The organism is Neorhizobium sp. T7_12 (assembly GCF_002968535.1).
GTDB classification, from domain to species: Bacteria; Pseudomonadota; Alphaproteobacteria; order Rhizobiales; family Rhizobiaceae; genus Neorhizobium; species Neorhizobium tomejilense.
On record NZ_PVBK01000030.1, the window covers coordinates 1 to 52,362 of the forward strand.

General features: G+C 57.8%; 45 protein-coding genes and 1 pseudogene. 27 read left to right on the forward strand and 19 right to left on the reverse strand.

Annotated features, from left to right (window positions below):
* Positions 1-419: 419 nt before the first annotated feature.
* The 3 genes from C5J26_RS30850 to sigJ all read left to right on the forward strand — a co-directional run bounded on the left by C5J26_RS30850 (position 420) and on the right by sigJ (position 3,188).
* Positions 420-1,856: an MFS transporter gene (locus C5J26_RS30850; RefSeq protein WP_105405243.1), complete on the forward strand. Its 1,437-nt coding sequence runs from the start codon at positions 420-422 to the stop codon at positions 1,854-1,856.
* Between the two features lie 92 nt (positions 1,857-1,948).
* Positions 1,949-2,266 (forward strand): putative quinol monooxygenase, encoded by a 318-nt coding sequence (locus tag C5J26_RS30855; protein WP_105405244.1) that lies wholly within the window; start codon positions 1,949-1,951, stop codon positions 2,264-2,266.
* Positions 2,267-2,324: 58 nt separating this feature from the next.
* Positions 2,325-3,188: an RNA polymerase sigma factor SigJ gene (gene sigJ, locus C5J26_RS30860; RefSeq protein WP_105405245.1), complete on the forward strand. Its 864-nt coding sequence runs from the start codon at positions 2,325-2,327 to the stop codon at positions 3,186-3,188.
* A 288-nt stretch (positions 3,189-3,476) separates the two neighbouring features.
* Here sigJ and C5J26_RS30870 read toward each other — a convergent pair whose 3' ends face one another.
* Positions 3,477-4,370 (reverse strand): LysR family transcriptional regulator, encoded by an 894-nt coding sequence (locus C5J26_RS30870; RefSeq protein WP_105405247.1) that lies wholly within the window; start codon positions 4,368-4,370, stop codon positions 3,477-3,479.
* 122 nt (positions 4,371-4,492) lie between these two features.
* On the opposite strand from C5J26_RS30870, the gene C5J26_RS30875 reads away from it, so the two are divergent.
* The 5 genes and pseudogenes from C5J26_RS30875 to C5J26_RS30895 form a co-directional block, all read left to right on the forward strand.
* Entirely contained in the window at positions 4,493-5,464 is a 972-nt protein-coding gene (locus C5J26_RS30875) for a tripartite tricarboxylate transporter substrate binding protein (protein ID WP_105405248.1), read from the forward strand.
* Between the two features lie 16 nt (positions 5,465-5,480).
* Positions 5,481-6,986, forward strand: a complete 1,506-nt coding sequence (locus tag C5J26_RS30880; protein ID WP_105405249.1) for a sulfatase-like hydrolase/transferase — start codon at positions 5,481-5,483, stop codon at positions 6,984-6,986.
* A gap of 44 nt (positions 6,987-7,030) precedes the next feature.
* Positions 7,031-7,483, forward strand: coding sequence for a tripartite tricarboxylate transporter TctB family protein (locus C5J26_RS30885; RefSeq protein ID WP_105405250.1), 453 nt, complete (start codon positions 7,031-7,033; stop codon positions 7,481-7,483).
* Between the two features lies 1 nt (position 7,484).
* Positions 7,485-8,990, forward strand: coding sequence for a tripartite tricarboxylate transporter permease (locus C5J26_RS30890; RefSeq protein WP_105405251.1), 1,506 nt, complete (start codon positions 7,485-7,487; stop codon positions 8,988-8,990).
* Between the two features lie 613 nt (positions 8,991-9,603).
* Positions 9,604-9,887 (forward strand): annotated as a pseudogene (locus tag C5J26_RS30895) (sulfatase-like hydrolase/transferase); the annotation flags it as partial.
* A 386-nt stretch (positions 9,888-10,273) separates the two neighbouring features.
* Here the strand turns inward: C5J26_RS30895 and C5J26_RS30905 are convergent.
* The 9 genes from C5J26_RS30905 to C5J26_RS30945 form a co-directional block, all read right to left on the reverse strand.
* On the reverse strand, positions 10,274-10,762 hold the full coding sequence (locus C5J26_RS30905; RefSeq protein ID WP_172746210.1) for an ester cyclase: 489 nt from the start codon (positions 10,760-10,762) through the stop codon (positions 10,274-10,276).
* A 188-nt stretch (positions 10,763-10,950) separates the two neighbouring features.
* A complete protein-coding gene (locus C5J26_RS30910; protein WP_105405254.1) occupies positions 10,951-11,502 on the reverse strand; it encodes a heme-binding protein in 552 nt (183 codons plus the stop codon).
* A 27-nt stretch (positions 11,503-11,529) separates the two neighbouring features.
* Positions 11,530-12,033 carry a ribonuclease E activity regulator RraA gene (gene rraA, locus C5J26_RS30915; RefSeq protein WP_105405255.1) on the reverse strand — a complete coding sequence of 168 codons (504 nt, stop codon included), beginning with the start codon at positions 12,031-12,033 and terminating at the stop codon, positions 11,530-11,532.
* Positions 12,034-12,042: 9 nt separating this feature from the next.
* Entirely contained in the window at positions 12,043-12,690 is a 648-nt protein-coding gene (gene wrbA / locus C5J26_RS30920) for an NAD(P)H:quinone oxidoreductase (RefSeq protein WP_172746211.1), read from the reverse strand.
* Positions 12,691-13,100: 410 nt separating this feature from the next.
* The gene (locus tag C5J26_RS30925; protein ID WP_105405257.1) at positions 13,101-14,102 is read right to left on the reverse strand and encodes an ABC transporter substrate-binding protein; all 1,002 of its coding nucleotides are present in this window, start codon (positions 14,100-14,102) and stop codon (positions 13,101-13,103) included.
* Positions 14,103-14,220: 118 nt separating this feature from the next.
* Positions 14,221-15,063 carry an ABC transporter permease gene (locus C5J26_RS30930; RefSeq protein ID WP_105405258.1) on the reverse strand — a complete coding sequence of 281 codons (843 nt, stop codon included), beginning with the start codon at positions 15,061-15,063 and terminating at the stop codon, positions 14,221-14,223.
* The gene (locus tag C5J26_RS30935) at positions 15,051-15,794 is read right to left on the reverse strand and encodes an ABC transporter permease (protein WP_105405259.1); all 744 of its coding nucleotides are present in this window, start codon (positions 15,792-15,794) and stop codon (positions 15,051-15,053) included. The genes C5J26_RS30930 and C5J26_RS30935 overlap by 13 nt, the downstream gene beginning before the upstream one ends.
* On the reverse strand, positions 15,791-16,645 hold the full coding sequence (locus C5J26_RS30940) for an ABC transporter ATP-binding protein (protein ID WP_105405260.1): 855 nt from the start codon (positions 16,643-16,645) through the stop codon (positions 15,791-15,793). The genes C5J26_RS30935 and C5J26_RS30940 overlap by 4 nt, the downstream gene beginning before the upstream one ends.
* A 376-nt stretch (positions 16,646-17,021) precedes the next feature.
* Positions 17,022-18,215 carry an acyl-CoA dehydrogenase family protein gene (locus C5J26_RS30945; RefSeq protein ID WP_105405261.1) on the reverse strand — a complete coding sequence of 398 codons (1,194 nt, stop codon included), beginning with the start codon at positions 18,213-18,215 and terminating at the stop codon, positions 17,022-17,024.
* Between the two features lie 406 nt (positions 18,216-18,621).
* Here C5J26_RS30945 and C5J26_RS30950 point away from each other — a divergent pair, with 406 nt between their 5' ends.
* From C5J26_RS30950 to C5J26_RS31005, 11 genes are all read left to right on the forward strand, one after another.
* Complete coding sequence (locus C5J26_RS30950) at positions 18,622-19,980, forward strand: MFS transporter (RefSeq protein ID WP_105405262.1); 1,359 nt, start codon at positions 18,622-18,624, stop codon at positions 19,978-19,980.
* Positions 19,964-20,965 (forward strand): TAXI family TRAP transporter solute-binding subunit, encoded by a 1,002-nt coding sequence (locus tag C5J26_RS30955; RefSeq protein WP_105405263.1) that lies wholly within the window; start codon positions 19,964-19,966, stop codon positions 20,963-20,965. The genes C5J26_RS30950 and C5J26_RS30955 overlap by 17 nt, the downstream gene beginning before the upstream one ends.
* 100 nt (positions 20,966-21,065) lie before the next feature.
* Complete coding sequence (locus tag C5J26_RS30960) at positions 21,066-21,659, forward strand: VOC family protein (RefSeq protein ID WP_105405264.1); 594 nt, start codon at positions 21,066-21,068, stop codon at positions 21,657-21,659.
* Positions 21,660-21,768: 109 nt separating this feature from the next.
* Positions 21,769-22,092 carry a YciI family protein gene (locus tag C5J26_RS30965; protein ID WP_105405265.1) on the forward strand — a complete coding sequence of 108 codons (324 nt, stop codon included), beginning with the start codon at positions 21,769-21,771 and terminating at the stop codon, positions 22,090-22,092.
* A 1,242-nt stretch (positions 22,093-23,334) separates the two neighbouring features.
* The gene (locus C5J26_RS30975; RefSeq protein ID WP_105405267.1) at positions 23,335-25,086 is read left to right on the forward strand and encodes a GMC family oxidoreductase; all 1,752 of its coding nucleotides are present in this window, start codon (positions 23,335-23,337) and stop codon (positions 25,084-25,086) included.
* Positions 25,087-25,163: 77 nt separating this feature from the next.
* Positions 25,164-25,661 (forward strand): (2Fe-2S)-binding protein, encoded by a 498-nt coding sequence (locus tag C5J26_RS30980; protein WP_105405268.1) that lies wholly within the window; start codon positions 25,164-25,166, stop codon positions 25,659-25,661.
* Complete coding sequence (locus C5J26_RS30985; RefSeq protein WP_105405269.1) at positions 25,658-26,686, forward strand: xanthine dehydrogenase family protein subunit M; 1,029 nt, start codon at positions 25,658-25,660, stop codon at positions 26,684-26,686. Before C5J26_RS30980 ends, C5J26_RS30985 begins: the two co-directional genes overlap by 4 nt.
* Positions 26,676-28,976 (forward strand): xanthine dehydrogenase family protein molybdopterin-binding subunit, encoded by a 2,301-nt coding sequence (locus tag C5J26_RS30990; RefSeq protein ID WP_105405270.1) that lies wholly within the window; start codon positions 26,676-26,678, stop codon positions 28,974-28,976. Before C5J26_RS30985 ends, C5J26_RS30990 begins: the two co-directional genes overlap by 11 nt.
* 102 nt (positions 28,977-29,078) lie before the next feature.
* A complete protein-coding gene (locus C5J26_RS30995) occupies positions 29,079-29,636 on the forward strand; it encodes an NADPH-dependent FMN reductase (protein ID WP_206051240.1) in 558 nt (185 codons plus the stop codon).
* A gap of 265 nt (positions 29,637-29,901) precedes the next feature.
* Positions 29,902-31,221, forward strand: coding sequence for a M24 family metallopeptidase (locus C5J26_RS31000; RefSeq protein ID WP_105405271.1), 1,320 nt, complete (start codon positions 29,902-29,904; stop codon positions 31,219-31,221).
* A gap of 182 nt (positions 31,222-31,403) precedes the next feature.
* Positions 31,404-31,808: a carboxymuconolactone decarboxylase family protein gene (locus C5J26_RS31005; protein WP_256386103.1), complete on the forward strand. Its 405-nt coding sequence runs from the start codon at positions 31,404-31,406 to the stop codon at positions 31,806-31,808.
* Positions 31,809-32,217: 409 nt separating this feature from the next.
* On the opposite strand, the gene C5J26_RS31010 is transcribed toward C5J26_RS31005, so the two are convergent.
* The 3 genes from C5J26_RS31010 to C5J26_RS31020 form a co-directional block, all read right to left on the reverse strand.
* On the reverse strand, positions 32,218-33,762 hold the full coding sequence (locus C5J26_RS31010; protein ID WP_105405273.1) for a BCCT family transporter: 1,545 nt from the start codon (positions 33,760-33,762) through the stop codon (positions 32,218-32,220).
* A gap of 425 nt (positions 33,763-34,187) precedes the next feature.
* Positions 34,188-35,249, reverse strand: coding sequence for a flavin reductase (locus C5J26_RS31015; protein ID WP_105405274.1), 1,062 nt, complete (start codon positions 35,247-35,249; stop codon positions 34,188-34,190).
* A 254-nt stretch (positions 35,250-35,503) separates the two neighbouring features.
* The gene (locus tag C5J26_RS31020; protein WP_172746212.1) at positions 35,504-36,445 is read right to left on the reverse strand and encodes a TetR/AcrR family transcriptional regulator; all 942 of its coding nucleotides are present in this window, start codon (positions 36,443-36,445) and stop codon (positions 35,504-35,506) included.
* A 64-nt stretch (positions 36,446-36,509) separates the two neighbouring features.
* Between C5J26_RS31020 and C5J26_RS31025 the strand changes: the two genes are divergently transcribed.
* From C5J26_RS31025 to leuD, 3 genes are all read left to right on the forward strand, one after another.
* Positions 36,510-37,241 carry a dienelactone hydrolase family protein gene (locus C5J26_RS31025; protein WP_105405276.1) on the forward strand — a complete coding sequence of 244 codons (732 nt, stop codon included), beginning with the start codon at positions 36,510-36,512 and terminating at the stop codon, positions 37,239-37,241.
* A gap of 168 nt (positions 37,242-37,409) precedes the next feature.
* Positions 37,410-37,892: a heme-binding protein gene (locus tag C5J26_RS31030; RefSeq protein ID WP_105405277.1), complete on the forward strand. Its 483-nt coding sequence runs from the start codon at positions 37,410-37,412 to the stop codon at positions 37,890-37,892.
* Positions 37,893-37,896: 4 nt separating this feature from the next.
* Positions 37,897-38,502, forward strand: coding sequence for a 3-isopropylmalate dehydratase small subunit (leuD, locus tag C5J26_RS31035; protein ID WP_105405278.1), 606 nt, complete (start codon positions 37,897-37,899; stop codon positions 38,500-38,502).
* 216 nt (positions 38,503-38,718) lie between these two features.
* On the opposite strand, the gene C5J26_RS31040 is transcribed toward leuD, so the two are convergent.
* Positions 38,719-39,255 carry an Lrp/AsnC family transcriptional regulator gene (locus tag C5J26_RS31040; protein WP_105405279.1) on the reverse strand — a complete coding sequence of 179 codons (537 nt, stop codon included), beginning with the start codon at positions 39,253-39,255 and terminating at the stop codon, positions 38,719-38,721.
* 243 nt (positions 39,256-39,498) lie between these two features.
* Here C5J26_RS31040 and C5J26_RS31045 point away from each other — a divergent pair, with 243 nt between their 5' ends.
* From C5J26_RS31045 to C5J26_RS31065, 5 genes are read left to right on the forward strand one after another with little or no spacing between them, the layout of a single operon-like run.
* The gene (locus tag C5J26_RS31045; RefSeq protein ID WP_105405288.1) at positions 39,499-40,197 is read left to right on the forward strand and encodes a fumarylacetoacetate hydrolase family protein; all 699 of its coding nucleotides are present in this window, start codon (positions 39,499-39,501) and stop codon (positions 40,195-40,197) included.
* Positions 40,194-40,844 (forward strand): maleylacetoacetate isomerase, encoded by a 651-nt coding sequence (gene maiA / locus C5J26_RS31050; protein ID WP_105405280.1) that lies wholly within the window; start codon positions 40,194-40,196, stop codon positions 40,842-40,844. Before C5J26_RS31045 ends, maiA begins: the two co-directional genes overlap by 4 nt.
* Positions 40,845-40,859: 15 nt before the next feature.
* Positions 40,860-41,366 (forward strand): MarR family winged helix-turn-helix transcriptional regulator, encoded by a 507-nt coding sequence (locus C5J26_RS31055; RefSeq protein ID WP_245441339.1) that lies wholly within the window; start codon positions 40,860-40,862, stop codon positions 41,364-41,366.
* 53 nt (positions 41,367-41,419) lie between these two features.
* On the forward strand, positions 41,420-42,514 hold the full coding sequence (locus C5J26_RS31060; RefSeq protein ID WP_105405281.1) for a cupin domain-containing protein: 1,095 nt from the start codon (positions 41,420-41,422) through the stop codon (positions 42,512-42,514).
* A gap of 25 nt (positions 42,515-42,539) precedes the next feature.
* Positions 42,540-43,136 carry a maleylpyruvate isomerase N-terminal domain-containing protein gene (locus C5J26_RS31065; RefSeq protein ID WP_105405282.1) on the forward strand — a complete coding sequence of 199 codons (597 nt, stop codon included), beginning with the start codon at positions 42,540-42,542 and terminating at the stop codon, positions 43,134-43,136.
* A gap of 282 nt (positions 43,137-43,418) precedes the next feature.
* On the opposite strand, the gene C5J26_RS31070 is transcribed toward C5J26_RS31065, so the two are convergent.
* The 5 genes from C5J26_RS31070 to scpA all read right to left on the reverse strand — a co-directional run bounded on the left by C5J26_RS31070 (position 43,419) and on the right by scpA (position 52,306).
* Entirely contained in the window at positions 43,419-43,823 is a 405-nt protein-coding gene (locus C5J26_RS31070; RefSeq protein WP_105405283.1) for a DoxX family protein, read from the reverse strand.
* A gap of 154 nt (positions 43,824-43,977) precedes the next feature.
* Entirely contained in the window at positions 43,978-45,693 is a 1,716-nt protein-coding gene (gene lpdA / locus C5J26_RS31075) for a dihydrolipoyl dehydrogenase (protein ID WP_105405284.1), read from the reverse strand.
* 9 nt (positions 45,694-45,702) lie between these two features.
* Positions 45,703-46,983 (reverse strand): dihydrolipoyllysine-residue acetyltransferase, encoded by a 1,281-nt coding sequence (gene aceF / locus C5J26_RS31080; protein ID WP_105405285.1) that lies wholly within the window; start codon positions 46,981-46,983, stop codon positions 45,703-45,705.
* Between the two features lie 34 nt (positions 46,984-47,017).
* Positions 47,018-49,675, reverse strand: coding sequence for an alpha-ketoglutarate dehydrogenase (gene mdeB / locus C5J26_RS31085; RefSeq protein WP_105405286.1), 2,658 nt, complete (start codon positions 49,673-49,675; stop codon positions 47,018-47,020).
* A gap of 489 nt (positions 49,676-50,164) precedes the next feature.
* Positions 50,165-52,306 carry a methylmalonyl-CoA mutase gene (gene scpA, locus C5J26_RS31090; RefSeq protein ID WP_105405290.1) on the reverse strand — a complete coding sequence of 714 codons (2,142 nt, stop codon included), beginning with the start codon at positions 52,304-52,306 and terminating at the stop codon, positions 50,165-50,167.
* Between the last annotated feature and the right edge of the window lie 56 nt (positions 52,307-52,362).

Here is a 52,362-nt window from a genome sequence, read left to right on the forward strand (position 1 = left end):
GACGGCTCTGCCGCCTCGTGAGAACCTCCAACGTAGACTCCATGGAGAAACTCCTTGTCGCTCATCCATGGAATGTCGATCACAGATCAGGCGGCGGCAGGCAATGTGGGGGCAGAACACCGGTTACGGTGAAGCTGCATTCCCTCCTGGAAATGGAGGATCCAGGCTCTGCCCTCCAGGAAGCGCCGTGGCCGGAGCTTCGCACGATCCTTGCCGATCTTGTGCGGATTTGCGCAGGTGATCACAGAACCAAGGCTCATCTTCGGGGAGACTAACAAGGGAGTCTGGCACCGAGTGGCTTACGGCCAAGTTGGCCAAAAAATCTTCTGGGTGCGTCACAAACCTCCAAGTCCATTCGTCATGCCAGCAATGTAACCTGTTGCTGCCTCCAGATGGATGGCAGACCCTTTGGAGGCACTATGACAACCAACATCTCCTCTCCGCTCATTTCCGGTGGCTGGGCACAGCTTCTCCGCGGACGAAACGGGGTCTTTTCGCTTGCACTTGCTGGTGGTGTCACCCTTCATGCAATCAACATCTACATCGTTACCACGGTCATGCCTTCGGTTGTCGCAGAGATCGGAGGACTCGAATACTACGCCTGGAGCACGACGCTCTTCGTCGTCGCCTCAATCCTCGGCTCCGCTCTCTCGGTCCGACTGCTCCGTAAAACGGGGGCTCGCGGGGCGTACGCGGCGGCAGCGATTCTTTTCGGAATAGGCACTACGGTCTGCTCTTTCGCTCCAAGCATGCCGATCCTTCTCGGTGGGCGGGTAGTACAGGGTCTGGGAGGAGGGTGCCTCTACGCGCTCGCCTACTCCGTCATCCGGGAGGTCTACCCACAGCATCTGTGGTCTCGCGCGATCGGATTGATCTCCGCCATGTGGGGCGTCTCCACTCTCATCGGCCCGGCCGTCGGCGGTGCATTCGCGGAATCGGGCCCGTGGCGCGCCGCTTTCTGGTCGCTGGTGCCAATCATCGGGATATTTGGAATGATCGCCTGGCTTGTTCTTCCTGGCCGCAAGGCTTTGGCAGAAGGTGACAGCTCGGCCTTGCCTGGCCGGCAACTCCTTCTGCTCACTGTTGCCGTGCTTAGTGTTTCGGCCGCCAGCACGAGCACCATTCTCGGCATCAACATCGCCGGGCTGCTCGTTGCCGGGCTTCTCATCGGTCTGCTTTTCAGGATAGAGCGCATCGCGAGCGTACGTCTCCTGCCGACCGGAACTCTCGCGAGTTCCAGTCCTCTCGCCGCCCTCTATGCGACGGTTGCCCTTCTCGTCATCAGCATGCAGCCGGATGTCTTCGTCCCCTATTTTCTGCAGATCCTTCACGGGCAATCGCCGCTAGCCGCCGGCTATCTTGCCGCGTTGATGGCAATGGGCTGGACAGCAGCATCGATAGTCAGCTCTGGCACGGTCGAAAAAAAATCCACATCGCGCCTGCTAATCATCGGTCCGCTGACGGTTTTCTTCGGCCTGCTGATCCTGTGCGCCACGCTTCCCCTGAGCAGCCAAGGGCAAACCATTATCCTGGCTCCGATTTCTTTTGGTCTTGTTCTCGTGGGCTTCGGTATCGGCCTGGTCTGGCCTCATCTGGTAACGAGTGTTTTCAAGAACGCGCCCCCGTCGGAACGGGATCTGGCGGCGGGTGGTGTGACGACCGTGCAGCTTTCCGCGACCGCGCTCGGCGTAGCCATCGCCGGTATGACCGCCAACCTGGGTGGGTTGATCGATCCGGGCGGCATAACTGGCGCCTCTTCGGCAGCAAGAGCGCTGTTCCTTGGCTTTTCGCTAGCACCGCTGATCGCCTTGCTGGTGGTCCAACGAGTCCTTCGACACGCCAGAAGCAATTGTTGATCCCGCAGACAGACTAACCGCGCAGACAGAGCGTTTGGCCCATTCACCCTTTCCGTCACCCTCAGCAAAGCATGAAAACTTAGGAGAAAAGCATGAGTAAGACAGCCCTTTTCGTGAGGCATACTGCCAAGCCTGGCAAGCGTAGCGAAGTCCAGGAAATCTGGGAAAGATACGTCCGTGATTATGTGACGGCTAACAGCCAGCAACCGGCCTATTTCTACTGCTTCGATGACAAGGATCCTGACGTTATCGTCGTGTTCCAGCTCTACGCCGATCAGACGAGTGGTCGCGACTTTACTCAACAGCCATGGTACCCGGAATATGAGCGGGAAACGGCGGCACTGCTTGCGGGACCGTCAGAGTTCCGCTCGGCGACCCCGAAGTGGATAAAAGGTCTTGCAAGTGAGTGAGCAAAGTTCGGGTCGGCGCGAGGATATCGCGTCGGCCTGCTGCAATGAAGAACACACGATGGTCTTTGCAACCATGCGGCCCCGACTTCTGGGGATCGCATACCGGATCCTCGGCTCGCGCGCGGAGGCTGAGGACGCCGTCCAGGACACATACCTGCGCTGGCGAGCCGCGGACAAGGCAAATGTCGCTTCGCCGAGAGCCTGGTTGACGACGGTCTGTACCCGCATTTCCGTGGACCTCCTGAGAGCATCATACCGCCGCAGGGTCGACTATGTCGGCAATTGGCTCCCTGAACCACTGCACGCCGTCACTGAGAACGAGGCCGAGAGACAAATGGATCTAGCGTCTTCCCTTTCTACAGCCTTTTTGCTGATGCTGGAACGACTGAGCCCGAGAGAGCGGGCGGCTTTCCTGCTCTACGAGATCTTCGAGATGTCTTATGCCGATGTTGCGGCGTCACTCGACATGAATGAAACGAATTGCCGCAAGCTCGTCTCCCGCGCCAAGAGCCGCATCGGCGACGATCACCGACGGTACAACCCGACCGTGGAGAGGCAGGAGGAACTCCTCGCCGCGTTCCAAACGGCTGTTCGAACGGGGCACCCGACACCCCTGGCTCACCTTCTGGCAAGAGACGTCCGGCTCACAGCGGATGGTGGCGGCAAGGTTGTGACCCTCAATGAGATATTGATCGGGCAAGACGTCCTATCCTTTGTTACGGACAATCTCAGTCAATGGTGGTCTTCGTATGAGCTCGCTGTCGAAGACATCAACGGTTCACCGGGGCTGATCCTTCTAGATGCTGGGAAGCCCGTTGGCGCACTGACGTTTGCTTACAACGCCGATGGCGAGGTCACCGATATCTTCGTGGTACGCAATCCGGAAAAGCTCTCAAATCTGTCCCTAACAAAGGTTCACTAGGAGCTAGGTCGAACGTTTCGACGAAGGGAGAAGCGGTTTTAGCAGCGGTCCCACGCATGCAATCGGTTCCCATCGCGGCCAAAGTTGCGCGGCGGACTCTAGTCGGACCGCGTTGGAGACGCAGTTTGGGGCAAGCCTGGGGGCAGGGCGGTGTTTGCGTCTTTAAGGGCAGGATCGGGGCGCGGCAGCGTGACGTCCTGAAAATCAAGCCGCAAGCTGACAAGACATTGTTCTTCGACAAGGATACGGGCAAGCGTCTTCGCTAATGGTGGCGCGTCACCGTGAGTGTTATCGCGGCGGCCGGTAGAATTTCTTTGCCATCTCCATGAAGCGCAATGCCGTCGCTGTCCGATCATCCGATCGTTTGGCGATGAGCATTTCCGCCATCGGCGTCTCGTCGAGGTGAAGCGCCTTGTAGACCACGCCTTCGAGCTGCAGTTTCGTGATCGATCGGGGGAAGAAGGCGATCCCCAGACCACCGGCGACAAGCCCGAGGATTGCATGAAGCTCATTTACTTCCTGAACTGTCTTCAGCTGTATTCCTGCCCTCTTCAGGTAGGGCTGAAAATTGCCCTGCACATATCTTGCCTTGATCCGTTGAGTTGTGATCAGGCCCTCGTCACACAAGTCCGCAAGCCTGATAGCCTTTGACGCCGCCAGTCTATGGGTCGCCGAAATGGCAACCACGTAGGGCTCACGCAGCAGCAAAGCGGTCTCAAAGTCCTCTTCGTCGAAGACGGGGCGAAGGAAGGCGATCTGAATCCTGCCCGCTCGAAGAGCCTCGACCTGATCGGCCGATATCATTTCATGGAGGATGATGTTGACCTCCGGAAAAAGCCGCGCAAATTCTGACGTCAGTGTGGGCAGAACGTTCAGCGCCGCAGCATCGGCAAAACCGATCGTGAGCCGTCCGACACGGCCCTGTGCTGCTCTTTTCGCCATATCGACGGCGAGAGTCAGCTGTTTGAGGGCGACGCTACCTTCTTCAAGTAGACTTTGGCCGGCATCAGTCAACGCGACACGTCGGCGAGTGCGGTCGAACAACTGGACATCCAGTTCGTGCTCGAGTTTCGCTATCTGCTGACTGAGCGCCGATTGCGTTATCCGCAACCTCTCCGAGGCGCGAATGAAATGAAGCTCTTCAGCCAGCACGACAAAGGAGTTGAGAAGCCGTTGATCCATTTCGGTCTTATTAGCGCCTCTAATTTCTAAATCAGGTAACCGTACGCTAGCTTATATCCCACGCGTGGCACAGCCATGCAATGCGGCTCTTGAGGAGGGTCGCAAGATTCTAGGGAGGCATCATGAAAACCTTGCTATCCACCGCCGTGGCGGCCATTGTCGCTTTGGGACTGCATACATCCGTCTCTTTTGCCCAAGACGGCTGGCCGGCCAAGCCAATCACTCTGATCGTTCCATTCGCGCCGGGCGGCAATACGGACTTGCTCGCTCGCACGATTGCGCCGAAGCTAGGTGAAAAGCTGGGCAAATCCGTCATTATTGAAAATCGGCCTGGGGCCGGTGGGACACTCGCGACGACGCAACTGGCAACAGCCGCAGCCGACGGCTATACGATGCAGATTGGTGACATCAGCACGCATGCGATCAGCCCTTATGTCTACAAGAAGCTGACATATGACTCGATCAAGGACTTCAAGCCGGTCATCCAGATCACGTCTGTCCCCCTGCTTCTGGTCGTCAACCCTCAAGTCAAAGCCAATTCGGTCGCAGAACTGATTGCGCTCGCCAGGGCGCAACCGGACAGCCTCTCTTACGCCTCGTCCGGCAACGGTTCACCGCAGCATCTGGCATTCGAGTATTTCAAGAAGCTCGCTGGCATCAATCCCGTCCACATCCCCTACAACGGTTCTGCTCCAGCCCTGACCGACGTCGTTGGCGGCCACGTCCAGATGATGATCGACGGAACCGCCGTTCCTCAGGTGAAGAGCGGCAACCTGCGAGCTCTCGCCGTCACCGGGAGCGAACGCGCGAAAGCCCTGCCTGACGTGCCGACCATGGCAGAAGCGGGGGTGAAAGATTACTCCTTCAACTCCTGGCACGGGATCTTCTATCCTGCGGGCGTGCCCGATGACATCGTCAGCAAGGTCAATGCGGCAGTCGACGAGATCATCCACCAGGACGAGGTGAAGAACAAGTTCTCGGATCTCAATATCGGCGTCGCGGGTGGCTCCCCCGCCAAGTTCGCGCAGTTTATCGCCTCTGAAAACGAAAAAATGAGAGCTTTGGTAGCTTCGTCCGGCGCCACTCAGGAATAACAGGTCTGCCTATCTCATGAAACATATACCGCCTGGCGGCGATGTTGCGCGTCCAAACGTCCTTTTCATCACTGTCGATCAATGGCCCGGAAATTTGTTAGGTTGCGCCGGACATCCGGTGATCGAAACTCCGACGCTTGATCATCTGGCCTCGGTTGGGACTCGCTATACCAGGGCCTATTCGGAATGCCCAATCTGCATTCCCGCCAGGCGGACGATCATGACCGGCACAAGCCCACGCCGACACGGCGACCGTGTTTTCCAGCCCTCCCTTAGAATGCCGCAAGACCTTCCCACATTGGCAGAGACCTTTGGTCACCACGGCTATCAGACCCGTGCGGTTGGCAAACTGCATGTCTATCCGCAACGGGATCGCATCGGCTTCGACGATGCTTTACTGGCGGAGGAGGGGCGTGGCGCGCTCGGAGGAACAGACGACTATGAAATGTTTCTCGCAGACAAGGGATATCCGGGCCAGCAGTTCATGCACGGCATGAGCAACAATGAGTACAGTTGGCGGACCTGGCACCTGCCGGAAGAACTGCACGTGACCAACTGGACGACCTGGGCTGCCGCTCGCAGCATCAAGCGTCGTGACCCAACCAAACCGGGTTTATGGCATGTCTCTTACACCCCGCCGCATCCGCCGCTCATTCCGCTAGCGGGTTATCTGGAGCGTTACCGAGCGAGGACGATAGATGCGCCATATACAGGTTCATGGGCTGGGGCCGATGCTGCGCTTCCCCATCCTTTGGAATTGACGCGCGACTATTGGGCGAAGCTGCCTCCCGAACAACTCGCTGATATGCGTCGCGCGTTCTACGCGCTTTGCACCCATATCGACCACCAGATCCGCATCCTGATCGGCACCTTGCGCGAGGAGCAAGTTCTCGACAACACGATCATCCTGATCACCAGCGACCATGGCGATATGCTCGGCAACCACGGCTTCTATGCAAAACGATTGATGTACGAAGGATCGGCGAATGTGCCGATGATCCTTGTCGGAACGGCGTCCGACAGCCGCGTGCAGATCGGACGCGTAGACAACCGATTGGTCGGTTTGCAGGATATCATGCCGACACTATTGACCCTTTCAGGGCTGCCGGTTCCGGAGACTTGCGAGGGTAAATCCATGGTGTCTGACGAACGCCGCGAATTTCTCTATGGCGAAGCACTGTCTGGACCAAAGGCAATGCGCATGGTGCATGACGGACGCCACAAGCTCATCTGGTATCCGGCTGGCAGCCGCTTTCAGCTGTTTGACCTGGTAGCCGATCCGAAGGAGATGGTCGATCGGAGTGATGACAGCTCCTATGGCGATGTCCTATCGATTTTGAAGCGGCGCCTGCGCGAGGAACTTTATGGCGAAGATTTACAGGCCGTAGACGATCAAGACTTCATTGGGTTTCCAGTTCCGGTCACCACCGTAGCTCCTAATCGGGGATTGTCCGGCCAGCGCGGGCTCCATTTCCCGGCACCGCCGCTGCAGGATCCCTCCGTCATTGTGGGCGGTGTTTAAATCCTTGCCGGCATTCCAGGCGACAGATTTGGAGTTTATGTGAAATGAGCATTTCAATTGGCATCGATCGGCTGGCTGGGCTGACATTTATCGTGCTGGGCGCCGCATTCCTGTGGCTTGGGCTCGATTTCGGGTTTGGGTCGATGTTGAGGATCGGCCCGGGCTTCTTTCCCGTTATTCTCTCTGGAGTACTGATCGGTTTCGGCGTGGCAATATTCGTCAGGAGCTTTCTCTCGGACGATAGTTTCCACATGCCGAAGCTCGGGCCGATGACACGCGTGCTCGCGGCTATCGCCATATTTGCAGGGTTCATGCAGCCGGTTGGCAGCTACCTCATCTTGCCTGTCGTCGTCGTTCTCACCGCATCCGCGAGCCCGAAATTCCGGTGGACATCAGCAGTGTTGCTTGCAGTCGGCACCACTATCTTTTCCGATCTGATCTTCCGTGTCGGCCTCGGATTGCCGTTTTACGCCGTCGGCTATTGGTTTGGAGGTTGAGATGGAGCTTCTCTCGCATCTGGCACTAGGTTTTGAAACCGCCCTTTCGCCTATCAATCTCTTCTACTGTTTTGCGGGTGTGCTGATCGGGACGTTGATCGGTGTCCTGCCGGGCTTAGGCCCTGCACCGACTGTGGCGATGCTTCTGCCGCTGTCGTTCGGGCTGCCACCAGTATCGGGCTTCATCATGTTGTCCGGCATATTCTATGGGGCGCAGTACGGTGGCTCGACGACAGCAATCTTGATCAACACCCCGGGCGAGTCCTCTTCCGTCGTGACAGCACTCGATGGCTATCAGATGGCTCGGAAGGGTAGGGCGGGCGAAGCCCTGGCGATGGCCGCAGTGGGCTCGTTTATCGCGGGCACTATCGCAACAATTATCATCGCTTTGCTCGCGCCACCACTCGCCAGGGCTGCGCTTTTGTTTGGTCCAGCAGAATACTTCTCTCTTATGGTGCTGGGCTTGATAGCAGCGATTGCGCTCGCGAATGGTTCAGTCCTCAAGGCGGTTGCGATGGCCGTTCTCGGTCTGCTGCTCGGGCTGGTTGGCACCGACGTCACGTCGGGCGTCCAACGATATACGTTCGGCGCCCTGAAACTTTATGACGGGATCGCAATCGTCGCAATCGCTATGGGGCTATTCTCCGTCGCTGAAGTGCTGCGTAATCTTGAAGATCAATCCGAGCAGCAGACGACTGTGACCCAGGTCACCGGCCTCGCTGCGGGGCTGTCGCGTTTTTGGGAGGCGCTGGGGTCAATCCTTCGCGGCACCGCGATCGGCTCTGTTCTCGGCATCTTGCCGGGCGGCGGTGCGACCCTCTCCTCGTTCGCTTCCTACGCCATCGAAAAGAAGATTTCACGGCATCCTGAAAAGTTTGGGACCGGCGTCTTGCAGGGACTGGCCGGGCCTGAATCCGCTAACAACGCAGGAGCCCAAACTTCCTTTATTCCTATGCTGACCCTCGGGCTGCCATCCAATCCGGTTATGGCGCTGATGATCGGGGCCTTGATGATCCACGGTATCCAGCCGGGGCCGAACGTTATTTCCGAGCAACCAGCCTTGTTCTGGGGATTGATAGCTTCCATGTGGATTGGCAATACGATGCTCGTTGTGCTCAACCTTCCCTTGGTCGGCCTCTGGGTCAGGCTTCTCACCTTTCCATATCATCTTCTCTTTCCAGCGATTGTCGTGATCACCTGCATCGGCGTCTTCAGCTTTAACAATTCGATGTTCGATGTCTGGATGCTGCTGCTCTTCAGCATGATGGGATACATTCTGGTCAAGCTGCGGTGCGAGCCTGCACCGATGCTGCTCGGATTTATCCTCGGGCCGATGATGGAGGAACACCTTCGTCGTGCGCTGTTGCTCTCACGGGGTAGCATGACGGTCTTCGTTGAGCGGCCTATAAGCGCCACAATGCTACTGATCGCGCTTGTGCTCCTTGCCGCGCCGGCACTTTCGTCCGTCCGCAAGCGGCGGGAACTTATTTTCGCGGAGGGCGACTAGGGCGAGATCATGATCATTTCGCTTGAGAGGTTGATTGCGTCACAACTCTGGGGCGATCAGGAAGCACCCCATCGTACAGGGATGGGGTGCTGGCGCGACATTCACTAACGAGCCATCATCGCAACCGCTTTGGAAACGCCCGGTAAGAACCTATTGTTCGGGCGAAGGCTTATCCATCGCTCCATGTCGTCCAAGACCCTACCTGCGGTCGTTCAGCGATAGATAATTAAGCGGCTACCGCGGCTGCGCTACTCGCGAACGGAAAGCTGCTGTTGTGTGTAAACCAAAAAACCTCGGTTCCATAAACTGGCATTACTCCTCGAAGCGAGTCCTTACAAAGACTTAACCCATCCGCCGGTTCGACTCCCTTCAAGAGCCGCGTATGGAACGTCGCGCCGATTAGGTGGGCAAATATCTTCGTCGATAGTGCAGATCATCGAGGCGACTTCGGACATTCTTTGAAGTAGCAACTGCCAGCTCGAAAATGAATGGACGTGGTAGGCGCAAGGAACCACTTCGGAGTGGTCACCGATTACTTTTTGTTATCTCTCCCGATCTCGGATCGATTATCCGTTGGCAACATGAGCCTCTACAACATCGTAACGGAGGCCCCATGAAAACGATCTTTGTTCTTTTCGACTCGCTTAATCGCGATGCGCTCGGCTTTTATGGCGGAACCGGCATCGAGACGCCGAATTTTGATCGGTTTGCTCAGCGTTGCGTCACGTTCGACCGGCACATGCAGGATCGCTTCCCTGTATGCCGGCCCGTCGCGATTTGCACACCGGACGGTTAAATTTCATGCATCGGTCCTGGGGGCCGCTCGAGCCGTACGACAACTCTTTCGACCAGCTGATGAAGAAGAACGGCAGCTACACCCATCTGATAGCCGACCATCTGCGGTCGGGAGATCGACCGTCTTTTGCCGACCGCTGATCAGGATGAAATGCGGCGGCAAGCAAGGGCCGCATTGGCGGCAAGCCGGAGCGAATGGAAGAAGGCGGACAAGCGGGTCGGATATACGAGGGCGAAAAGAGCCGAGGAGGAAATTGCAGATGTCGGGGAGGAGTTGGCAAAGGAATTGTGGAGCGCGGCGCCTCGATCTGTCGCCGGCGTCGCGGTGAGGCTGCATTCCCTCCTGGAAATGGAGGATCCACGCTCTGCCCTCCAGGAAGCGCCGTGGCCGGAGCTTCGCACGATCCTTGCCGATCCTGTGCGGATTTGCGCAAGTCCCAAAGGTTGCGGGACGGTTCCCGCGAACGCCATGACAACGACTTGTGGACTTATTCTCCCCTGAGCTGATTGATAGCGCCGATCCAATTCTCGATATGGTACGTGTGCGAAACTTTCCCTCCGCGAACTGTGAGGATGTCGATGCCCATCAGGTCGAAACTCCTGCCGGTGTGCGGAACGCCGAAAAATTCACCAGCTGGGGTACCTTTTGCTTCGGAGCGAACGATGATCTTGTCGCCTGAAACAAAGATGCCCTTGATTTCGAGCTTCAAATCCGGAATGATTTGCGCGAAGCCCGCAATCATCTGGATTGAAGCGTCGCGGTCATGGCAATCCGCCGGACGATCGCCCGAACATGATTGAAAATCCTCCGTGTAGACTTGCTCATGGACAGCCTTGACGTCGTGTCCTTTCTGGACACTGAAGAGGTCATACCACGGTGCCACGATGGCTCTTGCCTGCTCCACTGTCAGCTGTTGCGCACTGACAGGGCCTGCGGAAATGACCGCGACCACGATGGCGCCTGCGATTGATCTCATTCTTATCTCCACTGGTTTTCTCCAATAGCTTTGGTTTTTGATCGCAAATAACCACGGCCATAAACCCATTTGTTCCTTCAGCCTTTGTGCATTCGTCGCAAGGAACTTAGGTGGACGAATTTTACGGCGTCCGCGACGGGACAATCCCGCCGCTACCGTGGGCTAACTTTGCACAGCCGCTCTCACCGCTAGTTGCCTGATGGCACCTTAGGCAATGCTTCTATAGCATCCAGTCCCGCTTGGGCGCAGGCATCATCGAGATGTCCACCCGGCGCACCTGCCACACCGATTCCTCCCACAACTTCGCCCGCAAAAACTATCGGCAATCCGCCGCCGAGTGCCAGAACCTCCTCGTTCATGTCCTGCAAACCGCGGAGTGCTGGTGTTTCAGACAACATTGCAACGATGTCTGTCGTAGACCGTCGAAATCCCACAGCGGTGTAAGCTTTTTTCCGGCTACTATCGATCGTGTGCGGCGGCGCGCCATCGCCGCGCGCAACTGCGCGAACCACCCCTGACCGGTCAACGATCGAGATGCCGATCCTGTGCCCTTCCTTCTCACAACGTGCTAGACTAGCTTGAAGCGCCCGCATTGCCAAAGAAACCGGGAGAACCGATTCCGTTGGTAGCTCGTCGGCAGCTTTTGCTCCGGTCAACGAAGCCGGTACAAGGCTTGCGAGCATACTAAGGCCGACGCTCCATCTACAAAATTCTCTCCGCATGCGACCAATTCGATTCATCGAAATTCTTCTCCTACAGGTTGTTCTTTATTCTCTTACGCCCGGAATGGAGGACAGGTCGAGTTGACGGGGGCTGACCAGGACGGCATCAACGTCCGCATAGACCCAATCCCCGGATTCTATTGTGACGTCACCGAAGCTCACGGTCGGACCTCGCTCGCCGGTGGTTTGTTGCCATCCGCGTCGTGCAGTCGTGCCGAGCGCTTTGACCCCAATTGCCAATCCGGCTATTCCGACGCTGTCTCGGATGGCCCCATTGATTACAACTCCGGCCCAACCGTTCGCGACGCCGATCTCGGCGAGCCTATCGCCCATAACGCCGATCCGAAGGGAGCCACTCGCATCGACTACAAGTACACGCTGGTTACCCGCTTCCGAAAGGAGGTTGAGAACGGGCGTGTGATCTTCGAAAGTCCTCAATGTTTCTGCTTTGCCACTGAAAAATGCGTGACGGCCGAAACTGCGGAATTGAAGTGCGCACACCTGTAATATTTGGTGGTGTGCATCATAGATATCTGCGGTGTTCCACATATCGTACCCCTAGTTTAGATCTCGCTTCACGTCGTGAAGACCGCGCGCGATCCATAACCCGATAGTTGCGGCGCGTTCTCCCAAGATGGCGGCGCCGGCGAGATCATCCTCGCTTGGCTTTACTCGGACGCGCGCGGGTTTGGTCGCCGCCGTCGCACCGTATGGGGATGCCACAAGGTCAAAAATGGGATCACTGTACCCAGGCGTGACAACAATCATCCCGAGATGCATCATGGTAGCAAGAAAGCCCATAACGGTGATCTCGTGGCCACCATGGACCGTGGAGGCGGTTGTGAAAGCCGCGCCAACCTTGTTGCGCAGATCACCCTTTTGCCAATTCGATCCGAGCCGATCGATGAAGTGCTTCATCTCCGCCGACATTGAGCCAAGGCGTGTCGGCGCTCCCATTACGACAACATCGTATTCGCATAGATCATCGGGCTGCGCTACCGGCAAGTGCCGGATTTCGGCAAAGGCGGAGCCGATATGAGGATGAGCCAACAACTCTGCCTCATCGGTCAGTTCAGGGACGCGTTTTATGTCCACCTCAGCGCCGGGCACACGGCTCGCACCCCCGGCAATCGCTATCGCCAAACGCGCTGTGTTGCCGCTTCGAGAGTGGAAAAGAACTAATATCGACACGGTATGTTCACTCATCGCGAAACCCTTCCCGAGAGGGAGGTTCGTCATGGTGGGTGCTCAGCTGATAATCACCGATTATTGTGCTGACGGGGTCAAAGCCGGCGTAATAAAATTCCGCGCCGGCGGGGAACCCATCGAAAATCCGCTTCAGCAAGGTCAGGACTGATCCCGCTAGACCAAAGTATGTGGGGGCCGAGGAAAGAATTGGAGCAGCAGTCTGGTGCTCATCGTCACTTCCCCGGCAGGTCACACTTTTAATAGTTCTCTTTTTCGCCATGAGTTTCCAAAGTCCCCTCAAGTTTGGCTTGCCCCGAAAAAGTGCCGCGGCAAGGTGAGTTGCAAGGCCGCGTGTTCAATTGACCGCAGCCACCTAAGATGTGGCTAGTCAGCGATCACCCAGCGCAATCCACGACCGGTAAAGCTCGTCAATCACGAGGGCGTTTCGACGCTTCCTCTACGATACTTGGGTCAAGCACATCAGAAACTTTGATGGGTTTCTTGGTGACGCCGAGCTGCTGCATCAAGTTGAAATTGGCCTGCAATGCTGTAGCGTTCGGCATCATGCTGGGGTTGCGGTAGTAATCTTGCTTCGTGAACACCCAACCCTTCCAGAACTCCACCGGCAACTTCGTAACCGAGGCCGCAATTTTCTCGACTTCCGCCTGGTTGGCCGGGTCTGAGAACCAGTAGGCAACGCGCTGCATGTCGGCCATGAAATCGACGAGCGCCGCCCGGTTTTCCTCGACATAGCTTTTCTTTGCCACCCAGATGATAAGGTCGGTTTCACCCATCCCGTCAACGCCGGTGAAAAGTACCCTATTGCCTTCCCTCTGTTGTTTCTGTGCCGAAAAGGGTCGGATCCCGGCAACCATATCGGCCTTACCGCTCTTGAGCATTTCGCCCATTGTAGCAGGCGCCGCCTCTATGATCGTCATATCCTTATCGCTGATCTTGTGTTTGTGCAGCATGGCACGGAGCTGTAGATCGTTGGCGCTGCCCAGCGCGCTGACGGCTATCGTCTTCCCCTTGAGATCCGCGACGCTGCGAATGTTGCTGTCCTCCCGCACAATGAACTCGGTCGAATAATGCCCATTGACCCCGTCCTGTAGTTCATCTGCGATAATGCTGATATCCGTTACGCCGTTATCGTATGCGGCGGCGAAGCCACCCGTTGAGATATCTGCAATGGTGAGATCGCCGGATGCCAGCCCCTGAAGGGCTTCCGACGTACCACGGAAGCGCGCCACCTCAAGGTTGTAGGTCTTTCCAAGGTTACGCATCAACTCCTTCTTCTCCATGATAATGGAGCCCCAGCTTGTAACCGGAACGACCCAGGACAGTTTGATGTTAACTGGCTCCGCGGCAGCAGGCATGTGCATGGCAAGGACCAGTCCCAGAATCGTCCCAATCTTTCCAAACATCTTCATTGCGTTCCTCCCTTTTTTTGGCGTGACCGTCTGGCCACCCCTTGATGATCCAATCACTAATAGGCCATGCCCAGGCCTGCGAGTTTGCCGAGCGTTCTGACCAGGGCTTACCTGCTCATCAAACCGTCGCCGGCGGCGTCGTTTCAGGATGCCACCGCAGCAAATGCTTTCGTGCCATCGACAGAAGCTTGATCAGAACGGAGCCGACGATAGCCACCTCCACGATGCCCGCGAAGAGCGCCCTAGAATTAGAAAAGCGAGATGCGTTCATCATATCCGCTCCCAGTCCACCCCCGGCCGTCAACATCTCTGCTACGATGCAGATGATCAGAGATAATGGCAGGGCTACCTGCAACCCCGTTAGAATTTGAGGCAGAGCGGCCGGAAGCAACACATCCCAGACGAGCTCGGTTTGATTTGCGCCCATGCTCTTTGCCGACCAGATCAAATCGCGCTGGACCGCACTAGTGGCGGCAATTGTTGCCGTGAGCACTGGTAGAATCGCGTCGATAACAATCATGAAGATTTTCGTCGTGTCGCCAAAACCAAGCCACAGGACTATTATCGGCAGGAATACGATCTTTGGTACGGGGAACATCACTGAGATCAACGGATCGAAGAACCAACGGACTGCCTTGTTCCTTACGATCATGATACCGAGGAGGACGCCCAAGATGCTGGCCGTCACAAAGCCGGTAATTGTACGGTACAGTGTAAGCTGGAGGCTGTGCCAAAGTTCGCCGGAAACGCTCCTGTCGTAAATTGCGACAAGTACGGAGGAAAGCGTTGGGAGCTGAAATGTGGTAACGAGCCCACTTCTGGCAAACAACTCCCAAAATGATGCGAGGGCCGCTAGCGCAATCCAGTGTTGGCCGACTTGCGCAACAATTCTCAATGCCGCAACAGCCTGGTCGAGCCTGCTCTGCCTCGTGGAGGCTTCTATTCGGTCTAGTCGCGCCATATTAGAACCCTTCTCGTAAACGCCTGATAGACCCGATCAAAGGCAAAGCCGAGCGATGCGACAGTCAGGATCACGGCATACATGGCGTCGTTGGCGCCCGCGGATCCGTACAGGCCAATCAGGTAGCCGAGGCCGTCCTTTGCTGAGATCAGCTCGCCAGCTACAAGCAGCACGAACGAAAGGGCAAGTGCGGTACGGATCCCGTTTAGCAACTCCGGGAATGCGCTCGGCGCAACGACATCAAACAGAACACCAAGCTTGGAAGCCCCCATGCTGCGAGCGGACCATATGAGAGCGGAATCACTCGAGCGAGCGCCGTTGAACGCACCAATCATGACCGGCAACAGGCATCCCATGAAGACAAGCAGGATCTTCGACGCGTCACCAAATCCGAGCCAGATAGCAGTCACCGGAATAAGCGCGGACTTGGGGACTGGATAAAAGATTTGGACGAGTGGTCCGATAACTGCGTTAAGCGGACGCAACCAAGCCATCAAAATGCCAAGAGTACCGCCGAGCAGGATCGACAGTCCAAGCCCAACACCCGCGCGAGTGAGAGAGGCAAGGCCATTCCATATAATCTCTCCGTCGCTCACCAAGTTTACCCAGGACTGGATAACGATGCTCAAGGGCGGAAGAATATAGCTTGAAACCAACCCCAGCCGCGGAGCCGCCTCCCACAGGAGAGCGACGACGAGAAGAGGGAAGTATTGGATTGCCGCGTGTTTCATCGGTCTGCGCCGTTCTGAGCCTTCTTGGCTTCCGCGCGCACGAGGTTCTGAAGCTCATCCACTTTCGATAGAAATTCAGGGCTGCGTACGAATGACGGGTCAGAGCGATCGAAGTCGCATGAGACAATAGTCTTGATGCGGCCAGGCCTGGCGGACATTACGACCACGCGCTGAGAAAGATAGGCGGCCTCGTGTACGTCGTGGGTCACGAAGATGACGGTCTTCGGGGAACGGCGCCATATCGCCAGCAACTCATCCTGCATCAGACTTCGAGTCTGAGCGTCGAGGGCGCCAAAAGGCTCGTCCATCAAGAGGATTTTCGGGTCAATTGCGAGCGTGCGCGCGATGGCAGCACGTTGTTTCATTCCCCCCGACAGATGCGACGGGAAGCTATCTTCGAAGCCTTGGAGGCCAACCAGTTTGATGAACTCTCGGGCCTTCTGGTCGGCATCAACCCTCGACATTCCCTGCTTTCGGAGCCCGTAGGTCACGTTGTGCAGAACTGTTCTCCAAGGAAAGAGTGCGAAGCTCTGAAATACAATGCCTCTGTCTGGCCCGGGTCCCTTGATCTCTCTGCCATCGACGGAAATGCTGCCGTCGACGATCGGCAAGAATCCTCCGATGAGATAAAGGAGTGTGGACTTGCCGCAGCCGGATGGGCCAAGAAGCGAAACAAACTCACCTCCCTTAATGTGAAGCGAGACGTCCTCTAGAGCAACGATTGGCCGCTTGCTTGTAGGCGCGTAAACCTGCCTGAGGTCTTTGACTTCGACACTCGAAAGAGAATTCTGGACAGAAGCAGGCGTCGGCGCTTGGTCCGACGAATGCGAATTATCAAGCTTGGAAAGCATGCGGAGCTCCACTGCTGTTCGTGACGGGCACCAGGCTACCGACTGCCGCAGGTTTCTGAGCAACGAATGGCATAATGGAGACGAGCCCGCTTCTAGAACTCGCGGTCGCCCGCGCCTCGCCATTCGTAGGAGCAGCACTGGCAGCATTCCCCGGGAACGTCACCTCTCGGGCGCGCGTGTCCAGATCATAGTGTGACATTCAAATTCCTCCCACGACAATATTATGTCACAACACAAACTTGTCAACTGTCCGATTTTTTCTTCTGCTTGCCTTTGGGTCTCTATAGAGGACGCCTCCCTGGCAGCACCTCCTGATCCACGCGCGCACAGGGGCGACGCGCAATCGCTCCTGCGTGCGATTGAAGAACACAATTCCCTAAAACAATCCGGTCGGCTCCATGCCGAGCGCTTGGCGGCCGGACTGGATGGCATAGGATTCCCAGTTGAGGCCCACATGTCTTGCGGCAGCGTTGATGTCTCGCCACGCTCGTTGCGTTTGATGGTTCAGCGCAGTGCCTGACGCGCCTGTGCATTTGAGGATGAGGTCAGCTGCCTGCACGGATAGACGTGTCGCAAAGGCATAACCCCGCCTAACTCTCACGCGCTCTTCCAACGTCGGCTGCTTTCCTGATCTAGCTATTGCGGTGAGGTCTGCCATGCTCTTAAGGATCGCGAATTCCGCTGCTTCAATGTCCGCCAAAGCCTCGCCGATCCAGCCATGAGCTAGCACGTGATCGCTGAACTTGCCGCGCGCTGAATCACGGGTTCCAGTTACGGCACCCGAAATCAGGCTTTCAAGCGCGCCTCGTGCCATCCCATGAAGAGTCGCAGCGATTCCGACGGGGGTGACTGCCATCAAGGGCATTGCATAAATCGGGTTGGAATGAACAGCCGCACCGGGTGTATCTCCGCAGTTCATTAGATGGTACGCGAGCGTGCGGTGCATGGGGACGAATAGATCATCTAAGATCACCGTCTTGCTCCCCGTGCCAGCGAGACCCATCACGTGCCAATCGTCAAAAATCGTGAACTGGTTGCGCGGGACAAGCGCAAAATACGAGACAGGCGGCGCATTCTCACGTGCGGGAGCAAGAAACTGTGCGAGATGCCAGTCTGCATGATCGCAGCCGCTGGCAAAGCCCCAACGTCCGCTAAGCATGAAGCCGTCATCTACGCGCGTGACCGTCTGGAGCTTGGGGTTGACGCCATAAGAGCCTGAAATCACGGTCTTTGGCCCGTTGGCCCAAACCTCTTCCTGTGCCTGGACATCGAACATCGCCGCGATCCAGTTTTGCGACGTGGCAACCCCGTAGATCCACGCGGTAGAGCCACAACCACGACCGAGCTCGGCAATAATGCGCGCCGCTGTGGTCAGGGTGTATTCGTGTCCGCCGAATCGCCGCGGCACGAGGACTTCAAAAAGGCCAGCTTCTCGAAGACGCCGCACCGTCTCGCTTGGCACTTGGCGAGCTTTTTCCGTCAGGACCGCGTTGTCGCGCAGATATGGCACCAATGCCGATGCTGCATTCACCAAGTTCTCTTCAGTCGACGTCTCGTCCCTATGCATCATCTAGATATCCTCCCTTGGACTGCCTGACGTCTCGCACAATTTCTGTGATCTGTCCATTTTTAATTTGGCCCTTACTTTCTCTTCTCTACTAGTCGACTTCGACTGGTCGTTTGCAGAGCGGTTCTTTTTTCATGAAGGTCTAGCCCCACCTTAAACTCTCTTAACTCGTTGGATTGGCCGGCAAATATCGATTTTACTTGACTTGGTGAATGCGGAAATACGCAAACAAGATTGACCCATCGTCGCCACAACGGCCCAACGCACAAGCGATCTGAGCGGACGAAAAGATATGTTTTATAACTGGACATATATCAAATTCGTCCATATAGCACTTTTGCTAACGGCCGCCACGTCATAGTGATAGGCCATTGCGCGGCCTCGAGCGGGCCAGCCTGGGAGGATCAGCATGGCCGTATCGATTGACGTGTCGAGAATTATCGATCAGCCCCGGCTGGGCCGCCTGCAGGTCCTCGTCATAGCTCTTTGCAGTGCAGCAGCCGTGATTGACGGGTTCGATATGCTCCTTATGGCTTTCGCAGCCTCATCAATAGCGCAGAAGTTGGACGTCGATGTTTCTGCCTTCGGTACAGTTTTTGGCCTAACGTCCTTCGGCTTGATGATTGGGTCTTTGGCGTTCGGCTCAGTTGCGGACAGGGCAGGGCGAAAGCCGATGATCGTTCTCGCAATGACGATCATCGGCCTTTGCTCTTTGTTGACGCCCTTCACCCAGTCCTTCACCCAGTTGCTTGTCGTGCGATTTTTTGCCGGCATCGGACTTGGGGGCCTGATGCCCAACATCATCGCGCTGACTGCGGAGTATTCGCCTCGCCAGTGGCGCGCGACCGTCATCACCGTGATGTTCTCCGGGGTCTCGTTCGGCGCCATCCTGGCGGGCATCCTGTCGGCGGCGCTCTTCGGCGTGTGGGGATGGCAGGTCGTGTTTTACCTGGGCGGAGCTTTGCCGTTCCTGCTGGCATTCGCTTTTCTGCTCTTCTTGCCTGAATCGCTCAGCTTTCTCATCGTCCGCAAAGCATCATCCGCTCGATCCTTGAGGATTTTGCGCCGTCTCGACCCTGGGACGCAATACGGCGAGGATGTGAAGCTGACACTGTTCGGCGGCCAATCCGGAGGAGGCAGCGTTCGCCTGGCGAATCTGTTTTCCCAAGGCCGCGCGCAGGTCACCCCTCTTCTGTGGCTGATTTTCTTTTGCAACCTTCTCGTGTGGTTTTTTCTCACCAACTGGCTTCCCACGATCTTGCAAGGAGCTAGCTTCTCTCGCGAGCGGGCGGCCTTAGCGACCGCGCTGCTTTATGCCGGGGGCTTGATCGGTGGTCTGGTACTCGGCTGGATGGTCGACAAACGGATGTCCTATGGCAAGCTAGGCCTCGTGTATCTGGTTGCGTCTCTTTGCGTCGTCGCAGTCGGCGTTACTGCTGCCGTCGATAGTCCCTTTATTCTCCCTTCGCTCTTCGCGGCAGGTTTCTTCGTCGGCGGGGCACAATACGCAATCAACGCTTTGGCAGCTAATTTCTATCCGACCCAACTGAGATCCACAGGTGTCGGTTGGGCACTCGGGATCGGCCGCCTCGGCTCGATTTTGGGCCCTGGGTTGGGGGGCGTGCTTCTGGCCTCTGGATGGCACATCGATCAGTTGATCGGCGTGCTGGGCCTGCCGGCACTTTTAGCTGGGCTCGCAGCAACGACCATAGGTCTTGGTTTGCGCCGACGTAACATTGAGGAGGAAACGAATGTTAGATTTGAATAGCGGGCCCGTCGAGGTCAAGATCCTGGGCGCAGGGGCCAATTTTTCTAAGTATGGCAGCATGATCGGTCTCGGCCTGACTGGCTATTTCGGGACCCTTCCCAAAGGTTCGACGGTTTCGGTACACAACATGCATCCCGGCGAGGCCTGCATGGTTGGCCCCCAGTTGGTTGATGAAGGTCGCTATCACATGGCGATGACATCGCCGACCTGGCTGGTCGAAACAGCAGTGTCCGGCCGCGGCACGCTTGGCTTCGCTGAACGTCCGATGAGGCTGCGCACTATATGCGTCTTTCCACATTTCGACCAATTCGCCTTCGCGGTTCGCAAGGATCTTGGCATCACTTCCCTGAGGCAAATCAAGGAGGACAAGATCCCGCTTAGGATCTCTACCGCGCCGACTCACCTGAGCCATCCTACCGGCTGGGTGCTGGATATCGTGCTCGCGGAATACGGCATGTCGATACAGGAAATCGAATCATGGGGCGGCTCGGTCGTGTATGGAGACCGGCAGCCGAACTTGATGGAGAAGGTGCCGGAGGGCCGCTTGGATCGCGTCACCGGGATGCGAAGCGGGCATCTGAACGCCGTCTTCGACGAAGCGTTGATGACCCGACCATGGAAAGACATCTCAGACGCCGTCGACTTAACATATCTATCCATTGACGAGGACGTGCTTGCTCGAATGGAGCAGAAACATGGTATCCGCCGCGCGCTTATTCCGAAGGGTTCGCTGCGCGGCGTGAATGAAGATATCCCTACGGTCGACTTTTCTGGGCACGTCCTCTTCTGCCATGAGGATCTTCCCGAGGAGCTTGTCTACGCAACCATCCTTGGGATCGATCAGCAAAAGGGGCAGATCGAGTCGCTGTTTCTGCCGGAGCAGGGACTGACGGGTCCAGTCGATCTATCGGTCATGTGGAAAGATACCTTTGTGCCTCTGCACCCGGGCGCAGAACGGTATTACCGGGAAAAGGGATACAAGTAAGCCGTAATGCGGGCGACCGGGTCCGTCATCTGCCGTTTCACAAATTGAATTCGGAAATCGGCCACGAACGCGGCCAGACAAAAAACAGAGGACTGAAGAAATGACTACAGTGGAGAAATTGCCTAGCGCAACTTTCGCATTGAAAAACGTCAACCCCGAGCGTGGGGCCCGTGAAGAAAAGACAGACAACGTTTTCGGTCTGTGGGGGCTGGATCATTTCGCGCTTCCGGCGCGCGATCTTCTTCTCATGGAGCGCTTCGTGCGTGAGTTCCTTGGTGGCGAAGCCTACTATTATGCCGGCTTCGACGACTACGACCGAGGGATTAATCGCAAGCCCCACCTTTTCGTCCGAATTGGAAACACGCTCTTGCAGTGCACCGAGGAAACGGGACCCTCGACACCACAGGCCGATGATCCAAATATCGCGCCGCATTGGGCTTTCCGTACGACTGCAGAGGGGCTCGACGCCAACATTGAGAGGCTAAAACGGGAGGGCATCCCCTTCTTCGGGCCGATGGCCCATCGCGATATCGAGGTTGTTTCAGTCTACTTCCGGTCGCCCGAGGGCCATAAGCTCGAAATCTGCACTTGGAACGAATATCCGGAAGCAAAGACCAAGATGATGGGTGCGCCCGGCGTGGGCTTCATCCCCTGGAAAGAGCTCATGCACCATTGGCCGAACAACAACAGGTAGAAACGTCACGCGCCGCCGGTCGGACAAAGCAGCGTTTCAACCGGTTCCCGCAGCTGCCACCGATCTCTTGGATCGCTGGCGGATCGCCGATCGACTGGGAGGAAAGAGGATGAAGCAAATAGACACGCCGGTTTATGTGGTGCTTGTGCGTTATACGCAGCCGATCGATGCCGTGATGAAACACCTGGCCGAACATCGCAAGTTCGTGGAGGAGGGATACGCGAGGGGCATATTCCTCCTGTCGGGGCGCGGCGCGGACGGCGACCCAGGGATCATTATAGCGACCGGACTTACGCGCAAGGAGTTGGCGGAGGCTGTTAAGGAGGACGCGTTCTACCGGCACTCGGTAGCAGAATACGAGATTGTTGAGTTCCACGCCTCACGGGCCTGCGACTCCTTGGGGGTTGTGTTTCCAGAAAGCTCGCACCCGTAGTGAGGCAACAGCATGGGTGGTGGTTGAGGAGAATGGGGAACAATGACGAAGCCCAGAGTCAAACTTATGTGGCGCGGCGCCGGATGATTTTGAGGCCCTAAAACGGCACCTTGGAGTGCTCGTGGCTTTGACCGCCATTCGGAAGTCACGTGCAGGCTCGCGCTAGGGACGTTGTTGCCGCAGTTCGACCCGAGCGACCATTCTTGGAGCGCAAACCGCGTTGGCGATGGCGGAATGCTCGTGGACCTGTACCAACTGGACGACATGGCGATCAATGGGAAGTCTATCCCCCCAAAGTCGGGCCTGCTTTCGAAGGCGCGGACTTCACCTGAAGCTTGCTCGATTGGGCCTCTTCTTTCTAATCGCCCCGTTGTGGGGTGGTAACGCGTCATCACAGCGAAAAACCCAGGGCCGGCCTCTCGAGCCAACCAAAGGCATCTGGATTCTCGGTTTCGCTTGCCTGACATGCCAGACCGCTCGACTGATCTCGATGGTGCTACCCTTCCGGCGAAGCTGAAAGAAGTTCGCCACTTACGACGATCCGGCGTTTCATGACGCAGTTAATAACTAGGACGCGTACCATTTTATTGACACGTATCAAGATCGGGCATATCCTATTTGAAGTGTTGGATGTGGCGGAGATCTCAAGTCCTGAGTTCGCGTCAAATGGAGCCCGAAGTGCACGATATCCGGACGGGTGCGCTTCGACGTCCAAGTTTGCGGGAGTTCTGAGTAGCAAATGCCCGACGATCGATAGGACGTTGTCGTCGCGCATTTGAACCACGACAGTCGTTCGAGAAGTTTTGGGAGGGGAAATGAAAAGGTTAAGAAATCCTCGGATAGGGACCAGCGCTCGCTATGGGCAAACTCGGCCTTATGATCGGCTACTCAAAGCGATTCACACCTTTGATCTTAACGTCAACTATATCAATGACTTTAACGTCAAGGATGGGCCTGGCGGCGACATGCTGCGCATTAACCTGACGATGCCGCTCAGTGGTTAGTCGTCGAGGCAAGTTTCGCATCGTTCGAATGCACTCTCTGCGCACCTGTTCAAGGGCGCGCTCCGCAGTTGACGCGGGTCCATCATCACATGGAGCAACCCAATGACAACATCCTTCCGTCCAGTGGCCGGACTGCGCGACGTCGCGACTGAAGAAACACCTGTGACCCTCGTCGGTGTGCTGGAGAAACCTCTTCGCGTCTCCGGCGCCAAAAAGGTCTGCAACCGAGGACAGTGCGATGAAACGTGAGCGGACGGATCAAACTCAAAGCCGCGATGCCGGCACGCGCCAAGACGCAATCGAGACGGCATTTCTTGGCGGGGCGATCAGTCGGCGCCGCTTCGTTGCCACATCTTTGGCATTGGGCCTGTTGACGGTAGGCCGGATCGACGCACTGGCTGATACCCTCCAGGACATCAAGGACAATCAGGCTGCTCGCGCCAAAAAGCTTTCCGGAAGCTACGACTACGTGGTCTGTGGCGCCGGCAGCGCGGCCTGCGCGTTAGTTGGCAGGCTAGCGGCTGATCGCAGTAAGAGAATTCTCGTTATCGAAGCAGGCGGTTGGGATGACGTGTCACCGATACTCGATCCCCACAGGTGGTTCACCAATTTCGGCACTGAGCGGGCCTACAGCGACTTTGCACCGCCGTCGCCCACGGTCAACAATCGCTCCGTCCTCGAAACAACGGGAAGAGCGCTAGGTGGTGGCAGCAGCATCAATGCTTGTGTCTGGGAACGCCCGTTCAAAAACGATTTCGACTTCTGGGCGCAAGAGGCTAAGGACGAAAAATGGGACTATGAGCATGCGCTCGCGATATTTCGGCGCATCGAAAACTGGCAAGGCAAGCCCAATCCTCACTATCGCGGCACGGGCGGTCCTGTCTGGTGCCAGGAACCGCAGAACCCGTCGTCACTGGCTTCTGCAATGCTTGACGCCTGCCGTGCTCTCAATCTCCCCATGGTCGAAGACGCAAACGGCATACGGGAAGTAACCGGCGAGGGTTTCGGTTACATGAACCAGATCATCCGGGAAGGCCAACGCCAAAATATGGCGAAGTCGTTTCTTTATCCTGTGCTTGCGCAGAAGAATGTCACGCTTCTCGTTGATACGCGTGTCGATCGCCTTGTCGTCAAATGGGAAAAGGTTTCGAGCGTTAGCTTTGTCCGCGACGGAACGACATCAACGATTGTTGCCGATAGCGAAGTCATTCTGTGCTGCGGCGGCATCAACACGCCCCATCTGTTGATGCTGAGCGGGATTGGCGACGAGAACCACCTGAAGGCAGTCGGGATCGATCCTGTTCTTCATTCTCCCGAGGTCGGGAAGAACTTTCAGGACCACGTTCTGCACGGTGGGTGCTTGTGGGAAGCATCTGGCGAGATACAGATGGCCAACACAGGCACGGAAGTCATCGGCTACCTCAAGAGCGATCCGAGCCTTGACCGTCCCGACATCAGCCTCGTTCAGGTTGAGATGCCATATGCAACTGACGTCCTGCAAAAGCAGTACGCTCCCTCCGCCAAAAGCTGGGCGCTGAGCGCTGCGGTCGTCACCCCAAAAAGCAGAGGTCACGTTCGTCTGAAGTCTGGCGATCCTGCGGAGCGACCCATGGTCGAACCAAACTTCCTCGACCATCCGGACGATTTGAAAGCGCTTGGGCACAGCATCGAACTTTGCCGCGAGATCGGCAATTCGGCCCCCATGCGTTCGTTCACGGTCCGAGAGGTGATGCCGGGCAGGAAACTGGAAGGTAAGGAACAGGTCGATTTCATGCGAAACGGCGCAACGTCCTACTCTCATGCTAGTGGCACATGCCGTATGGGCACCGACGCAGGCGCTGTTGTGGATGCCGATTTGCGGGTGAACGGGCTCCGCAACCTGCGCATCGCCGACAGTTCGATCATGCCGCGGATCTCGGCCAGCGCCACAATGGCCGCGTGCGTGTACATCGGAGAGCGGATGGCAGAAATACTGACACCACCGCGATAGCTCGCGACGGTGAACTGGTCGCGCTCCTAGCCGGCCCCGCTAAGATTTTTCAACTCCAAGCTTATCGGATCTCCCCAATGGCAATCTCCATCAACCTCACAGTGAACGGACAGCCGTGTGACATCATGCTTGAAGACCCGCGCGTAACGCTTCTTGATATGCTGCGCGAGCATCTTCACTTGACTGGCGCCAAGAAGGGCTGCGACCGTGGCCAATGCGGTGCCTGCACGGTCCTGGTCGACGGCAGGCGCATAAACTCATGCCTCACTCTCGCCGTAGCCATGGACGGCGCCGAGATCCTCACGGTAGAGGGGATTGCCGGGGATGCCGGCCTCCATCCAGTGCAGGAGGCTTTCATTGCTCATGACGCGCTTCAATGTGGGTTCTGTACACCAGGCCAGATCATGAGCGCGATCGGCATGATCATGGAAGGTCAGGCGGGCGACGAACCCGAACGTGTGCGCGAGTGTATGAGCGGGAACCTCTGCAGGTGCGGTGCCTATCTTGGCATTACAGAGGCCGTATTGGAGGCGCAGATGAGGGTCTCGCCGGCAGTCCACAGGAGTGTGGCATGAACCGGTTTGACTATGTTCGGCCCGGTTCCGTCGCCGAGGCAATCGCCGCTGCAGCCGCGCCTGGCGCGACATATATCGCCGCGGGTACGAATCTGCTAGACCTGATGAAGGCTGGGATCGCGCGTCCGGAGCGCCTTGTCGACATAACCCGGCTTCCCGGCCTCGATCGTATCGAGCGCCTGCCCGACGGAAGCCTTCGTATAGGCGCTCTTGTACGAAACGCCGATCTCGCCCATGACAGGGACTTCGCGCAAAGCTATCCGGCGGTCGCCGAGGCGCTGCTGTCGGGGGCGTCGGCGCAGCTCCGCAACATGGCGACGGTGGGCGGCAATATTCTGCAGCGATCACGCCATGTGTTTCATGCTGCCATTGGGGATGGCCCGCCTGTCGGCGAGACACGCACCAACGCGATTCTGGGCTGGAACTACACCTGCAGCATGGTCCATGCTTCCGATTTCTGCGTGCCTCTGGTCGCCTTAGATGCGGTGGTCGAGATCGAAGGAAGGGCGGGCCGGCGCGAGGTGGCACTTGAGGTATTCTATCACCTCGCTGAAGGTGCACGTGAAGTCGTGACGGCGCTGGAACCGGGGGATCTTGTAACTGCCGTGCGGCTCCCTGCGGGCGCGGCTGAGTTTCTCGGCCATGCCCGATATCTCAAATTGCGCGAGCGTACCTCCTATGCCTTCGCACTGGTATCGGCAGCAGCGGCAGTCGACATGAAGGACGGTAAGATCGTTGATGCCCGCATCGCACTTGGCGGCGTCGCGCCCAAACCATGGAGGGCCCGTGCCGCCGAAGAGGTGCTCAAGGGCACCGTGCCCGGGCGGGAAATTTTTCATGAAGCAGCGGAGGTGGCGCTTGCCGGTGCCAGAGCCTCCGGCGACAACCTGTTCAAGATCGAACTGGCAAAACGGATCGTGGTACGTGCACTTGCCGCCGCTGCCCACGGATCGCTCGCCCGGCTCCCGGCACTGCCCGCTTCGCTGTTTTCGACCAATCCGGGAGCAACCCAAAATGACGCATGAATTTGGTATTGGCTCGACCGCTCATGTCCGGCATGGATCCAATGCAGGTCAGCCTCTAACCCGTCGCGACGGCATGCTGAAAGTCGCTGGCACGGCCCGCTACGCCGGAGACAATCACCCCGAGGGAATGCTTTACGCTGTCATGGTCGAAAGCAACATCGCGCGCGGCCGGGTGACTTCTTTCGACCTGACGGCTGCAAAGGCGCACCCCGGTGTCGTGGAAGTGATGACGCCAAAGAACAGGCCATCATTAGCGGCAGATCCTGATCTGAGGCCAAACCCTTTCATGATGCGTCTCGATGTTCTCCAGAACGATCGTGTCCGATACGCCAGACAGCCGATCGCGGTCGTCATAGCCGAAACTCTCGAAGCGGCGACCGAAGGTGCGGCGCTTCTTGCGCCACGCTACGACGTTGAACAGCCGAGGCTCAACCTCGACAGCACTGAGAGCTTTGTACCGAAGGTGATCCGGGTGATGAGCCCTCCTGAGGATGGGATCGGGGATATAGAGGCCGGTTTTGCCGCCGGCGTTACCCATATTGACGCGACCTATGAGACACCGGACCACTACCACAATCCGATGGAGCCGCACGCGGTGGTCGCGTCATGGGACGGGGACAGGTTGTCAATCGACATGTCAACCCAGAACCCGACCTTTACGCATGCACAAGTTGCTTACATGTTTGGATTGCCCACGGAGAATATCCAGATACGTAGCCCGTGGGTTGGGGGCGGCTTCGGAGGAAAGGGTATGTTAGCGAGCCCCACCGTCCTTGGCATTCTAGCGGCGCGTCTAGTAGACAGGCCCGTTAAACTCGTGCTGCGACGGGACCAGATGTACGGCTCAGTCGGCCATCGGGCACCTACGCGCCAGCGTCTGCGCCTCAGCGCCGATGACGAGGGCAAACTGACCGCGTTGGATCATCAGACGCTAACGGCAACAAGCTCGTTCGACGAATTCATCGAGCCTGCGGGCGACGCCTCTCATGTGCTCTACGCGAGCCCCGCCATGTCGATCACGCACAGGGCCGTCCGTGTCGACATGGGCACGCCGGTGTTCATGCGTGCTCCGGGAGAAGCACCCGGATCGGCGGCTCTTGAATCGGCCATGGATGAGCTCGCTTGGGCGAGCCGAATCGACCCATTGGACTTCAGGCTGAGAAACTATTCCGAGACTGAGCCGCTTCATCATAAACCCTTCTCCTCGAAGGAACTGCGAGAATGCTACAGGCAAGGGGCGGAGCGGTTCGGTTGGTCGCGGCGTCCTCTCGAACCGAGGCGGATGCGCAATGACAACGGGTTCCTTGTCGGTTGGGGCATGGGCACGGCAACTTTCCCCGCAATTACCTTTCAGGCCGCTGCTCGGGCCAAGATTCTGAGCAATGGAACCGGTGTTGTAGAGATTAGCTCCGCAGACATGGGGCAGGGGTCATTTACCGCGCTCGCACAGATTGCAGCCGATAGTCTCGGCCTTGACATTGAACAACTGGAATTCCACGCCGGAAAGTCCGATCTTCCCGACGGCGGGATCGAAGGGGCCTCAGCGCACACAGCGACAGCAGGTTCGGCCATTGCCTTCGCCGGAGACGATGCGATCGGCAAACTTGCCGAGTTGGCGACCGGGGATGAAAATTCGCCTCTGTTCGGTGCAGGCAATACCGGCGTGATCGCCCGCGCCGGCCGCCTTTACCGCCGCGACGACGAAAATAGGAGCGAGAGCTACGCCGACATTATGGCCAGAGCTGGAACGACCATGATCGAGGGCAACGGAACTTGCGGCCCCAATCCCGCCGCGAAATCTTTCTCGATGCATTCGCATGGAGCAGTCTTCGCGGAGGTCACTGTCGATCCGGATCTCGGTCAGGTTCGCGTTACGCGGCTCGTTGGCGCCTTCGCCGCCGGCCGCGTCATCAACCCTCGGCTAGTGCGTAGCCAGTACTATGGTGGAATGATTTGGGGCATCTCTTTCGCCCTCCACGAAGAGGCGATCGTTGATCGACGCACCGGAATGATCATCAACGCCGACCTCGCCGAATACCGGATCCCCGTCAATGCAGACGTGCCCTCCATCGAGGCTATCCTCATCGAGGAACACGATCCTTATGTAAACGCCTTGGGCACGAAAGGCGTAGGCGAGATCGGCATCACCGGCACCGTAGGCGCGATCGCCAACGCGATCTGGCACGCGACAGGCGTTCGGGTCCGTCGGTTCCCCATTCGAATCGAAGACATCATCTTGCCCCACGGCCAAGTGAGTTCGATGGAACGACCGCAGTCCAATACGCTGTGAACGACCCCACGAACGAGACCAATCAATCAGGGCAAACCTCACGGCCCTCCCACAGTGCTTTCCAAAAGGAAAGTTCTCAATCACGCCGACAGGAGACACATTTTGACCACTTCCATAGCCATTCTCGTTGGCAGCCTTCGCAGAGCATCCGTGAACCACAAGATAGCCCGGGTGATCCCGGAGCTCGCGCCCGCCGGTCTAAAGTTCGGAACAGTCGAAATTGCTCACCTCCCATTTTACAACCCCGACCTCGAAGAGATTGAAACGCCCGCCTCTTGGGCGACCTTCCGCAGAACCATCGGTGAAGCCGACGCCGTGCTGTTCATCACTCCCGAGTATAACCGCTCTATCCCAGGAGTACTGAAAAACGCGGTGGACGTCGGCTCGCGGCCCTACGGCAAGAATGTATGGGCCGGCAAGCCCGCGGCGGTGATCAGCGCGTCCCCTGGGTCGGTTGGCGGATTTGGCGCAAACCACCATCTGCGCCAGTCGCTGGTATGCCTGGACGTGCCCGTGCTCCAGCAGCCGGAAGCATATATCGGCGAGGCATACAGTCTTTTCGATGACAGCGGACACCTAACCAACGACTCCACCGCAGCCTTTCTATCGGCGTTCTTGAGCAAGTTTGACGCATGGATCACCATCCACTGCCGGCCTTGAGAAGGCGGGGCCGGCAAGGTGGAGGAATATGCGCCAAGCAAGCGGGAAAAGCAGGCTTCACTGGACATCGGGGTAGATAGCTTGCTGTCATCTTGAGAGTTCAGCAGGCGGGGCACGATCGCGGACATGCAACATGCTGTGAATTGGCCGGCTCTTTGAGAAAGAGCTGTCCTGCAACGATCAGAAGGTCCTCGATAGCGGACGTTGTTAGTGACGAAACAAACAAATTTCTTTGAAGTTTTGGTCAGAAAAAGAGAGGTCCCTTATGTCCATGCCTGCGTTCAAGCCAGCCGCTCGCCCTATTCCTTCTGATGCAGTGCCCACAGATGAACTCAAGAAATATGTGCCGCATCTGACGATCGCCGAGCGGGACCGGCGATGGTCGCGCACCAGAAGCCGAATGATGTTTGCCGAATTGGATGCTTTGGTCTTTCTCGGTAACGATATCTATTGGGGCATGGGCATGGCCAATCTCAGGTACATGTTTCAACTGGACGCCCAGCTTGGTGGCGAAGCACTTTTTCCTGCGGTTGGCGAACCTGTCGTTTGGACGGGTATCATCCATATGAACCGGCCGTTCAATGCCTTCGCGTCGATGCAGGACTGGGTCAAAGACGTTCGTGGGCGCGCGGGAATAGGGGCGATTGCTGATGAACTGCGCGCCCGCGGCTTGAATCGCGGACGCATTGGCCTGGTCGGGTTTTCTTCGACAATTCAACGCACCCCCACCCTGCTTCACAGGGACGTCGAGGGGCTGAAGTCGCTATTGCCTGGCGCAACGTTTACCGAAGCCAGTTGGCTGATCGAGGAAATGCGGGTCGTGAAAAGTGAAGAGGAGATCGACATGCTTCGCGGTGCGGGGCGTATCGCTCGCAAGGCGATCGATGCACTGATAGAAACCGCCCGCCCGGGCGTCCCCGAGGCCGTCGTTTATGCGGAAATGGTCAAGGCTCAGATTGCCAATGGGGGCGAGCCGAACATTTTCAATCTTTGGGCTGCGGGGCCTGTCGAGCACCCCGCAAATGAACTGTGGCACTTGCTCCACGGGTCGGAGCAGCCGATCGCCCCAACCATGCGCCCCCTTGCTTCCGGCGACATCATCATTTCGGAGATTCACACTAAATATGGCGGGTATCGCTGCCACACAGAATACACCGTCTATCTGGGGCGGCAGGCGCCGAAGGAGTTGCTGCGCATCTGGGATGTCGCAGTCGAGTGCTTGCATGCCAGCAAGGCCGCGCTCACGGCCGGCCGCACCATCGGCGAAGCCGTGGCGATGATCCGCAAGCCGGCGGAAGCAGCCGGTTTGGATTGGGTTGAACTTGGCTTTCATGCGATGGGAACCGCCTCGCCGGAACATCCAAGTGTTGTTTATCCAGCCGGTTATGGCGTCAACTCGGTCAATGGCGCACACATATCCGACATGGAACTTGAAGAAGGAATGACCTTCGGAAACAACATCAATCTCCACGATGCCAACTGGAAAGTCGATGTGGGCGTTATGCTCGCGGATTTCATGGTTGTGCGCGAGAAGGAAGCGGAAGTTCTCGTGAATACACCCCTGGAATTGGCTCAGATTGGCTGAGCCTGGAGGAAACAAATCACCGATCGAGAGCTTGGAGGTTGGCAATGAATAGTGAAGTGAAGTCATCGAGACTGGGGCCATATACCGGCGAGGACAAGCGTGTCGAGGAAGCGCATTCCACAATACGGAGCCGCGGAGGCGAAATCCTCAACATCCATAAGACGGCATGCCACTCGCCAGGAATGTTTCGCTCAATGGCAACCTATGCGGCGGCGCTGCGAAGCGAGTCGGCGATATCCGCGCCGATCCGGCAGTTGGTGGTCCTCCGCGTTTGCCAGTTGAACGACGGCGCCTATGAATGGAACGTCCATGTCGGCGTGGCATCCAAGATCGGTGTGCCCCCTGGCAAGATCGAGGAGCTTCGCAATTGGTCCTCTTCAGATCTCTACTCCAACGATGAGCGGGTAGCGCTTGGTTTTGCAGATCAGATGTCTGCTAACAGCGGCGTAGATGAGGCCGCCTTTCAGAAGGCGATGGGTGCCTTCGGCGCGAAGGGCGTTGTGGACTTAGCTGCGCTTATTGCATGGTACGTCGGAAATACGCGGTTTGCGAAGGCTCTCGAGATTGTGCCGGACGCGCGAGGCTGAACAGGGACTGATGGCGTCGGAGTGATTGAGCCATGCTGTTGTACTCTCGAGCGCAGCCTGGACAATCCGTGCGAGGCACCTACCAAGGTGCTTGGCCTTTGGCGCGACACGTGAGAACCATTTGGAGCCTGATAAGAAACGAACGCGCTAAAGCAGCTGTTCGACAGTCTGGTTTGGTGGCGCCATTTTCAGCGCCACAATGATGCGCCCTTGGTAGGGGACGCTTGTATCGGGGACGCACTATGGTCTCACCTCGCCTGCGGCGTCCGCGCGGCATGCGAATGGTAAGCAAAAATGCTCGATGACCAGACTGCGATCTGCTGGCCTAGTCGAGATCGGCTTGCCGCACGCGGATAACCGCGTGCGGCGCCTATTTTTGATGTGCAGAGCCGCGGACGCACGCGTTTTGTCAGGCTTCGACTTTGGGAGCATCATCGATGAGCGCACGCGAACCGATTTCGTCGAGCAGGCCGATCCAAAGTGACGCACATAGGCCCACCATCACCAATAGGAACGGCGCTGCGGCAAGAATCGAGGCGGTCTGAAGCCCCGCAAGACCGCCCATTACCAAGAGCACGCAGGCCGAAGCTCCGGCGAGCAGACCCCACAGTACTACGATCCCTGGCGCCGGATGGAGAGTGCCCCGCGACGACAGCATTCCCATCACCACCGATGCGGCGTCGGCGCCGGAAACGAAGAAGATCGCCACCAGAAACATCGCCACCGTCGATGTGAACGTCGCCATCGGATATTGCGCCAGGAGCGCAAAGAGTGACACCGGAGCGCCTTTTTCATTGACTGCTTCGACGAGACCGCCGGCACCCATCAGTTCGGAATAGAGCGCAGTCCCGCCCATGATGGTGAACCAGACGAAAGTGACGGCACTCGGGATCAGCAATACGCCGATAACGAACTCGCGGATGGTGCGACCGCGCGAGATGCGGGCGATGAATACCCCAACGAAAGGCGCCCAAGAAATCCACCACGCCCAGTAGAAGATGGTCCAGCTACCCAGCCACTTGCCGTCGCTGAAGGCCGCGGTACGAAAGGACATAGTGATCAGGTCACTAAGATAGTAACCCATTGCTTCGGCCAGCGTATCAAAGATGAACACCGTCGGGCCGATCAGGGCGAGGAAGATGAGCAGCAGCACTGCAATGATCATGTTCATGTTGCTCAGGAACTGGATGCCTCTGCCGACACCGGAAACCGCCGAAAGGATGAAAAAGAGCGTCAGCACCGCGATGATGCTTAGCGCTATTGTCGACGACTCGCCTGTGTTCCAAAGATAGTTCATGCCGCTGTTGATTTGCTGGGCTCCGAGGCCGAGCGAGGTAGCCGTGCCGAAAAGTGTGGCGATGATGGCCAGCACGTCGATGGTGCGGCCGGCGGGCCCGTGAATTCTATCACCCAGCAGAGGGTAGAAGGCACTGGAGATCAGTGTCGGCAGGCCTTTGCGATAGCTGAAGAAGGCAAGCGCCAGGCCGACAACGGCATAGATGGCCCAAGGATGTAGAGCCCAGTGGAAGTAGGCGTATTGCATCGCAATCAGCGCCGCTTCCTTGGTCTGCGGCTCGGCCATGCCGTGCGGCGGCGCGCCGAAATGGAATACAGGCTCGGCAACGCCCCAGAACATCAGGCCGATGCCCATGCCAACACTGAACATCATGCAGACCCACGAAATGGTCGAAAATTCGGGCTTTTCGTCGTCATGGCCGAGCTTGATTTTGCCGAAGCGGCTAACGGCTAGGAAAACCGCGAATACGAGAAAGAAAGCAGTCGAAACAACAAATGTCCACCCGAACACGCGGATGATCCAGTTTAGAACAGCGCCCGCAGTCGAGGCTAGACTGTTAGGCGAGACCACGCCCCATAATACGAAACCGCCCGCGATGATGATTGCAGGCCAGAAAACGCCGCGGTCAATTTGTCGCAAAGTGCCTGGTAAAGCCATACGAAATACCCTCCAGTGTTGGGGTTCCCCTTCGTCCCAATGCCTTGCATTTCTTTTGCCTTGGCGTTCAATTGGTGACATCTCAATGTGAGAGACTGCTGCAAGACAAGCGGCACCGTACGCGCCTATGGCAGGTCAAATTCCGACGCTGGCTAAAAAAGGAGGGCCTCGAGGGTTTTTATGTAGAACTCCGCCAAGAGGATACGATCGCTGTTCATATTTAGCGGCGGAGCAGGTCGACCAGCACCGAGCGGGCAGAAGCCGGGTCAGGACGCCATCAAAGGGGCCAGTCAACTTCAAGCCAGGCCAGCGAGACCGCTCAGCGAGCTTTGCCTCCCCCCGGCCACTAAGCTGTTTCGCGACTGGGATCCCTCCCTGGCTCTCACCCGTCACAACTGCAAGAGGCACTAACGATGAGTCTGCCGCTATCGAGACATCGTTCCCTGAAATACCAAACTCTCGATCGGGTCCCGTTCACTCGGAATTTCTCGACTTCTCAGTTCGGGGCCAAGGATCACCGGATCTCCGATCCTCCCGATGGCGACAACCGCATTGATCTTGTAGCCGGCGGGTATGCTAAGAGCTTCCCGAAGGCGGCCCCTATCAAATCCGCCCAAGCAGTGTGTGTGCCAGCCCAGGAGGTTCGCTTGCTGTGCGAAGGACATCCAGGCGGCACCGGTGTCGAAGACATGTGTGGGCGACTCGATCGTTTGTCCGTTTTTCTCCAGTGTTTCGTTTGAGACAAACGCTACCATGGCGGCGGCCCTAAACGCCCATGACCTGTTCTCCTCGTAGAGAGCTTCGATAAACGCCGACCAGGCTGAATCATTTCGTAGGGCGTAGACGAAACGCCATGGCTGGGCGTTATGCGACGACGGAGCCCACCGAGCAGCCTCAAACATCGGCATCAGCTCGGCATTGCTGATTGGGGCGTCGGAGAATGCTCGTGGAGACCAGCGCTCAAGGAAAAGCGGAGAGATCGCGTGGGAACTTACGCGTGGCGTCAGCCCCTTATAAGCGCCATCGTGATATAGAAGGGGGCTGGCTCCCGAAACCCCGCCGCCGACGACTTCACCGATAAATATCGTGTGGCTCTCTGCATCGGTTTCGCTGACCAGTTCGCATTCAAGGTGCGCAGCTGCTCCATCCAGTATCGGCGTCCCGTGCCATCCGAGCTGATGGCCGACATCTTCGAACCGGTTTTCCGTCTTGCCGGAGAACCGCTCTCCCAGAGCCCGCTGATGATCCGCGAGTATGTTGATGATGAAATTCCGGCTGCCGGAAATCAGCGAATGGCTGCGAGTGGAACGGTTTACCACTATCAAAACTCGCGGCGGACTTGCTGAGACGCTGCTGACCGCAGTTGCCGTCATGCCATGCAAATGGCCCTCGTGTGACGTTGTGATCACCGCCACGCTCGAAGCGACATGTCTCATAACCGTTCGGAACATCCCAACGTCGATCGGGCCAATCTTCTCATGCTTCATTTACGGACCTCCCTAGTTTCCATCGCCAAGAGCCTCCGTAGGAGCGGTTCTCACCATAGTTCCCCGGCCACTGCAAACCATGCTTGCAGCAGGTTAAGATCGATCAGTCGCGGCCGTCGAAATCGGGATGGAGAAACGATCGTTCTCCAGCTCAAGGCAAAACTGTAATATGTCCGATTTTGAGGTGAGTCAAGTTTTTTGATTTTTTGCAGTGATGGCGACGGACCTGCAAGATCACGGGTGGAGATCCGTCCTTAGATTGATTCTCGGGTTCGCTTTTTTCTAGACGTTTCATGGCTGCGCTCAAATGTATTGGCTCTCAAACCATCTAGTAGAAGTGAAATCATTTGCTTCAATTCTGTAAGACCAGCATCAGCCTTTGGCTGACCTGAAGAAATCCATATGCGCACGGACGCAAACATGAGGAAAAAGATCGTACGAGCTGTCAGATCGAGGTCAATGTATGGCCTAATTTCACCGTTCTCGCGAGCCTGATCTATAAGCTTTCGTAAGTCGCGGAGTGTGTCAGAACGCAAACGATGGAACTCGCGGGAGTGGAGGGAGGTCGTGTGAAATACATTTTCGCGCAAAAGCACCCGAAAAAGACCTGGCTCCTCCGAATAAGCCTTAAAAGCCGGGCCAAAATAAGCTGTGAGAGCCTCCAAAAGCGAATCTTTATACTGGCCTTCTTCACGGCACTTGGCGAACACTGGCGGCATGGTTGCGTTAAACACGAGAAGAACTAGTTCGCTCTTGCTCTCTGCATAAAAGCTGAGGGTTCCTAGCGCAACACGGGCTTCCTTTGCGACGTCGCGAAGCGTGGTTGCATCGTAACCGACCTCTGCAAACTGGCGCCGAGCCGCCAAATAGATGCGCTGAAGCTTGTCTACCTTGTTCTGCTCTCGAAGGCCGAACCTCTCGGAATCGATCACCAGCAATTCCCGAAGCCGGTAGATATCGAGAGCGCCTTCATCTTCCAAATCGCTAACTTCTGACGCTGCCGATCTCTGAGAGAGGCCCTTTTTCTTGCTGTCCATCTGAATTAACGCCAACCTTGTTCTGTGTGCAAAGCGGCTCGACCGCCGTATCATCCGTGAAATAATTTCCACTCTACGAACATAGCCACTCTTGGCAATCCCTGTAACCCACTCAGAGAGCCTTTCAAAGGCAACTTGACAAACATTGAAATCGGACATGTTATAGTTTTCGCTTGGCGCCGGATGCATTTTGTCGAGCCAAGATCTTTGGAGGAGGAAAACCGTGGCAGTTGAGAGAATTGACTATCAAGCCGGAACCGTTGTTGGGCGTGGTGCGCTTGTGTGGAACGAGAAGATCGATGGGCCACGGCCACTTCTCCTGGTGATGCCCAACTGGCTCGGCGTTACCGACGCGGCAATCGCACGCGCAGCACGGATCGCTGGAGACAAATACATCGCTTTTGTCGGCTGCATGTACGGGGAGGGGAAGACTTGCGATGGTCCACCAACATCGAAGGCATGGGTGGACGCGGTTGCTTCCGACCCGGTCGAGAGGAGAAAGCGCGTAAATGCGGCATTGGATACGCTTGTCGCGGAAGCTGAGAAGCGCGGGATAGGTGACACCTCAAAGAAGGCGGCCGTCGGATTCTGCTTCGGCGGCGCGAACGTGCTGGAACTTGCGCGCAGCGGCGCGGAGTTTGACGCTGCTGTTTGTGTACACGGCGATCTGGCGGGCTCGATCCCCGCAAGGAAAGGGGACATAAAGGCGGCGTTGTTTATCTTCCACGGGTCAAAGGATCCGATCGCGCCGAAGGCGGATCGGGACGCCTTGGAGGCAGAGTTGGACGCAGCAGAAGCCAAATGGCAAATGCTCGACTTCGGCGGGTTGCTGCATGCGTTCGCCGAAGAGGACGTCAACGTGCCTGGAATTGGCGTGTATCATCCAGGCGCTGCACATCAAACCTACCGAATGCTTGACGATTTCATCCAAGATGCATTTGCCAAGCGACTATAGGCCCGTCCGACCCTCATAGGCGGCCACCTCCTACAAGCGTCCACCGCACCGAAGCGCCGATGGGCTTTCGATCGGCGGAAGTCGCTAACGCCGGTGGATCATGATGTTGGATGCGGTGGGTGCCCAACATTGTTCACTGTTCGACAGAGACTGAATGGAGATTATTCGATGAACCTCTCGCTTGCGCAGGCCAAGTGGATCTGCGAAGCGGCTCTCTTAAAGGGCCGGGAATTTACTTTTGCACCCTTGACTGTTGCCGTTCTGGACGGAGGTGGCACCTTGGTTTGTTTGATGCGCGAAGATTATTCGGCCCTACTTCGCCCGGAGATCGCGATCGGGAAGGCCTGGGGGACGCTTGGCATGGGGTTCGGAGGACGCGAGTTGCAGCGCCGGTCCGAAGTCATGCCCCACTTCGTCAACAGCTTGGCGATCATGTCTGGCGGACGCGTTGTCCCCGTTCCAGGAGGCGTTCTGGTCAAGGACGGCTCGGGCTTGATATTGGGCGCCGTGGGAGTTAGCGGGGATACGTCTGCGAACGATGAACTATGCGCCATTCATGGCGTGATCGCTGCTGGCCTCTATCCCGACAGCGGCAGCGTGAGCTTAGATGAAGACGACATCGATGCAGGGACAACACTGCCAGGAGAGTGAGCCTATGGATAAGTTCACGACGCTAACGGGCGTGGCGGCGCCGCTGCCAATGGTCAATGTCGACACCGACATGATCATCCCCAAGGATTACCTGAAGACCATCAAGCGTACTGGCCTTGGCAGAGGTTTGTTCGCAGACATGCGCTACTACGAAGACGGCTCCGAGAACCCTGACTTCGTGCTGAATAAACCGGCTTACCGAACGGCTCAAATTCTCGTAGTCGGCGACAATTTCGGATGCGGATCGAGCCGTGAGCATGCGCCCTGGGCTCTGCTTGACTTCGGTATCCGTTGTATCATCTCGACTTCGTTCGCGGATATCTTCTACAATAATAGCTTCAAAAACGGCATATTGCTAATCACCTTAGACTCTCGACAGCACGCAATGCTGATGGAAGATGCTGCCCGCGGCGCCAACGGAACGCTGATCATCGACCTCGAAGCTAATGACATTCGCAGATTCGACGGTAGTGTGATCGAATTCGATCTCGACGAGACCCGCCGCCACTGCCTCCTTAGTGGTCTCGATGAGATCGGCCTAACAATTGAAAAGGCGTCAACCATCGACGAATTTGAAAAAAAGATCTCCCAAAGCCGCCTCTGGATGTAAGTTTGCCCGCCGTATCGCATTCCCCGTTCGGCTCTTCACGCCGGCGGGAGGAACTCGGCGGCGGCGTTGTGTCGGCCGACAATCGTCAGCAGCCGATGCGCAACTGCCGATGAGACGGTGTAGCGCCGCCGAATGATTTCCTACGCGTTGGGATCATCCCTAGAGGCGCGGTCGATGATCGAGCCACTACCACCTGCGAAATTACCTTCAGCGTTTTTATCGTCGGATGGTGCGTCGCGATTGACCCGTCATTTCGCCAATCAGGTCTGCAACTGGCAGTGCTGTTTTGTATTTCACTTGCTTGAGTGCGAAGCTGGAACGAATATTGGCCACCGGCGGTGTCTTCGACAATTTGTCGACAATGAAGTGCTGGAGCGCGCCCAGGTCCGGCACCACAACACGTAAAAGGTAGTCGGAGTCGCCGGTCATGAGATAGCATTCCATCACTTCCGAAAAGCTAAGAACTGCTTCTTCAAACGATTCGAGTTGTGCCTCGACTTGCTTTTCAAGCGTCACCTGGATGAAGACGCTGATATTGGCGCCGACACTATGTGGATTAAGCAAGGTGACGCGGCGAGCGATGATACCCGCTGTCTCAAGCGCTCGAACCCTGGCAAGACACGGAGAAGGCGAAAGCCCGACGCGTTGTGCGAGTTCAACGTTGGAGAGACTGGCATCCTCCTGCAATTCGACCAAAATCTTTATGTCGATGGCGTCGATGTCAGGTTGAATATGCCGAGAATTATCGATCATGCGGCATAACTATCTGTTTTAGCGTAAAAGTGCAAGATCTTCGGCATGACGTGCTTCCCAAGGTAGGCCTGCTGCTTACTGCAAACCAGCGGCCAAAAAACCGTTGAATTTGCTCACAGATATGAGCATAATACTGATAAAATCGCGCAGGGTAAACGAGCATTTGGACGCTTGCGTTTATCGACTGTGCGAGGGAGATGCACAGAACCACTTGTGCACCCGGACAAAAGGAGGATCGGCACCGTGAGTTTCGTATTTGAGCCCCCACTGACGCCAAGTGTCGCTGTTGCGGGCGAGTCGCTGCGCTTTCCCGTTCGTCGTATATTTTGCGTCGGGCGTAACTATGAGGCGCATGCGCGGGAGATGGGAAAGGATCCTTCACGTGAGGCTCCGTTCTTTTTCACCAAACCTGCCGACGCTGTCGTAGACGACCGCGTCGTCGTGCCCTATCCGCCACTTACTCAGAATTTTCACCATGAGGCGGAGTTGGTGGTGGCGATAGGTCGTCCTGGCTTCAACCTATCGGAAGAGGCTGCTTGGGAGCTCGTCTGGGGCTATGCTGTCGGCAACGACCTCACACGGCGCGACCTCCAACTCGATGCGCGCGACAAGGGGAGGCCATGGGATTGGGGGAAGGCGTTTGACAATTCGGCCGTGTGCGGTCCGATCCACCGCGCCTCCAATGTCGGGCGTATGGAGAGGGGGGCAATCCGGCTGTCCGTGAACGGAGCCGTTCGTCAGGATGCAGACTTGTCGGATCTGATCTGGTCTGTGCCTGAGATCGTTTCTATACTGTCGCACGCGATCCGACTCCAGCCCGGCGATCTCATTTATACGGGCACGCCCGCCGGTGTCGGCGCTCTGGCTCCCGGAGATGTCTGCGTGGTCGAAATCGAGGGACTCGGAACGTTGACGACGAAAATTGGTGGAGCGCTGACATGACCGGCCCGATCCTTCATAACTATTTCCGTTCATCGACTTCGACCAGACTGCGGGCAGCGCTTAATCTTAAAGGGTTAGACTATGAATACGTTGCCCACCACCTGCTAAAGGGTGAGCACCGCAGCTCCGCTTATCTTTCGATTAACCCTCAGGGTCTGGTACCTGCGCTCGTGCTGAACGATGGTACGGCGCTCATCCAATCGCTCGCAATCATCGAGTATCTTGATGAGGTCCATCCGGAGCCGGCTCTTCTGCCGAAAGCGCCGGTGGATCGCGCGCGCGTCCGCGCGCTTGCTTATGCCGTCGCCTGCGACATTCATCCCCTGAACAACCTTCGGGTGCTCCGTTATATTAAATCGGCCTTCGGTGCCGACGATGAGGCCACTGCCGATTGGTTCAGGCACTGGGTCGATGAGACCTTCGTACCAATCGAGGCGATGCTGGCTGAAGACAAAAGGACGGGTCGGTTTTGCCATGGCGATCTTCCGGGCCTTGCAGATACATGCCTCTACGCTCAGGTGCTGAACAACAGACGCTTCAGCATTGATATGTCGCGCTATCCAACGGTCAGCCGCATCTTTGAGGAGTGTGCGGCGATGCAGGAATTCCAGCAGGCCGCGCCGAACAACCAGCCGGATGCGGAATGAGGTCAGGGCCGAGCGGTGAAAGACGAACAAAAAATCATCCGGGCGAACGATAATGATGAACCTGCCGCCGAAGGCGGGTTTCTTTCCATGCCAGGCCATCTTTTGCGCCGATGCCATCAGATCGGGGTGGCCATATTTCTTGATGAGTGTCGGGCGTACGAATTGACCCCGCTACAATTCGGGGTGCTGTCCGCTCTGGACGGTTTCGGCCCAATGGATCAAGCGCGTCTGGGTGGTGTGACGGCATTGGATCGCACCACGACAATCGTTGTCCTAACCAAGCTGGAAGAGCGGGGACTCGTTACTCGAGTGCCGTCAAAGAAGGACAAACGCGCCAAGATTGTTGCAATCACTGAGGCAGGTCGAAGAACACTGGCCGACATCCTACCGAGTGTAGCCGAGGTTCAGAGGCGAATACTCGCGCCGTTGAATGGTCGAGAACGGTCGCAATTGCTTTCACTCCTTCGGAAGATGGCCGAGGGCAACAACAGCTTGAGCCGAGCGCCGTACAAGATTCCTTGATGAGCAATACTTAGTCGCCGGTTCATGGTGGCGCGAACACCGAGGAGAGATAGATGAACGACGAAAGCCACAGCAATATTATGAATCCGGATGATACTGCGGAGCTGCGTCAGCTCTACGCTGACTTCGAGGCCGAGCATCTGATGCCACTTTGGACTCAGATCGACGACATCATGCCTGTTGTTCCTAAACCAAAGGCGCTTCCGCATATTTGGAAATGGTCCCGGCTGTTTCCGCTCGCCGAACGCTCGGGCGCACTCGTTCCCGTCGGCCGCGGGGGCGAAAGGCGTGCAATTGGGCTCGCCAATCCAGGACTCGGTGGCAAGGCATATATTACCCCGACGCTTTGGGCCGCTATTCAATATCTCGGGCCGCGCGAAACAGCACCGGAGCATCGGCATGCACAGAACGCGTTCCGTTTCGTCGTGGAAGGAGAGGGCGTGTGGACAGTGGTCAACGGTGATCCAGTCCGCATGAGCCGCGGCGACCTCCTTCTCACACCGGGGTGGCACTTTCACGGGCACCATAACGACACGGATCACCCGATGGCCTGGATTGACGGCCTCGACATTCCGTTCTCCTATCAGAACGACGTGGGCTTCTTTGAGTTTGGAGCCGACCGCGTCACCGATTATGCTACGCCGCGTTTTTCTCGGGGAGAAAGACTGTGGGGGCATCCCGGCCTGCGACCGCTCTCAGAACTCAAGGACACCGTGAGTTCCCCATTGGCCGCCTACCGATGGGAGCACACTGATCGTGCGCTGACCGAGCAGTTGCTGTTAGAAGACGAAGGCCAGCCGGCAACGATCGAGCCGGGCCACGCCGCGATCCGTTACGTCAATCCAACCACGGGCGGCGACGTTATGCCGACCATCCGTTGCGAGTTTCATCGACTACGCGCCGGCACCGTCACCCCCTCGCGGCGCGAAGTAGGCTCGAGCGTGTTTCAGATCTTTGAAGGCGCCGGTTCGATCATGCTCAATCAGGTCGAGACGAGACTGGAGACGGGGGATCTTTTTGTCGTCCCATCTTGGACGACGTGGTCGCTGAAATCCGAGACGCAATTTGATCTCTTCCGCTTCTCGGATGCACCCGTGATCGAACGTCTCGGATTTGCACGCTCGCAGATTGAAGGAGCAGCACGATAGCAGAGTTTATGCCAGGGAGGGTGGTATGACCGATCGAGATGAAGAGGCCAGAGCCCGGCTGCGCGAACGACAGGGGGCAGGGGCGCGGTATGATTCACCCGCCGCACCCGCGTTAGATCTTTTGTGGGCGCGCCGCGGGACGGCCTACTTCGCACGCAAGCTGAACGAGTTAGCCGACACAGAATTCGACGTCTCATCCGGTCTTCCGGGCTGGAGCCGGCGCCACGTCGTTGCTTCCGTCTCATATCACGCCCGCAGCCTCGCACGTCTGGCGGAGGCCGCGCACAAGGGCGTGGCGAAGGAGGCCCTAACCGAGCCTGAGAGTCAGCTTGAAGACGTTGAATTCGGAGCAACGTTGCCGGTTCATGCGCTTCGCCATCTATTTCAGCATTCTTCGGTGCATCTGAATGTAGCATGGCGCGACCTGAACGAGGCGGCATGGGAGGCGCGTGTCCGGTCCCTGAGTAACGAGTTGGTATCGATCCGCGAAACACCGAGAATTCGGGCGCAGGAAATTTGGCTACGAGCGCTCGACCTAAGGAATGGGGGTAGCGCTCTAGATCTCCCCGCCGAGCTTCGGAAGAAAGTCATTGGGGCCAGGGGAGACAAGAGCGAACGATGATCCGCCGGTCGCGGGCACTAGGGCTCTGTGTTCCAAACCTCCTGATAGGTCGGTAAGGTCATGTGCGGTTGGCGCCAATTCACTCCTCCATATGGGTTTACTACCACAAGAGGTGGCTGAATTTCTGGCTCAGGTTCGCTGGAAGCTGTCACTGTCCGGTTCGTGCCCCGGTGCTCATCTATCTCCTTGGATCGATGAGCACTGCAAGCTGAAAACACTGCAGCGCAGGCCGCCGATGCCCGCGAGCGGGGCACCACCACATCCCCCACCCGGCAGGCCGACTTACGCTGACCCGGGATCAGCTCGAAACGGCCAGCGCCCGTAGGGTGACGGCTTGGCGCGTGCTGCGTTCTGCGTATAGAAGGAGAGGATCAGGAGCAAGAACCCAATGAGCGCCGCCACGTACCCTCCATCCCCTGCATTGACATGTGCAGACACCGCCAAAAGCAAGTGGAAAAACATGCCTGCATAGACAAGGTCGGCCAATCCGGCGAGCGGCCGCCACAGGATGACGACGGCAGCAGTAATCTTTACGACCGCCATGATGGGCACAAGATAAGGCGGAAAGCCAAGTTGAGCCCAGACCTGCTGAACTGCGTTGATATTCATTAGATAGAATATCCCGGCGCCGATGTACATGATCGCCAGGAGCGTGGTGGCAACCCAATATGCGCTTTTCATCTTCATTTGTGATCTCCCGAATTTGAAGGGCGGCGGTATATTCGGCCGTGCCGCCGCATGAGCACGGCCACTTTTTCAGTTCCTCCAAGCAAGCTTGGAAATTGCTTTGGTCCTGATCTCTCGAGGGCGTTGCGCGCACCACACGACGCACTCGCAATTCCTAGCCTCTTTCTCGGCGCGCAGGCGGTAGATCAGTGCAAACCCCAAGTGCGACGTCAGCAGCAACGCCGATCGTCTCTCCGAGCGTGGGGTGGGGATGAATGGTCCGGCCGATGTCCATGGCGTCCGCCCCCATCTCTATTGCAAGACACACTTCGCCGATCATATCGCCAGCGCCGGGACCGATGATGGCCCCACCGATGATCCTTCCGGTTTCTTCCGAGAAAATCAGCTTCGTCATGCCGTAGTCCGCCCCGTTGGCGATCGCCCGCCCCGACGCGGCCCAGGGAAACTTGGCCACCTTTACCTTGAGGGCGTCCCTTGTCGCCCGTTCTTCAGTCATACCGACCCAAGCGATTTCAGGGCTGGTGTAGCAGACCGAGGGAACAAGGTCGGTGTCGAAGCCGGCCTTGTGGCCGGCGGCCACTTCCGCCGCGACATGCCCCTGGTGTACAGCCTTGTGCGCCAGCATGGGTTGGCCAACGATATCGCCTATCGCGAAGATATGTCCTACTGCCGTGCGCATTTCCCGGTTCACCGTTATGAAGCCCTTCTCGGTTGGAAGGCCCGCAGCCTCCAGTCCGAGTTGATCACCGTTCGGTGTGCGCCCAGGCGCCTGGAGAACGAGATCGTAGGCGACCGTTTCATTGACCTTTCCCGAAATACTGACCTCGATGCCATCCTTCTTCGCAGAGGCAGCCTTGACCGTCGTCGCCGTCATGATCCGGTCGAACCTGTGTCCATTCTGCTTCAACCAGATCGCGACCAAATCGCGATCGACGCCGGCGAGGAGGCTGTCCAGCCGCTCCACGACGTCCACGCGGCTGCCGAGGGCACTATAGACCGTCGCCATCTCAAGGCCGATAATGCCACCGCCGATCACGAGCATGCGCTTGGGAACGGATTCCAACCGCAAGGCACCGGTCGACGTGACGACTCTCGGATCATCGGGCAGCATAGGCAGCCTTACCGCGGAAGATCCTGCCGCGACGATGCAGTTGCGGAATGCGATCTCGGCGGTCTTCTCGTTCCCGGCGATCCGCAGCGTGTTCGGCCCGCTGAAGGTCGCCGTGCCGGTCACCACCTCCACCTTGCGCGCCCGCGCCATGCCGGCGAGACCCTCGGTCAGTTTCTTGACAACGGAAGACTTGTAGTCGCGCACCTTGGTGATATCGATCGTGGCATTGCCGAAATCGATGCCGTGCCTGCTGAGTGTCTCGGCTTCCTCCTTCACCGCCGCCAGATGCAGCAAAGCCTTCGAGGGTATGCACCCAGCATTGAGGCAGACGCCGCCTAGCGTTTCGTAACGCTCGACGAGAACAGTCTTCAAGCCGAGATCGGCGGCGCGGAATGCCGCCGAGTAGCCGCCCGGCCCGCCACCGATAACGACGACATCGACCGTATCCGCAGGCAGTTTATTCCGCTGCGCCGCCGCCGCATGCTCGGCGGCGGCGGAAGGTGCAGGCACTTCGTCGCGCTGCGATACCTCGGCCTTGGCCAGCAGGGTTCCCTCGCTGATCTTGTCTCCGATAGACACGAGCACGTCGACGACCGTGCCTGCAAGCGGCGATGGCACGTCCATCGTCGCTTTGTCGCTTTCGACGGTGAGCATCGACTGCTCCGGCTCTATCGACATGCCCTTGATGAGGAAAAGCTCGACCACGGGCACATCCTTGAAGTCGCCCAGGGGGGGAACGCGGATTTCAACGATTGTCATGGCCGCACCTCACAGAATTGCGCGGCGGAAATCGCCGAGAAGCGAGGAAACGTGTCCGAGGAAGCGCGCAGCCGCAACACCGTCCACCACGCGATGGTCCCAGGAAAGGCTGATCGGCATGATGAGGCGCGGCTCGAACTCCCCGCCGTTCCACACGGCCTGAGTCGCCGAGCGCGCCGCCCCCAGAATGGCCACCTCAGGAGCGTTGATGATGGGCGTGAAGCCCGTGCCGCCGATGCCACCGAGCGAGGATACCGAGAAACAGCCGCCCTGCATGTCGGCCGGAGACAGCGCACCGTCGCGCGCCTTCTCTGCAAGCACGGACATCTCTTGGCCGATGTCGATAAGCCCCTTCCTGTCGCAATCCCTGATGACCGGGACCATCAACCCCTTTGGCGTATCAACGGCGAAGCCGATGTTCACATATTTCTTCAGGATCAATTCGTTGCCGACCAGCGACGAATTGAACTGGGGGTAGGCCTTCAGCGCCAAAGCGGAGGCCTTCATCAGGAAGGCGACCATCGTCAGCTTGACAGGCGGCTTTCGCTTCTCGCCGTTGAGCTGCGTACGGAAACTCTCGAGGTCGGTGACATCGGCGTTGTCGAAGTTGGTGACATGCGGAATGGTCAGGTAGTTGCGGCTGAGGCTCGCGCCGGAAATCTCTTGGATTCGCGTAAGCCGCTTTTTCTCGATTTCGCCGAACTTCCCGAAATCGATCTGCGGCCAGGGCGGCAGGCCGGCAAACGCCGTGCCCGTGGCGGCAGCCGATGGCTTCGCGCCGCTGAGTTCCGTCTTCACGAAACTCTGCACGTCCTCGCGCAGGATCCGTCCCTTAGGACCACTGGCCTTCACCCGTGCAAGGTCGACACCCAGCTCGCGCGCATAGGCTCTGACTGACGGCGTGGCATGCAACAAGGTGCCTGCCGCGGCGACATGGTCCTGAAGCGGTACCGGCGGCGCGACAGCCCTAATCTCGGGCGCGGCGGGAGAAGCAGATGCTGGCTGTTCAAGAGCCGGCGGCGGGCTGACTGTCGTCGGCATTTCGACGTCGATAGCCTCAATCTCGGCAATGGGGCTTCCCTTTGAGACCTTTGCACCGACATCAACGAGAAGTGACGTGATGCGACCGGCCGACGGGGAGGGAACTTCCATCGTCGCTTTGTCTGTTTCCAGGGTGATGATCGGGTCATCTATCGCAATGACGTCGCCGGGTTTAACGGTTATTTCGACAATCGGAACATCCTTATAGTCCCCGATGTCAGGCAGATAAATCTTCTGGACGGCACTCATGGCGCGACCTTTCTATAGGACTGAACTGGGAGGATTAGACGGTCCAGGGCGCTGGCGCAGCGGGGTCGATGCCATACCTGCTGATGGCTTCGACAACCGTTTTTGCGTCGATGGCCCCTTTTCTCGCCAAGGCGGCCAAGGCCGCAACAACGATGTTGTGCTTGTCGACCTCGAAGAAGTTGCGCAATGCCGCACGCGTATCACTCCGGCCGAAACCATCCGTCCCGAGCGCCACGAAGTTCGCCTTCACATAGGGGCTGATAAGCTGCGGCAGTGCGCGGACATAGTCCGTCGCCACGACGACCGGGGCCTCTCCTGCAAGCAGCGTTTCCACGTGGCTGCGGTGCGGCACCTTTTCCGGTGACAGGCGGTTCTCGCGCTCGATTGCCGCAGCCTCGCGGGCAAGCTCGCTGAAGCTCGTCGCGCTGAAGACCGAGGCCTCAATGCTCCAGTCGCGTTTCAGCAGCTCGCCTGCGGCGACCACTTCCGGCAGGATTGCCCCGGCGCCGACCAGACGAACCTTCGCTTCCGGCTGTTCGTCGGTACCGAGGCGATACATTCCCTTGAGGATTCCGTCGCGAGAGCCCTCGGGCATCGCGGGCTGCGCATAGTTCTCGTTCATCGCGGTGATGTAGAAGAACTCGTCGCGATTCTGCTCGAGCATCCGCCGCGCGCCCTCATCGATAATCACAGCCATTTCATAGGCGTAAGCTGGGTCATAGGCGCGGCAATTCGGAATGGTTGAGGCGACGAGGTGGCTGGAGCCGTCCTGGTGCTGCAGCCCCTCTCCGCCGAGTGTCGTGCGCCCTGCCGTGGCACCAATCAGGAATCCGCGCGCCCGTTGGTCGGCAGCTGCCCAGATAAGATCGCCGACGCGCTGGAAGCCGAACATGGAGTAATAGATGTAGAAGGGCAGCATGGGCACGCCATGCACGCTGTAGGAAGTTGCGGCCGCCACCCAGGAAGAAATCGCACCCGCCTCTGTGATGCCTTCCTCGAGAAGCTGGCCGCTGACGGCCTCCTTATAGTAGAGCATCGAGCCGGCGTCCTCCGGCTCATAGAGCTGACCGACTGGCGAGTAGATGCCGACCTGCCTGAATAGGTTCGCCATGCCGAAGGTCCTCGCCTCGTCGGCGACGATCGGCACAACGCGCTCGCCAATTGCGGGATCCTTAATCAGGTTACTGAACAAGCGGACAGCCGCAGTGGTCGTCGAATTCTCGCGTCCATCGCTGGAAAGAGCGAAGGCGGCATAGCTTTCGATCGGCGGAACTGCCAGCGGCTCCGCTTTCTGCCGACGCTGGGGGACAAAACCGCCGAGCTCGTTTCGGCGGGAGCGCAAATAGCTAATTTCAGGGGAATCTTCCGCAGGGCGGTAGAATTCAAGTTTCTCGACTTGATCATCCGAGAGGGGCAGCGAGAATTTGTCTCGGAACGCTTTCAATGCATCGATATCAAGCTTTTTGGCCTGGTGGGCGGTCATGCGGGATTCTCCTGCGCCCCCCATGCCATAACCCTTTTTCGTCTTGGCCAGAATGACGGTGGGGCGGCCCTTCGTCTCCTTGGCTGCCTTGAATGCCGCATAGAGCTTCCGAAAATCGTGGCCGCCGCGCTTGAGCGCATCGATCTCGCGCTCCGACATATGCGAGACCAGCTTGCTCACCTCTGGATCCTCGTTGAAGAAGTTCAGAAGGTTGTACGCGCCGTCATGGGCGCCGAGCGACTGATACTTTCCGTCAACAGTCGCCGCGAAGCGGCGCAGCAATGCATGGTTCTTGTCAGCCGCAAAGATCGCATCCCATTCCGAACCCCAAAGCACCTTGATGACATTCCATCCGGCCCCGAGAAATAGGTTTTCCAGCTCCTGAATGATTTGACCATTGCCCCGCACCGGGCCGTCAAGTCGCTGCAGGTTGCAGTTTACAATGAAGGTGAGGTTGTCGAGTGACTCGCGGCTCGCCAGCGAAAGGCCGGCGATTGATTCAGGTTCGTCCATCTCGCCATCACCAAATACACCCCAGACGTGTTGTTCATCGGTCTTTGCGAGACCTCGGTCACGCAGGTAGCGGAGAAAGCGCGCCTGATAGACTGCATTGATCGGCCCAATACCCATTGATCCGGTTGGGAACTGCCAGAAATCCGGCATCAGCCAAGGGTGAGGATAGGAACATAGACCGCCGCCGCCCAGCTCCTGCCGGTAGTTCTTCAAATGATCTTCGTTCAGACGACCCTCGAGAAATGCACGCGCATAAACACCGGGTGCGGAATGAGGCTGGAAATAGACAAGATCGCCATCACCGGCATCAGGTCCCTTGAAAAAGTGATTGAAACCGACCTCGAATATCTCTGCGGCGGACGCATAGCTTGCGACGTGCCCTCCTAGCTCGCCATAAGCTTGGTTGGCGCGTACCACCATGGCAAGAGCATTCCATCGGATGATCGAGGTGACACGCTCCTCTAGATCTAGGTCGCCGGGGAAAGGTGGCTGGCGCGAGAGCGGAATCGAGTTGCGGTAGGGGACGTAGGGCAGCGTCTGGGGATAGATGCCGAGTTCCCTCGCTCTCTTCTCCAACACTTGCAGCAGTTCGCGGGCACGGCTCTCCCCGGCATAGATCGTCACGGCCTCTAGAGAAGCTATCCACTCGGCCGTCTCCAAATCGTCGTCGGCGCGGCTCGATAAATTTCCGTTCATTTTCAAGCTCCTCCTAGAATGTCGAAGGCTACCAAATAGCATAAACGCAAAAGCGTTTCCTGCTGAAGATGCCGTCATGTAAGGCATTATTGGAATTTCATGCCGCATCGCTTCAGCAAGTCGGCACGACTTGCTGCAATTCCGGGATATAGAGAAACTATTTCATTACCAACGGCAAGTTTGCGAACTTCCTCGAACTCGGAAAGCGCACTTGGGTTATTCGGTGTTGAGGAAGGCACAGGATTCCATGCACGGCAACCTCGGTTCCCCCCTCGGTCGATATGCGGACTTTGCCGACGATCAGACAGTCGCACGCAACGAGATCGGCCATTTCAAGGCCGATGTCGTGCGTGCCGCCTGTCACGCAATGTTCCGGAGGTTCTGTACGTCGGCGATCTTAGATCGCCCGCTTTGCGCCGTTTGCGAGGGACGTGTCGACATTGGGATCGGCTATCGCTACCTGCTTCAGTCCGCCGAACATGGAACGTTTCACCTGTTTCTTCTGATACCCTCGAGCAGATCGATAATCGAGTTCGCGGCATCAAGCACATTGGTGCCTGGGCCGAAGACGGCGGCGACGCCTTGGTCCATCAGGTAGTCGTAATCCTGCCGCGGCACGACGCCGCCGACCACGACGATGACGTTTTCGGCACCTTTCGCCTTCAGCGCATCGACGAGCTGGGGCGCAAGCGTCCGGTGACCGGCGGCGAGCGACGACATGCCGACCACCTGGACGTTTTGCCTGACCGCGAGGTCCGCCGCTTCCTCGGGCGTCTGGAACAGCGGGCCAGCCAAAACCTCGAAGCCGATGTCGCCGAAGGCCGAGGCGATCACCTTGGCACCGCGGTCATGGCCGTCCTGGCCGAGCTTGGCGACCATGATCTTCGGTCTGCTGCCAAGCGCTTGAGCGTAGCTGCCAAGCCGCGAGACGATCGTCTTGTATTCGGGGTCGTCCTCGTAAGCGGGGCCGTAGATGTCGCTGACCACTTCCGGCACGGCGGTGTGGCCGCCGAAGGCCTGGCGCATCGCGTCGGAGATTTCGCCGACGGTGGCGCGGGCGCGGGCCGCCTCGATCGCCACTTCCAGCAGGTTTCCCTCACCGCTTTCCGCGGCTTCCTCGAGGACCGCGAGTGCCGCCGCCACGCGCTTAGGATCGCGCTGCCGACGCACTTCCTCCAGGCGTTTGATCTGGCCTTTGCGGACCGCGGTATTGTCGATCGCCAGAATGTCGATCTCGTCCTCGTTTTCCAGCCGGTACTTGTTGACGCCGACGATGATTTCCTCGCCGCGGTCGACGGCGGCCTGGCGGCGGGTGGCGGCCTCCTCGATCAGCCGTTTCGGCAGGCCATCGGCGACAGCCTTGGTCATGCCGCCCATCGCCTCGACCTCCTCGATCAGCGCCCAGGCCTTTTCGGCAAGCTCGTTGGTCAGGCTCTCGACATAATAGGACCCAGCCAGCGGATCGACGACCTTGGTCACGCCGGTTTCGTGGCTGAGGATCAGCTGGGTATTACGGGCGATGCGGGCGGAAAAATCGGTCGGCAGGGCCATCGCCTCGTCGAGCGCGTTGGTGTGCAGCGACTGGGTGCCGCCGAGCACCGCCGACAGCGCTTCATAGGCGGTGCGGATGACGTTGTTATAGGGGTCCTGTTCCTGCAGCGAGACGCCCGACGTCTGGCAGTGGGTGCGCAGCATCAGCGACGACGCCTTCTGCGGCTTGAACTCCTCCATGATCCGCGACCACAGAAGCCGGGCGGCGCGCAGCTTGGCTGCCTCCATGAAGAAGTTCATGCCAATCGCGAAGAAGAAGGACAGCCGGCCGGCGAACTCGTCGACGCTGAGGCCCTTGGCAAGTGCTGCACGGACATATTCGCGGCCATCGGCCAGCGTGAAGGCAAGCTCCTGGACAAGCGTCGCGCCCGCTTCCTGCATATGGTAGCCGGATATCGAAATCGAATTGAACTTCGGCATTTCCTTCGCCGTATATTCGATGATGTCGGCGACGATCCGCATCGAGGGCTCGGGCGGATAGATGTAGGTGTTGCGGACCATGAACTCCTTGAGGATGTCGTTCTGGATGGTGCCGGAGAGCTCGGCCCGCGAACAGCCCTGCTCCTCGCCGGCGACGATGAAGGAGGCGAGGATCGGGATGACCGCGCCGTTCATGGTCATCGACACCGACATGTCCTTCAAGGGAATGCCGTCGAACAGGATCTTCATGTCCTCGACGCTGTCGATCGCCACGCCCGCCTTGCCGACATCGCCCTCGACCCGCGGATGGTCGCTGTCGTAGCCGCGGTGGGTGGCGAGGTCGAAGGCGACGGACAGGCCTTTCTGGCCGCCGGCGAGATTGCGGCGGTAGAAGGCGTTTGATGCTTCGGCCGTCGAGAAGCCGGCATATTGGCGGATCGTCCAGGGCCGGCCGGCATACATGGTGGCGCGCGGTCCGCGCACGAAGGGCGCAAAGCCCGGCAGCGAATCGAGATGCTCGATGCCGGCCAGGTCGTCGGCCGTATAGAGCGGCTTGATGTCGATTTCTTCGGGCGTATGCCAGACGAGCGTTTCCGGCGAAGCCTTCAGCTCCTTTTCGGCCAGAGATTCCCAATCCTTGACGGTCTTTGCGGCTTTCACGGTCTTCTCGGCCATCACTCGAACTCCATGATCAACTCGTCGACCGCCAGGCTTTG

What these genes read in the sequence shown, in the direction of transcription:
- C5J26_RS30885 (WP_105405250.1), top strand. Translation starts at nt 7,031, where the DNA reads ATGAGCATTTCAATTGGCATCGATCGGCTGGCTGGGCTGACATTTATC.
- C5J26_RS30910 (WP_105405254.1), bottom strand. Translation starts at nt 11,502, where the DNA reads ATGAATCGAATTGGTCGCATGCGGAGAGAATTTTGTAGATGGAGCGTC.
- C5J26_RS31070 (WP_105405283.1), bottom strand. Translation starts at nt 43,823, where the DNA reads ATGAAGATGAAAAGCGCATATTGGGTTGCCACCACGCTCCTGGCGATC.
- leuD (WP_105405278.1), top strand. Translation starts at nt 37,897, where the DNA reads ATGGATAAGTTCACGACGCTAACGGGCGTGGCGGCGCCGCTGCCAATG.
- C5J26_RS31065 (WP_105405282.1), top strand. Translation starts at nt 42,540, where the DNA reads ATGACCGATCGAGATGAAGAGGCCAGAGCCCGGCTGCGCGAACGACAG.
- C5J26_RS30940 (WP_105405260.1), bottom strand. Translation starts at nt 16,645, where the DNA reads ATGCTTTCCAAGCTTGATAATTCGCATTCGTCGGACCAAGCGCCGACG.
- aceF (WP_105405285.1), bottom strand. Translation starts at nt 46,983, where the DNA reads ATGAGTGCCGTCCAGAAGATTTATCTGCCTGACATCGGGGACTATAAG.
- C5J26_RS30880 (WP_105405249.1), top strand. Translation starts at nt 5,481, where the DNA reads ATGAAACATATACCGCCTGGCGGCGATGTTGCGCGTCCAAACGTCCTT.
- wrbA (WP_172746211.1), bottom strand. Translation starts at nt 12,690, where the DNA reads ATGAGTGAACATACCGTGTCGATATTAGTTCTTTTCCACTCTCGAAGC.
- C5J26_RS30925 (WP_105405257.1), bottom strand. Translation starts at nt 14,102, where the DNA reads ATGAAGATGTTTGGAAAGATTGGGACGATTCTGGGACTGGTCCTTGCC.
- C5J26_RS30965 (WP_105405265.1), top strand. Translation starts at nt 21,769, where the DNA reads ATGAAGCAAATAGACACGCCGGTTTATGTGGTGCTTGTGCGTTATACG.
- C5J26_RS30855 (WP_105405244.1), top strand. Translation starts at nt 1,949, where the DNA reads ATGAGTAAGACAGCCCTTTTCGTGAGGCATACTGCCAAGCCTGGCAAG.
- C5J26_RS31000 (WP_105405271.1), top strand. Translation starts at nt 29,902, where the DNA reads ATGTCCATGCCTGCGTTCAAGCCAGCCGCTCGCCCTATTCCTTCTGAT.
- C5J26_RS30930 (WP_105405258.1), bottom strand. Translation starts at nt 15,063, where the DNA reads ATGGCGCGACTAGACCGAATAGAAGCCTCCACGAGGCAGAGCAGGCTC.
- C5J26_RS30955 (WP_105405263.1), top strand. Translation starts at nt 19,964, where the DNA reads ATGTTAGATTTGAATAGCGGGCCCGTCGAGGTCAAGATCCTGGGCGCA.
- C5J26_RS30945 (WP_105405261.1), bottom strand. Translation starts at nt 18,215, where the DNA reads ATGATGCATAGGGACGAGACGTCGACTGAAGAGAACTTGGTGAATGCA.
- C5J26_RS31010 (WP_105405273.1), bottom strand. Translation starts at nt 33,762, where the DNA reads ATGGCTTTACCAGGCACTTTGCGACAAATTGACCGCGGCGTTTTCTGG.
- maiA (WP_105405280.1), top strand. Translation starts at nt 40,194, where the DNA reads ATGACCGGCCCGATCCTTCATAACTATTTCCGTTCATCGACTTCGACC.
- C5J26_RS30875 (WP_105405248.1), top strand. Translation starts at nt 4,493, where the DNA reads ATGAAAACCTTGCTATCCACCGCCGTGGCGGCCATTGTCGCTTTGGGA.
- C5J26_RS31015 (WP_105405274.1), bottom strand. Translation starts at nt 35,249, where the DNA reads ATGAAGCATGAGAAGATTGGCCCGATCGACGTTGGGATGTTCCGAACG.
- C5J26_RS30950 (WP_105405262.1), top strand. Translation starts at nt 18,622, where the DNA reads ATGGCCGTATCGATTGACGTGTCGAGAATTATCGATCAGCCCCGGCTG.
- C5J26_RS30975 (WP_105405267.1), top strand. Translation starts at nt 23,335, where the DNA reads ATGAAACGTGAGCGGACGGATCAAACTCAAAGCCGCGATGCCGGCACG.
- C5J26_RS30935 (WP_105405259.1), bottom strand. Translation starts at nt 15,794, where the DNA reads ATGAAACACGCGGCAATCCAATACTTCCCTCTTCTCGTCGTCGCTCTC.
- C5J26_RS31060 (WP_105405281.1), top strand. Translation starts at nt 41,420, where the DNA reads ATGAACGACGAAAGCCACAGCAATATTATGAATCCGGATGATACTGCG.
- C5J26_RS31005 (WP_256386103.1), top strand. Translation starts at nt 31,404, where the DNA reads ATGTTTCGCTCAATGGCAACCTATGCGGCGGCGCTGCGAAGCGAGTCG.
- mdeB (WP_105405286.1), bottom strand. Translation starts at nt 49,675, where the DNA reads ATGAACGGAAATTTATCGAGCCGCGCCGACGACGATTTGGAGACGGCC.
- C5J26_RS30990 (WP_105405270.1), top strand. Translation starts at nt 26,676, where the DNA reads ATGACGCATGAATTTGGTATTGGCTCGACCGCTCATGTCCGGCATGGA.
- C5J26_RS31030 (WP_105405277.1), top strand. Translation starts at nt 37,410, where the DNA reads ATGAACCTCTCGCTTGCGCAGGCCAAGTGGATCTGCGAAGCGGCTCTC.
- C5J26_RS31040 (WP_105405279.1), bottom strand. Translation starts at nt 39,255, where the DNA reads ATGATCGATAATTCTCGGCATATTCAACCTGACATCGACGCCATCGAC.
- sigJ (WP_105405245.1), top strand. Translation starts at nt 2,325, where the DNA reads ATGGTCTTTGCAACCATGCGGCCCCGACTTCTGGGGATCGCATACCGG.
- C5J26_RS30850 (WP_105405243.1), top strand. Translation starts at nt 420, where the DNA reads ATGACAACCAACATCTCCTCTCCGCTCATTTCCGGTGGCTGGGCACAG.
- C5J26_RS30870 (WP_105405247.1), bottom strand. Translation starts at nt 4,370, where the DNA reads ATGGATCAACGGCTTCTCAACTCCTTTGTCGTGCTGGCTGAAGAGCTT.
- C5J26_RS30905 (WP_172746210.1), bottom strand. Translation starts at nt 10,762, where the DNA reads ATGAGATCAATCGCAGGCGCCATCGTGGTCGCGGTCATTTCCGCAGGC.
- rraA (WP_105405255.1), bottom strand. Translation starts at nt 12,033, where the DNA reads ATGTGGAACACCGCAGATATCTATGATGCACACCACCAAATATTACAG.
- C5J26_RS30960 (WP_105405264.1), top strand. Translation starts at nt 21,066, where the DNA reads ATGACTACAGTGGAGAAATTGCCTAGCGCAACTTTCGCATTGAAAAAC.
- C5J26_RS30890 (WP_105405251.1), top strand. Translation starts at nt 7,485, where the DNA reads ATGGAGCTTCTCTCGCATCTGGCACTAGGTTTTGAAACCGCCCTTTCG.
- lpdA (WP_105405284.1), bottom strand. Translation starts at nt 45,693, where the DNA reads ATGACAATCGTTGAAATCCGCGTTCCCCCCCTGGGCGACTTCAAGGAT.
- C5J26_RS30985 (WP_105405269.1), top strand. Translation starts at nt 25,658, where the DNA reads ATGAACCGGTTTGACTATGTTCGGCCCGGTTCCGTCGCCGAGGCAATC.
- C5J26_RS30980 (WP_105405268.1), top strand. Translation starts at nt 25,164, where the DNA reads ATGGCAATCTCCATCAACCTCACAGTGAACGGACAGCCGTGTGACATC.
- C5J26_RS31020 (WP_172746212.1), bottom strand. Translation starts at nt 36,445, where the DNA reads ATGTCCGATTTCAATGTTTGTCAAGTTGCCTTTGAAAGGCTCTCTGAG.